A 57,231-nucleotide genomic window follows, 5' to 3' on the forward strand; every position below is an offset into this window, starting at 1 on the left:
TAAAAGCACGTCATACCAAGGCTGGACCCGCTTTCCTCGAAGATGAAAGCCGCTTGGTGGGCCGCTGCGCCCTGCCCCACAACCTGCGTGAGCGTATGACCGAGGCGCCGCTGCTGATTCTGGAAAACACCCTGGAAGAGCGCACCGACATCATCCGCCAGGACTATGTGACCGGTATGCTCGATGCCTTTATTGCCCGGGATGGGGAAGAAGCCGGCTGGATCAACTTCCGCGACTATCTACTCAGCGCCCTGGCGCGCATCCGTAAACGTCTGGGTGGCGAACGATACCAGACCTTGCGCGACAGCATGGTTGCCGCCCTCGACGAACAGCAGCGCTCCGGCAATGCCGATGGTCACGCGGACTGGATCCAGGTATTGCTGCAAGACTACTACGACCCCATGTACGACTATCAGCTCAACCAAAAGGCTGGCCGCATCGTGGCGCAGGGCGATTTCGCGGCGTTGCGCGAATGGGCTGCCGAGCAATCGCCGGCTTGCACAATCCCGAAGCCGTAGCATGCATCCAAACTGCCGCTGTCACGTATAACGTGGCGGAACCGTCTATTCGAGACGATTTGACATGACAAAAATGGGCCTGGCACTAAAGGTGACTTGATCTACCTGCATATATCTTTAATGCTTGTCTGCTATAACAAGGTCTGGACACAGACCCAAGCTGGACGCTGACTGGAGTTCCGCGCAACGTCATCGGGGTGTCTACTGTTCGACACCGGCCATAGACGGTTTATCGAACGCGTCGTGATTGGAAACACGAAATCAATGGAACCACGGAATTAACAAGGAGCTTTCATGGAAAACCTCTTTCAGAGCGACGGACAGGTCGCTGAAATGGTGCAAATGGTCTATGGCATGATCATCGCCTACGCGCCCAAAGTGCTGCTGGCCATCGTTACGCTGGTGGTCGGTCTATGGCTCATCAATCGGGTGATCGGCGTCCTCGATAAGAAGCTGGGCGAGAAAGATCCGACCCTGAACAAGTTCCTGTGCGGCCTGATCAGTGCGATCCTGAAGATCATGCTGGTGATTTCCGTCGCATCGATGATCGGTATCGCCACCACATCGTTTATCGCGGTCATCGGTGCTGCCGGCCTGGCCATTGGCTTGGCCCTTCAGGGCAGTTTGTCGAACTTTGCCGGCGGCGTACTGATTCTGATCTTCAAACCCTACAGAGTCGGCGACGTCATCGAGACCCAGGGTTTCTTCGGCAGTGTTGTGGAAATCCAGATTCTCTACACCATTATCAACACGTTCGACAATCGCCGCATCATCATCCCCAACGGGGATCTGGCGAACTCCAGCCTGGTCAACGTCAACGCCTACGAGAACCGTCGCGCCGACATGGTCTTCAACATTGGCTATGGCGACGACATCGACACGGCCAAGGCCATTCTCAAACGCCTGGTAGAAGAGGATGAACGGGCGTTTTCCGACCCGGCCCCGAATATTTTCGTGGGCTCCCTGGGCGAAAGCTCCGTGGATATAAGCTGCCGCGTCTGGACCAAGACACCGGACGTGTGGCCTTTCATCTGGGATATGCAGGAGAAGGTCAAGAAGGCGTTCGACGCCGAAGGCGTGACCATTCCGTTCCCTCAGCGGGACGTACACGTTTACGAGTCCAAGAAGGCGGATTAATCTACCCGCGATTGTACCGAACCACGATTGCACCGAAGCCCGGCGAATGCCGGGCTTCGGCCTCTACGGCGTCCACACTTTACAGCCATCGCCAATCGACACGCCCCTCTCAATCGATTTCTCCAACTTTCGCGTTCTGCCCCGCCTCGACTATGCTTGCCAATGAAACAGGTGACTCTTGCCCGGAACCGGAGCTGGAGTGCGTACTGTCATTGCTGGTTGGAGGTTGTCCAAGATGCCGGTTCAGCAATTAAAGGAATTTTTCGAAACGAAGGCCGTGGCGTACCACTGCCTCACCCATCCACCTGCCTTCACGGCTCAAGAGCTTGCCCACCACACGCAGGTTCGTGGCGACGAAGTCGTCAAGACCGTCATTGTCGAACTGGACGGCAAAATGGCGATGCTGGTCATGCCGGCCACCTGGCGAATACGCTGGGACCGCCTCTCCCATGTTCTCGATACAGACTTTGTTCAACTCGCTGACGAGGAAGAATTCAAGGACCGCTTCCCTAGTTGCGAGGTCGGCGCCATGCCACCGTTCGGTAATCTATACGGCATGTCGGTCTATTGTTGCGAAGCGCTGACCAACCAGCAGCAACTGGTCTTCGCTTCGGGCAGCCACACCGAATCGATCCGGATGGCCACCGATGACTTCCTGCGCCTGGCCAGCCCTATGGTTATCAGCCAGGGCTTTCGCCGGCCGGATTCACCCCGTCCCGCCTGGATGCGCAAGGTTTCCTGAAGCAGCACAACCCGTATTCGCTCGGAAGGTGTTAGCGGTGGGAGATGGTTACGGTGAGACGACGTTAGCGGGGAATAGCGGGTACGAAGAAGAGTGAGCAGGAAGATCATGGATAGAAGGTTTGCGGCGCCTCTCGCCGGCCACTAATATGGGGCCATTCGAATCGGGAAGCGGATATGACGCAAACTTTCGACGTAATCATCGTCGGCGCCGGCATGGTCGGCGCGGCGCTGGCTAACGGACTCGGACGTTCCGGAATGACTGTCGCCCTGCTGGATCGAGAGACACCGGCAGAATTCGATCCGGATGCCGAGCCCGATTTACGGGTTTCGGCCCTTAGCGCGGGTAGCGAAAGCTATCTCGAACGACTGGGCGCCTGGTCACACATCCGCGCCATGCGACTGACCCCTTATCGCCGCCTGTCGGTGTGGGATGCGGCCCCTCATCCATTCAGCCGGTTCGTGCCACCCAACCTGGCCCGCACGACCTTCGAAGCCCACGCACTGGGATGCGAGCACCTCGGCCATATCGTTGAAAACCGCGTAATTCAGCGGGCGCTATGGGATCACGCCGGCGAATGCGAAGGCATCACCCGCTTCACCGGTATCGATATCCGCGATGTCGTCTCCGACGCCCAGGGCGTCACAATCGAGCTAGCGGACGGCCGGCACCTGACGGGCGAGCTGCTGATCGGCGCCGATGGCGCGCAATCCCGCATTCGCCAACTGGCTGGCATCGGCGTCACCCGCGACCAATACGCACAGCAGGCGATGGTCGCTAGCGTGCGTTACCGTGGGTCGCCGCAGGACATCACCTGGCAGGCCTTCCATCCCAGCGGGCCGCGCGCCTTCCTGCCGCTGCACCGGGACGGCGAATTCAGTTGGGCCTCGCTGGTATGGTATGACGCTCCGGACCGGTTAGCCGAGCTAAAGGGGTTGGACGAGCCCGATTTCATTGCCGCGCTGGTCAAAGATTTTCCCGCCGAACTGCCCCTGATCGACAGCGTCGCCGGCCGCGCCAGTTTCCCGCTGGCACGCCAGCACGCCAAAACCTATTCCAGTGGGCGCGCAGTCTTGGTAGGCGATGCGGCCCATACCATCAATCCGCTGGCCGGCCAGGGCGTCAACCTGGGCTTCCAGGATGCTCAGGTCCTACAAGAGGAGTTGGTGAAAGCCCGCCGCTCAGGCCAGCCGTTGGCCACGCCGGGCCTGCTGCAACGGTACGAAAACCGGCGCCGGCCCGCCAACCGTCGCATGATGCTGGCCATGGACCTGTTCTATCACGCCTTTAGCAACCGTATTCCGCCCCTACATCTGTCCCGCAACATGGGTCTGGCGCTGGCCAACCATGTGCCGTTCGCCAAGAATCAAGTTGCCCGTTATGCCATGGGTATCGATGACCAATTGCCATCCCTACTGAGACGGCTGGTGGACCAGGCGCCGCGTCCGGCGTTCCTGAAATAGCTGCATCAACGCGCCACACGGCGCATGGATAATAAGGAGCCAAGTATGGCCGAAACCATTTTCGATAAGATCATCAACCGGGAGATTCCCGCCGATGTCGTTTACGAGGACGACATCAGCCTCGCCTTCAAAGACATCAACCCCCAAGCACCCGTACATTTGCTGATCATCCCCAAGCAGCAGATTGCCACCATCAACGACATTCAGGACGACCAGAAGGAACTGGTTGGCCATCTATTCACCGTGGCGCGGGACTTGGCGAAGGAAATGGGTTTCGATGAAGGCGGCTACCGCGTGGTCATGAACTGCGGGGAACAGGCGGGACAATCCGTATTCCATATCCACCTGCACCTGCTGGCCGGCAAACCACTCGGCTGGCCGCCTTACACGGAAAAAATGAAGCAGGCCTGATCATGTGGTGTCCCGTGCGCTCAATTCGCTGAACATCGTCCGGGACACCGTCTCCACGGCGACCACCACTACTGCCGAGCGAACAGGGCGAAAACGTCCTCTTCGGTCATGACCGGCGTTTCGTTGGCAAACGCGTAGTAGCTGGGCTTTCTGTCGATAAATATCTGGCTATCCATAACGAAGTCCATCCCCTTCTGGAATAGGCCTGCGGGGAAGATATAGTCGCCCGAGTTCTTCAGTTTGTAGAACAAATGGGTACCGCAGGTATCGCAGAAACCACGTTCCGCCCACTCCGACGAACGATAAACCGTTACGTGGTCCAGACCGGTTAGCCGCGAATTCTTATTGCAGTGCACCGTCATCATCGGACCGCCGCCCCACTGCCGGCACATGCTGCAATGACATACATCGATCTCGTCCCGGCGGTCCGCCTGCACCTCAACGGCGCCGCACAGGCATTGGCCTTCCATTCTCTCCGGCGATCCCATTTTCCAAACCCTCCGTAATGACCCGATGTCAGAAAACTATAGCGCTATTTCTGCATTTTCGTTGGCAATGCCAAAGGGAGTGTGCGTCATCGGTATATTACCCCTGCTCCAGAGTCCTCATCTGACAAGTTTCTGCTCTATCGGAAAGGGCATTCAGCTTCATTCTCCCGGTTTTGCGGCATCTGATGCCGTCTCTAGACGACAAATTTGTAAATTTAATCACGAATCCAGTATATGGAACTCGCCGCAAACCCCTACCAAATGCGGCTTCAAGCGTTTTCTTCCGCTGAATTAACCGTCTTATTTACAAAATAAGTATGTTTTTTGACCTGACTATCTTTATTTGCACTGATTTTGTATGTAGTTTTACTAACACTTTTGCAGAAATACGCCCCCGGGTTACGCCCCACGCGAACTGCGAAAGAATGAGGAGCGACCCCGGGATTGGCTCGTTGAACGGGGACTAAAGGCAGTTGGATTCCATCGGCAAGTACGGGTACGCCGAGGCGCTCCAAGTCTAACCAACAATAAAATCAGGACGATAAATCATGAGCGATAACAACAAAATCTTCCCCCGCCATACACAACTCGCAGTCGCCGTCGCTACCCTCCTGGTCGCGACACCTACCCTGGCTTTCGATTTCAAAGGCTACTTCCGGTCCGGAATTGGCTCCAGCGCAGGCGGTGGCGACCAAGCCTGCTTCAAGGCCGAAGGCGCCGGCGCCAAGTATCGCCTCGGCAACGAGTGCGAAACCTACGCCGAGCTTCAGTTCGGAGACGAGGTGTTCAGAGAAGGCGATACCAGCTTCTACGTTGACTCGATGATTGCCTACGTGACCAAACAACGAAACGATTACGAAGAGGTCGGCGACGAAGACAACGAGATTGCCGTTCGTCAGTTCAATGTGCAGGGCACGAACGTCATCGAGTCACTCCCCGGTTCGATGCTCTGGATCGGTAAGCGTTACTACCAGCGCCACGACGTGCATATCAACGACTTTTTCTACTGGGACGTTTCCGGCCCCGGCGCCGGCCTGCAGGATATCGACGTCGGTGCGGGCTTGCTGCACGTTGCCTGGACCCGCTCTTCGAACGATGAGCAAGGCGACGACGTTGAAATCGATGACGACGCCCTCGCAACCGTCACTAACGACATTCTCGATGTGCGCTGGACCGACATTCCCGTCAACCCGGGCGGATTGCTGGAATTCGGTGTGGACTACGGTCAAGCCAATCTGAACGACGCCCAGGAAAGAGCGGGCTTCAGCGACCAAGATGGCTACTTGTTCACCACCGAACACCACCAGACCGAGTTCCTCGGCGGCTTCAATAAACTGACCTTCCAGTACGCCACGGATTCGATGATTGCCAGCCGTCAAGGCCGGCCTAACAGCAATATGCTCAATGAAGGCGACATGATCCGTGTCATCGATCACGGCCTGATTCCGCTAAGCAGCAATCTCGATATGTTTTATGTCGGCATTTACGAAGACACCAGCTTCGACAACGATACCGGCAACAAGTGGCTCTCCGCGGGCATCCGCCCGACCTACTACTGGAGCGAGTTAATGAGCACGGCCGTGGAGCTGGGCTTTGACCGGGTGTCTCCAGAAGCCTCCGGCGAAGACGACCGCGATCTACAGAAGATCACCATTGCCCAGCAGTGGCAGCCCGGCGCCAAGTTTTTCGCGCGTCCGCAACTGCGACTGTTCGTCACCTATGCGAACTGGGACGAAGACGTATACGACGCAGAAGCAGCAGGTGGCACCAATGAGCTCGACGACAACGAAGGCGATGGCCTGACCTTCGGCGCCCAGGCCGAAGTCTGGTGGTAACGGAAAAGTCAGTGATGGCGACTGTTAGCCGCGGGACCATCATTGGCTAGAAGAGCAGTACGGCGCAGGCTGAAACGATCGGAGCCAGCCTGCGCCGATTTTATCCACTCAGACACTCCCCTCCCCATTCAACTTTCTTGTCGAATGGTAATTTTATTGCGGTTTTCTCTGCCGTGCGCTGACCTATCATTAAAAGGAAGCGTGTTCGTTCCAGGGAGGTAAATATGACCCACGACAACCTCAAGGAGTACCGCAAGAAGCGCGACGTCAAGCAGTCCGGCGAGCCCAAGGGCAACTCTTCCGGAAAAGCCGGCAAAACCACATTCGTCATCCAGAAGCACGACGCCAGCCAGCTGCACTACGATTTCCGTCTGGAAATGGACGGTGCCCTCAAGTCCTGGGCCATTCCCAAGGGTCCATCAACCGATCCGTCCGAGAAGCGCCTCGCGGTTGAAGTGGAAGATCACCCGCTAGACTATGCCAATTTCGAAGGCGTGATTCCCAAGGAGGAATACGGCGGTGGCACCGTCATGGTCTGGGATCGCGGCACCTACCGTAACCTGCGCGAAGAAGGCAACAAGTCCACCAGCATGCAACAGGCTTATGAAAAGGGACTGATCGAAGTCTGGCTCGACGGCGAGAAACTCCACGGCGGCTACGCCCTCAAGCGCTTCCGTGAAGGCAAGAAGCCGCAGTGGCTGCTGATCAAGATGGACGACGAAGGCGCCGATGCCCGGCGCGATCCCACATCGACGGAGAACGAATCCGTCAAGACCGGGCGGGACATGAAGACCATCGCCGAGGAAGAGTCGTCCTAACCGTTGTCGACCTCGTCAGTCGGTTAGCGAGCACACAACGACACGCGGCCCTAGCCGGGGCCTTCGAGTTCGTAGGCGTGTCGACCCATTGACGTTTCTATTACCGGGCTCGAGCATAAGACCCATACCTTGGCTTGCTCCTTGGTAGGATCAGAAGCGCCTAGGATCTATCGCTCATCGCCAGCCGCACCCCTACGCAACAATCAACATGCCAGCCGCGAACCATTGGGCGAGCCTTCGGTCGAGATCAAGCATCCGATGAACGGCGTGGGGATCGCCACCGAGTTCGGGCATGGCGATCCCCGGCTCGACTAACGAATCCAGTGCCCTGAAAGCTCGGAACCCGGCAGGTAGGCGACTACCACATCATGATCGCTGTAGAGAGAGTCTGTTTCGATAAAACCGTTGGTCAGGGCGCTACCGCAGTCAGAGCCGGTCAGCCTGGCAATAATGACCTTGCCTTCGAGCGCGGAGGCGAGCAGACCCGTGGTTTCACAACGTTTGTTGTTGACGGAGAACTGACCGTCGCTCTCCAGTACCAGCGATTGCAGTTCGCCATCGATCCGGATCCGGTAGGTGCCTGCCATGTCAGCCACATCGTAAGCCAGGCTGTCGACTTCGGCACTCGCCAGGGCGACGGTTTTGCCGTCGAGCGAACAACTCAGTCCCGCGGAAACAGCCTGGCAGCTTGTTGCACCGCCAAAGCTGACCCCTTTCGATGTGGCATCGTAGCGGCCGGTGTACTCTGTGCGCCGGTCCTGTTCGTCGAGGATAACCAGGGTCAGGTTGCTGGTGTCGACCAGGGTGGCCATGGTCAAGTTCGGTTGGCCATCACTATCCAGGTAAGCGCCGCTGTATCGGCCCTTCAGTTCGCCCAGGGTGATGGCTTGATCGCCATCGTCGTCACTGTCAGAGCCGCCGCAGGCGCTCAGGACCAGCAAACTGCCGAACACCAGAGCAGACCGGTAATGGAAAAATCGTTTCATATGCCCCCCGTTACTCCGTCAGCCCGTTGAGTTTCTGTGCCGTCAGGGCCACTTTGGCACGACTGGCCTGAACGTGGGCGTCGATAGTGCTGATGGTGACATAGCCTTCATTCACCAGTTTGCCTTCGGCGTTGTCGCTGTCGTCGTCTACCAGGCCGCTGGAGAAGGAAACTCCGGCAGCCCCGGCATAGGCTGCTTTCGCCATTGCAAGCGCCTGTTCTTCAGTCAACGAACTATCGGATGCCATGATGTTGCGAGCGACGTAGCTCATCATCGTTTCGTTTCCGGACATATCCTCAACGAACATGGCGTCGTGACCGCCGGCATTCCAGGCGACGTCGGTGAAGCGGTAACCCAGGTGGTTGGCCACATCGCTCGGTGTGTTGACGTTGAGGCCGGTGAACGCTGGTAACAGGGCCTCGCCAGCGGCGCGACTGGCTTCGAGCTGGTCGACAACGTCAACGACAATCTTGGCCACTGTTACAGCCTTGGTGGCATCACCGTCTGCCGCGCTTACGGCGATCGCCGGAATGCCCCGGGCGATGCTGATCATGGCGGCACCCAGAGTGCCGGAGTTGTTGTTCATGTAACCCAGGTTGTTGCCTTCGTTGGGTCCGGAAATCACCAGGTCCGGTACCGCGCCCCAGACCTTTGGCGCCACCACGTCGAGGCCATGCAGCACGGCCATCACCGGGGTGCCCTCGGTGAAGTCCTCGAAAGCCACGGTCTCGTCGGTGTCGCCGACGCAGTATTGCTGCTGGCCTGCTTTACTGACGTCCACCGACACTGGCTCGAGGAAGCCCAAGGCGCCGCCCTTTCCGCTTTGGCCGGTGCAGGGGGCGGACATGATCACGCTATGGCCAGCCGCCTGCAGGGCGCCGAAAAGGAGCTGGATATTGTCCGTCTCCCAGCTGTCGTCGTTAGTGAGCAGGATGTTGAGTGCAGTGGCTTGGCCGCTGATCAGCATGCCACCCATAAGCGCCCAGGGGGTGATTGTCTTCAGTTTCATGCGTTGCTCCTGATTGGTGATGAAAACCAGGCACAGCGTGGGCTTTGCAGATGTCGGAACGGTGAAAAAGATATCCCGAAACGCGGTTTGGATATCCCTACATCGCCTCGGCCGGGTCGCCTTTCGCTCCGGCCGGTGCCCCCAGGACGATCTGTTGCGGCGACAGAGAAAGTCGATAACGTGACTGAACATGAGCCTGCGAACGTTCACTGACGAATAGATACGGTTCGGCCAGTTGCTCGCCTAAAACAGCGACCAACTCCTCCTTGATACGGTTGCGGTTCTGATCGAGGGACTTGGAGCGCAAACCGTTTTGCCTGAGGTCGTTGATCGCCTTGGTGTGACCCTGGTGCGCTGCCATTAACATCCCCAGCTTACGGCCTTCGGTCATATCCGGACGGTTCGAGGGCGGATTGGCAAACCAGCCATCGCCCTCCACGCGTCGGCGGGCATACCAGAAGTAGTAAAGCAGCGGCGTTGGCGGCAGGCTGACCGCCACCCCCCGTACCCGGACCTCGCCCGCCGACAGGTCGAAAGCCAGAATGTCTTGTGCAGTTGCTATGGCCCAAGCCCTTGAGATATCGAAATCGAAAAGCTGCAAACTTCGGATAAACCAGGCCCGCTGCCTGTCATCCATCGATGCTGCACGTTCATCCAGCGCCAAGTCGCGCAGTTCGGCAAAGGGTCGATCGAAATGTTCGATTAGATGTTCCAGCAAGGTAAGCTGCGCCGGCAATACGGTTTCCCCAAGTGGGGCTGTAAGCTGTTTCGCCTCGCGATGCCGTATGCCGTTGGACTTGATACGCTCGTACCAGTCCCGCTGACGCCGGGATGCGGGTGCTGGCAATGCCCACAGAAGCACAAAAACCACTGCGCCCGGCACGAAACCCTGGAGCAGGACGGCGCCCCAGCGGGGCTCGCAATCCAGCGCCAGACCGGCGTGAAGCCATCGGCCTTCATGCTGCCAGCGAATGTCGATTGCCGGCGCAGGGGCCTCTGATTCTGCCAGCGCGCCGATCGTCTCAACCTGTGCCCGGCAGTGCCCCAAGGCATGCCCAAACAGGCCACCTGTCATGGTGAGATGGGCCAATGGGCCCGCCAGCCGCTGACGCAAATGCGCCATGAGCGACGGTCGATCGTCTCCGTTAACCAGCGCTTCGTTAATACGTACCGGGACGCTTTTCGACAGGGACTCGTCGAGACTGGCCTCGAGAGTGTTTCGTGCAGTGAAGTAGGCAACACCGGAAAGCAGCAGGCTGAATAAGACAAAGCCCAGTATGAAAAGGCCCTGCAATCGCATCAAAGCCCCTCACACTCGGGAAAACGCGTTTCAAATGCGGGATCGATATGGGCATAGAGTGGCTTGAGGACGGTCATCGACTCGGCCAGCTCGCAGCGCAGACCCGCATCCAGCACCTGGCGGCTGACAAACCAGGCGCCCGTAGGCCGATTCTCAGCGATCACGAGGCGCTGTTCCGGCGGCACTTCTCGCTCTCCGACCCATTTCAGTCCGCTTATCACGTCAATCTCGCCCTGGGAAAACGCTCGATACAGGGCCACGCGATCGGTAAAGAAATGGAGCTGCCGGTCCTGCAAACGAATATCGGCGGCTTTCAGCTGCCCCATGGGCAACTGGAACGAAGACTGGCTCTGGCTATCCTGCAGCAGGCCAATGCGCTTGCCTTCGAAATAGGCTTGGGAGAGTTCCGGCTTATCGCGATTGCTCAGCCAATAGACCGAATAATCCGGCGTCTGCTGCAACGTCGCGTAATAGGCTTCATAGTTCGCCAGTAGCCCCTTGAGCACACGCTCCCGGTTCCACAACAAGTCGAAATGCTGATCCGTCAGTTCCCGGGTTGTCAGTTGCCCCCTGGGCTGCCAGGAAATTTCCACCGCCTCGAACCGGACGGCAAGCCCGGGCGATCGGCACAGTTGATCGGCCAGCGCCTGGGCGTAGTAGTTGGTTGTCGTGAGCACCCTGAACGTATCGCCACCGGCTTGCTCTGTCAGCGTGTTGCAGCGATAGGTGAAGAGCGGCCCCAGCGGCAGCGTCTCAATACGCGTCCAGGAGAGGGCAACGACGGTGACGAGGGCGGCCAACAGAACCAAGACCACAAGCACCGTATGGATCGACTTCGATAGGAGCATGGACCTTGCCAGATTGGGTAAAAACGGAATGCCTGGCAGGTTATGGAAGTTTTGTGACGGTTTGGTGACAGGATCGATTATGCCCGGAACCGAATCAGCAGATTCCTCGCGATCAATTAGTTTCAGGTCGGCGCGCCGGGCTACTTGCTGAATTCGGTCGGCCGCTCCAGGGCCAGGACTTCGTCGTCCAGATCATGCATTTTTCGAGTGAAAACCGCCTGGGCGTCGTAGAGCCCGCGGTTATAAAAATAAGCCCCGATTTCGTCAGCAAAAAAATCAATCAGGAACTCGGCGTCGAAACCGCCAATGTCCTGGTCCATCTCTTGCTGAAAGTAGCGTTTGACCTTTTGTACGACCTGGCTTTTTTCTTCGTCTGAAAAACGAAACGTCTCCATGACAACGCGTTCCTTTCCTAAGTGGACAGTGCCTCTCTGAACAATATATTTACCAGAATATTAATAGGTTACCCAGGACATCCAGTGGCTGATCGCAGCGGTGTGCGAGAGGGGCAATAGCCCCTTATTGGCGATAGATAGAAAACTCCCGCTCGCAGCGCTTATGATCGCGATCCGTCACGGATTCGACAGCCTCGATGCGGGCAATGTAGCCGGCAGGCAGCCCATTCTCCCGCGCTCCGGTCAGCACGTGGTTCTTGTACCAATGGTAGGGTTTCCAGGACGGGTCGATATGGCGCGCGACGTAGAGACGTACATTAAACCGTTCGCCATTCTCAGCGACGACCTCCGCCTCTTTCTCCCGATAGCCAAAGCCCAGCCCCTCAATGCGATCCAGACGCCGCTTGTCTGTCGCCGAAATTTCGAACACGACGCCGATAACCCGATCCTCGGAATCACCGGTATGGGCGGCATCGCATTTACCGGAGCGGTCCTTGAGGCCCATCTTGTGGAACCGTAGAGCGTGTTCGGGTAAAGCCGCCACCGCCACGAACCGAGCCGACGCGACCCGCGCGGTCAGGCGGCGAAAGGACATATTCGAGCCGTAGGAAAAGCAGCGTATTACACTCAAGAGTCGTCCATCTGATCCCGAACTTTTTCGCGCTTCTCGACGCCAGTCGGGCAATCCGTGCATTGCCACTGGCGCTGCCCCTCCCGGGGATCGTCGAATTCGTCCGGCGTCACCTCGCCATCGCCATTATTGTCATACATGTTCATGACTCGCTGTCCCCGGTCGCTTTCTTCATTACCGGTCTGAGAGCCCGCCGATGGCGCGCCAAAGGCGCTCAGCTCTTCCTCATTGAGTGCGCCGTCGCCGTCCTTGTCGAGCGTCTGAAAATGGTCACGCGGGGACGAATCCCCACTCTGCGCCCAGGCACCCGGTACACAAAAGGCTGAAACCACTACCGCCGTTACGATAACTTTGAGCATGATCGACTCTCCCTCGTCATGGATCTGCGGTGGAGCGGGCCGCCGCCCCGTTTACTCCTTTATTAGCATAGCGCGGCAACCGCACCCTGCTGTACGAGAATGCCAATAAAATATCATTCTAAAGAGAAGCTGAGGAAGAGGACCGGGGCTGTCGTTTTTGCACGACAGCCCCGGCAAAAATTTACGGTCGGCTTGCAAAGTGCGTCTGGAAAAATGGTTATCCGGGTAAGTTCAGAGATCCAGCATCTTCTCAAAACCACCAAAAATCATCCGTTGACCATCGAATGGCATCTGGCTCATGTCCATATTCATGCGGCTGTCTTCCATGGATTTCTTCATGCCCTCGTCGCGGGCGGCGCGGTCTGGCCAGAGAATCCAGGAGAAAACCACCTTTTCCCCATCCTTACGCTGGACCGCCATAGGAAATGAGGTCACCTTGCCTTCGGGCACGTCGTCCTCCCAGCACTCGACCACCTGTAGCGCACCGTGGTCTTTAAAGATTCCGGCGGCTTCCTTGGCAACCCGGATATAGTCCTCTTTGTTTTCGGCGGCAACGGCAACGACAAAACCATCAACATAAGACATTGTTCTTCTCCTCATTCAATAGTTCAGCGCTGATTTGGTAGTCAATACTCATCGTGCAGGTGCCACTCGCTGGAGGCTACAGCGCTCGGGTGTGACTTCGTTCAGTTCCTGTCGGAAGGTTCAATAAGTCGTCGAACGAGTCCACCGGAAATCGACACCAGGGCGAAATTATTTAAGGCACCTCAAGAAACCGTCAATAACCTGCGGCGGATTGCATCGCCCATAAGTGAGCTGCCACCAGCGCGCGCCAGGGCGAAAAACCCTCCAGCCAGAGGCGGGTTTCCTTTTCGGTGAGTTTCTCGGGCCGGCCCATCACTGTCTGAAGATTACGACGCACCGCCACGTCGCCATGAAGGGAGCCGTCCAGCCAGCCAAAACCCCGCAAGAGCGTATAGCTGATGGTCCAGGGGCCAATGCCGCGTATCTGACGCAGCTGTTCCTCGATGGTTTCGGCGGAGGTATCGTCGAGCCAGCTATCCAGCGGTAGTGTCTTCTGCTCAATCTGTTCGCTGATGGCCTGAATGGTCTGGGCCTTGGTGCGCGACAAGCCTGTACCGCGCATCTCGTCCAGCGTCAGGGCCGTGACCGCGCGGGCATCGGGGAAGCACCACAGACCGCTGGAATGCTGGCGTCCGGCTGCTTTGATAAAGCGACGGCGAATGGATACGGCAGCGCCAACGCTGATCTGCTGGCCGATAATCGCCCAAGTGAGGGCCTCGAATGGCGTGGCTGTCTGGGGCACCCGCAGCCCTGGATTACGAGCGATGACGGGCCCCAGCTGCGGATGATCGCGATGGGTCTGTTCGAAGAGATCCACCGGCTGCAACAGACCCAGCATTCGGCGCACCATGCGCTCAAGGTCCGATAACGCGGGCACTTGCGGCTCGCCGTCCACCGCAAGCATGCCCGTGGCGCTATCGTTGGAGAATTCGATCGTCAGGCGCGCAGGCTGTCCGGCCCAGAGTATTCCTTTTTGGAGCTGGTTGTCGGTTACCTGCTCAGAAAGCTGCTCTGCATCGCGCTGATGGAAGGCCAGCACATCCGTGGAACGGAAGTTCGCCGGCAATGGGACACGACAGCGACATAGGGCTTGAAGTGATTCCGTCAACGCTCGCCTCCTTCGTATCGTTCGCTTGATTCTTCTTATCGGTCGCCTAAAGAGCCAGGACCGGTCGATCGTCCGATTCTCGCTCCAGCAAAATCCGCTTGCGCTCGACACCCCAGCGGTAGCCAGACAGGCCGCCATCGTTGCGCACCACCCGGTGGCAGGGAATCGCTCCGGCCAGCCGGTTGGCGGCGCAGGCTCGGGCGACGGCGCGCACGGCTTTGGGGGAGCCGATGCGATGGGCCACTTCACTGTAGCTCAAGGTCTGGCCCGGCGGGATTTTCTGCAAGGCTTCCCAGACCCGCCGCTGGAAGGCGGTGCCGCGAATATCCAATGGCAGCTCCAGCCCGGTTCGCGGAGCCTCGATAAACCCTACGACACGAGCAACGATGTCCTCAAAAAGCCGGTCGCCGGCAATCAGGTTGGCGGTGTTGAACTGATCCTGAAGCTCCTGCACAAGGCTGTGGGGGTCGTCCCCCATCAAGATTGCGCAGACGCCTTTTTCGCTCTGCGCGACCAGAATAGCGCCAAGAGAACACTCCCCAACGGCAAAGCGGATATCGGCCTCGCTGCCACCGGCCCGGTATTGGGTCGGGGTCATGCCCAGCATCTGATTGGATTGGGCATAGAAGCGGCCATTGGAGTTGTAACCAGCCTCGTACAATGTATCGGTGACCGACGCGCCGTTGGCCAGCCCCTGGCGTACGCGCCGGGCACGATGGGCCTCTGCGTAGGCTCTGGGCGAGACGCCAGTCACGGCCTTGAAGGTCCGCTGCAGGTGGTAAGGGCTCCAGCCAGCTCGCGCGGCTAACTCGGCCAAGCTGGGCGTCGTTTGCGCCGCTTCGATAAAACGACAAAGGTCCGTGACGGTGCGCGTGCGTGGAGAGGCGCCGGATTCTTCGTCCGGCCGGCAGCGTTTGCACGGGCGATATCCGGCGCGTTCCGCGGCACCGGCCGTATCGTGGAACTCAATGTTTTCGGGCTTGGCCAGACGGGAGGGGCAAGCTGGCCGGCAATAAACGCCGGTGGTGCGCACGGCGTAGACAAAGCGACCGTCCGCCTGTGGATCGCGGTTCTGCAACGCGGCCCAGCGTGGATCTCGCAGGGCTCGGATCTTTTCATCATGGGCAGTCATGGCGCAACGCTCCTCTCACAGGCTTATGCTACGCCAAATTTACCGTTTGAGTGACCCACAGACACTCCGGGTCTTGCGCTCAAATTCGGCAAATCGCTGTTTCGGGCACGAGAAGTGCCCCGTCCGGGCCGGCCTGCGGCAAAGGGAGCGGTATGGGAAAGAGAACATCCGGAGCCCACACCGCGTTCGCATTGGCACAGGCTCAGGATGAGAGTTTGCGGTAAGGCGCTTGTTACTGGGTACGCGCGCCCGGATTCAGCAAGCGCACAAGCTGCGCCCCGATGGTGTCCACCGGTTCCATGATCGACTGCTGAATACTGTTGGTGACGACGCGGGTGTATGTGGCGCCGGCATCGGTTTCCAGAAAATCGATGTACTGTTTTATCTCGGCGAGGTCGAAATCTTCGTAGGTGTAGAGGTAGGCCGCATAGACCTGCTGTTCAACCGCGCCGCGCAACATCATGCGTTGGCTTTCGATCTGTGCCTTCATTTCTTCGAAGGTGGGCCCTTGGCTGCTGAACGCAGACATGGCCGAGGCCAGACCCAACTGAACGGCGACCGCCGTATCCACGGTGCTCTCGGTAGCACGCGATGCCCGGTCGAAATGGGTAAACAGGTCGGCTCTTTCGGTGCCTTTGTACTTTTCTGCCAAATCAGTGGCGCTGGACTCCACCTTCTGCCAGGCAGACGGGCTCGAAGCGGCGATTTCGGCGCCGGTGATCCTCTCGCCAAGGGGTGTTTCGTACCATGCCAGTACCGACTGAAGCTGGTTCTCGTCCAGACCCTGTTCCAGATCATTGATCACTTGCCGGCGTATATCGGCGCTGCTGAAAGCGCGGCTCACGATGCCACCGATGGTATCGGCGATGAGCGGATCGACCTGCCCGGTCTGCTTCAGGCCCTGGCGGATACCCTGGCTCATCATGACCGGGTACTGCGAAATGATCTCTCCCAGGGGCGATTTGCGGACGACGGATTCTGACAGTACGCTCGCCTGAGCGACAGCGCCCATCAGGAACAACAGCACAAAGCCCAGCGCGTGCAGCGAGGCCAAGCGGATCACGTTCGGTTTGGGGAATACTCGCATTGCGGTTTTTCACTTCTCCAGAGGGTTGGGTCCGTTATGCCATGCCGAACCTGTCGCCGCAAGCGGGAAACCGCGGGAGAAGATGACCATTTATTGAGAATAGAGGGCGTTGAGAATGGGGACCTGTCTCCGTCTGCAACGCATTCGGGCTTAGCCAGGCCAAACATCGCCTGCCGCGCTCGCGACAGACGATGTTCGCCATCCGGCATCAGCCGGAAAGTTTAGCTACCGACGACTTTCTCGGCCTCTTCCATGGGTGTGTGGCGTACGTCCTCGCCCTTAGCCATGAAGATGACGTGTTCGGCCAGGTTGCAGGAATGATCGCCGATGCGCTCCAGCGCCCTCAGCACCCACATGACCGACATGCAGCGGGAGATGTTGCGCGGATCTTCCATCATGAAGGTCACCAGCGTGCGTGTGGCCGCCTGGTACTCCTCGTCGACGCGCTTGTCTTCCTTCATGATCCGCAGGGCCTGCTCGGAATCCAGGCGGGCGAAGGCGTCGAGGGCATCGCGCAGCATCTGGCCCACGTGGTTGCCAATGTGGCGCACCTCCACGTAACCGCGCGGCGCCTTGCCCTCCTCGGACAGGCTGAGTGCGAACTTGGCGATCTTCTTGGCCTCGTCGCCAATCCGCTCCAGATCGGACACCATCTTGATGACGGAAATCACCAGCCGCAGATCCCGGGCTGCCGGTTGACGGCGTGCGATGATGCGAGTCGCTTCCTCGTCGATTTCCAGCTCCAGACGATCCACCTGCTTGTCGCGGCCGCGGATTTCGTCGGCGCGGTGGCCGTCACCGTCGATCAGCGCGTCGACGGCGTCGATCACCTGCTGCTCGACCATCCCGCCCATGCGCAGAAAATCCTCCTTGAGGCCCGCCAGATCCGCGTTGAACTGGTGGGAAATGTGATCGCCGTAGACATCTTCCTTTTTCTTCATGCTCAATCTCCGCTTCCGGTTCGGATTAACCGAAACGACCGGTAATATAGGATTCTGTGAGTTCGTGTTCAGGCGAGGTAAAGACCTTATTGGTTTCACTCACCTCCACCAGATGCCCCAGGTGGAAATAGGCCGTCCGGTGAGAGACACGTGCTGCCTGCTGCATCGAGTGCGTTACGATAATAATGGTATAGCTCTCGGACAGCTCCGAGATCAACTCCTCGACCCTCGCCGTGGCAATCGGGTCCAGCGCTGAACAGGGCTCGTCCATCAGCACAACCTCCGGACTAACGGCAATCGCGCGGGCAATACATAGACGCTGCTGCTGGCCACCGGAGAGGCCGGTACCGGTGGTGTCGAGCCGATCCTTGACCTCACTCCACAATCCGGCAGCGCGCAGACTCCGCTCGACAATATCGTCCAGGTCCGATTTCCGGTTGGCCAAGCCATGAATCCGCGGGCCGTAGGCCACGTTATCGTAGATGGACTTGGGAAACGGGTTGGGCTTCTGGAAGACCATTCCGACCCGCGCGCGCAATTCGACGACGTCCCGCTTGGGGTCGTAGATGTTGTTGCCATCCAGTTGCAGCTCGCCTTTGACGCGACAGATATCGATACTGTCGTTCATTCGGTTGAGGCAGCGCAGGAACGTGGACTTGCCGCAACCGGACGGGCCGATGAACGAAATGACCTCGTTCTTGGCGATGTCCAGGCTGATATTCTTGATCGCCCGGTTGGCGCCGTAGAAAACCTCGACGTTGCGCAAACTGAATTTCGGATCGGATACGAACGGCGTCCCGACCGTCTTGCCCTCGAGCTTGGTATCGTCAAACGGGGCTTCGGCCTGCGGGATCCGTTCTTCCTCGGGCGTCTCCATGCTGTCTGTGAGACCTGGGTTCATGGTGTTCATGGAAAATCTCCTGTTACCACCGGCGCTCAAGGCGGCGGCGCATCCAGATGGCTAAGGCGTTCATACCGATCAGGAACGTCAGCAGGACCATAATGGCAGCGGACGCCCGTTCAATAAATGCGAGTTCCGGGCTCCCTGCCCAAAGGAAAATCTGTACCGGCAAAACCGTGGCCGGGTCCGTCAGACCGTCCGGCACGTCGACGATGAAGGCCACCATGCCAATCAGCAGCAGCGGCGCGGTTTCACCCAGCGCCTGGGCCATACCGATGATGGAGCCGGTGAGCATGCCGGGCATCGCCAGTGGCAGCACATGGTGCAGCACCACCTGCATCTTGGAGGCGCCGATGCCCTCGGCCGCCTCGCGAATCGACGGTGGCACACTCTTGATCGCCGCCCGGCTGGAAATAATGATCGTCGGCAGCGTCATCAGCGTCAGCACCAGACCACCTACCAGCGGCACCGAGCGCGGCAGGCCGAACAGGTTGATGAACACTGCCAGACCCAGCAGACCAAAAATAATCGACGGCACCGCGGCCAGGTTGTTGATGTTAACTTCGATAAAATCGGTCAGCTTGTTCTGTGGCGCGAACTCCTCCAGGTAGATGGCCGCGGCCACACCGATGGGGAACGCGAGCAGCAGCGTCACGACCATGGTCAGTAGGGAGCCGACCATGGCACCCAATACACCGGCACTGGTCGGTTCACGGCTGTCTCCGTTGAGGAAGAACTCGTCGTTAAAGGCCCCTTGAATCGCACCGGACTGCACCAATTCGTCCACCCAGCGTTGCTGGTCTTCGGAGAGCTTGATGGAGTAGCTGGTATCATCCGCGTGTTTGACGTAGACGCTGGTGTCGTCGCTGGTCAGGAAGGTCATCTTCTGGGGTGAACCCAGGATTTCCGGCCTGTCGATGACGGCATCACGCAACGTGCCTGAGGCGTAGGGGTTGATCAAACGCCCCAACGCTTTCTCGTCGCCGTCACCGGCGCTGGGCACAGCCCGCTTCAACGCCTCGACAATGGGCGCGCCGTAGTTGGCTCGCCGCAGCGATTCCGGGTCCGAGGGATCTTCAATCTCCATCATCTCGGGATCCAGTCGAACCTCAAGGGTCACCGTGGTCTTGATGAAGCCCGAATACCCCTTGCCGATGATGTCGGTAAACAGAATTACCAGCGCCGAAAGCGCCAGGGCAATAGCCAGGATGCCGTAGAGCCGGAAGCGCCGTTCCTTACGATACCGGCGCTTGAGCGATTTGCGGACAAGTTCCGCCTGTTCGTGTGAATTACTCATACTGTTCCCGATATTTGCGGACCACATGAAGGGCGACGATGTTCAGCACCAGGGTGACGACGAACAGCATCATGCCCAGGGCGAAGGCGGACAGGGTCTTGGCGCTGTCGAATTCCTGGTCACCGGTGAGCAGGGTGACGATCTGAACCGTCACGGTGGTGACCGCTTCCAGCGGATTGGCCGTCAGGTTGGCGGCGAGACCGGCGGCCATGACCACGATCATGGTTTCGCCGATGGCACGGGAGACAGCCAATAGGATGCCCCCCATGATGCCCGGCAGGGCCGCCGGGAAGATCACCTTGGTCATGGTTTCAGCCTGGGTAGCGCCCAGGGCCAGCGAGCCGTCCCGCATTGTTTGCGGCACGGCGTTGATCACATCGTCGGACAGCGACGACACGAACGGGATGATCATCACCCCCATCACCAAACCCGCGGCCAGCGCGCTCTCGGTGGATGCACTCAACCCGATGGCCTGGGCGGCGTCGGCAATGAACGGCGCGACCGTCAGGGCCGCGAAGAAACCGTAAACCACCGTCGGAATACCGGCCAGCATTTCCAGCAGCGGCTTGATGATGCCGCGCATGCGCTTGGAGGCATACTCGGACAGGTAGATCGCCGACATCAGTCCCACCGGCACGGCCACTATCATGGCAATGGCGGAAATCAGCAGCGTACCGACGAACAGCGGAATCATGCCGAAGGAACCTTCCGCACCGACCTGATCCGCACGGATAGCGGTCTGCGGGCTCCAACTGGTGCCCAAGAAAAACTCGAAGAAAGAGACCTTATTAAAAAAGCGAACAGTCTCGAAAATCACGGAAAACACAATGCCAAGGGTGGTGAGGATCGCCAGCGCCGCACACATGAAAAAGATTTTGCGCAGCGTGGATTCCACTTTTTCACGGGCGTTGATGTGCGGAGCAATCCGCAGCCAGGCGACAAACGCGCCGAGAATGGCGACGCAGATCACCAGTAAGGACATCATGAACTTGCTTTCGTCCCGCAGTGTCGTCAGCAGCTTCGATGCTTCAACGATACCCTCTGGCGCGTATTTCGGGTTCAAAGCACCCGAGGCGACGTTACTGATCTGGGACAGGATGAGGCTCGCCCGGCCTGCTGAATCTGGCCGCAGATCCTCCGGCAACGACGCAACAACCATCGTTTGGATGATTTTGTCTTCGAAACTGAGCCAAAAGCCGAAAATGATCAGGGCGGGCAGGCCACACCAAAAAGCCGCTCGGGTCGCATAATAAAAAGGCAGGGATTTGAGATGGCGTATCCCACCCAGCGGCGATGCGACGGCACGGGAACGGGCGTAGCCCAGTGCGAACGCAATGCCCACCAGGACCACAATCAGCGGAAAAAGATTGGCCGGTTGCATGTTTTCTCTCTTTGGGTCTCGTTTCTGGCGTTGAGCCGCGATTTTGGCGCTACAGTCTAACCCTTCACTGCCAGCGGGTCACAACGGCCCAGAACTCGCTTTAGATTCCGGCGCACAGTCAAAACCAGCACATACGTTCGGAACCAGACATCACTTGCAAAAATAAGCGCCTCTGGAGACGCGAAAAGTGCGGAGCCCTGAGGACCCCGCACTTTCAATCACCGACGTGGTCGAGCCAGCTTACTTGAGCTCGTCACCGGTCATCGACTTCAGGTTCTGAGCCTGCTCGGCCCACTGCTTACGGGCGGATTCGTCGAGCGGGATCAGGCCAACGTCAGCCAGGTAGCCGTTCGGGCCCCAGGTCTGTTCGCTGGTGAACTCGGTCACGTACTCGGGGAGGCCCGGTACCACGCCAACGTGAGCTTTCTTCACGTAGAACCACAGTGAACGGGCCACCGGGTAAGCGTCGCTGGAGATATTCTCCATGGTCGGCTCTTTGCCGTTGATGGTGGCCGCCTGCAGGGTGCCGGCATTCTCTTCCAGGAAGCTGTAGCCGAAGATGCCGTATGCCGCGGTATCGCCCGTCAACTTCTGCACGATCAGGTTGTCGTTCTCGCCGGCTTCGATGAAGGCGCCGTCTTCACGCATGCTCATGCACGCCTGATCCTTCTTGTCGCCTTCCATCTTTTCGATCATCGGGATTTCTTCACAGCCGGCTTCCATGACCAGCTCGTTGAAGGCATCACGGGTGCCGGAAGTCGGCGGGGGGCCCATCACACGGATCGGCTTATTCGGCAGGCTGGAATCCACTTCGTTCCACTTTTTGTACGGGTTGTTGACCAGCTTGTCGCCGCCGTCGGGACTCGGAACCTGCTTGGCCAGGGCCAGATACAGTTGTTTCAGAGTGACTTCTAGGTTCTCAGCTTCATTGGAGCTGGCGATAACGATACCGTCGCTGCCGATCTTCACTTCGGTAATTTCTTTAACGCCATTGCTCTGGCAACGCTCGAACTCGCTCGGCTTCATACGGCGAGAGGCGTTGGTAATGTCCGGGTGCTGAGTGCCAACACCGTCACAGAACAGCTTCAGACCGCCGCCGGAACCGGTGGATTCCAGCTTCGGAGTGGGGAAATCGGAGTTACGACCAAAGCGCTCAGCCACAACAGTCGCGAACGGATAAACAGTGGAAGAACCGACGATGTTGATGGTGTCACGCGCCAGGGTCGGCGTCGATACGGCGGCCAGGGCGCCGGCTACCGCTACGCTTGCGACAGCTGCTTTCAGGTTTTTCACGTTGAGCCTCCATAATGCGATTTATCTGACGGGCAATCCCTGACCGCATGGTTTTTTTGGCAGTCAGGCCCGTTGGCGAAACCGGCAGTGGTGAGCCGATGTGTGAAGCCTAAGCGCTCTTTGTGACAGTTATATGACACCCCTTCGATTTTACAAATTGCAACACCCGTTTTAACGGTAGGTCGCTTCGATCTTCATGTAGCTCTTGAAGTCATGATCATGATCACCTACGAAGACCCGATGTAAAATTAAGTCGATTAAACGGCTTATCTGGCGAAAATACTTAGCCATTCGTCGGCATTCGCATCATTTTGCTTGCAGACCCCGCCGCGACCACTAACATGTTCCTTTATTGCCCACTAACAAATATAAAATCATGTATCAGCGCTCCCCCCTGCTTCGTATCACCGGATTTCTGGATAGTTTTACCGAGGTCACAGGTCGCACCCTGGCCTGGCTCAATATCGCGATGGTGCTGTTGACGTTCGCCGTAGTGGTTCTGCGGTATGCGTTCGACGAGGCCTCCATCTTCATGCAGGAAAGTGTCATGTACACCCATGCCATTGTGTTCCTGCTCGCCAGCGCCTATACCCTCAAGCACAACGAGCATGTGCGGGTGGACATCCTCTACCAGCGCCTGTCCGGCAAGGGCAAGGCGGTCGTAGACCTGCTCGGTACGCTGCTCCTGCTACTGCCCGTGGTGATCTTCATCCTCGTCACCAGTTGGGACTACGTGGTGCGCTCTTGGCGAATCTTTGAAACCTCGCCCGAGACCAGCGGCATTCCTGCCGTGTTTCTGCTGAAGACGCTCATACCCGTCATGTGCGTATTGATGGTGATTCAAGCCGTTGCCGAAGTATGTCGCAACCTCGCCGTGTTGGTCGGCGCCGTTCCCAAAGAAGCCGCCCCGAACACGGAGGATAATAAGCTTTGAGCGCTGTTATCGAGTTTCTCCCCCTGATCATGTTTGCCGTGGTCTGCCTGGTATTGATGGCCGGTTATCCGGTCGCCTTTTCCCTGGCCGGCACCTCTCTGGCCTTTGCTCTGGGCGGCATGGCCTTCGGCGTCTTCGATGCCGGGTTCCTGGGCGCCACCCCCAACCGCCTTTACGGTTTGATGACCAATCAGACGCTGATCGCCGTGCCGCTGTTCATCTTTATGGGCTGCATGCTGCAGCAGTCGAAGATTGCCGAAAATCTGCTGGAAAGCATGGCGGAGCTGTTCAAAGGCCTGCGCGGCGGTCTGGGCGTCTCCGTGGCGTTGGTGGGCATGCTGCTCGCGGCCAGCACCGGTATCGTCGGCGCCACCGTGGTCACCATGGGCCTGATCTCACTGCCAACCATGCTCAAGCGGGGCTACAGCCCGTCCCTGGCGACCGGCACGATCTGTGCGACCGGCACCTTGGGCCAAATTATTCCGCCGTCGATCGCCCTGGTGCTGCTGGGCGATGTCATGTCTAGTGCGTACCAGCAGGCCCAGCGCATGCAGGGGATTTTCAGTCCCGACACGGTTTCGGTAGGCGACCTCTTTGTGGGGGCGCTGGTTCCGGGCCTGTTATTGGTCTTACTCTACATCCTCTACGTGATCGCCGTTGCCTTCATCAAGCCCTCGGCCGCGCCAGCTCACGGCAGCCTCGAAGGCGACGAAAATCATCGTAAAGTCAATCTGTTACACGACCTTACCCCACCCCTGATTCTGATCATCGCCGTGCTCGGATCGATTCTTTCCGGCATCGCCACGCCCACCGAAGCCGCCGGCGTAGGCGCTCTGGGCGCAACCATACTGGCGGGCCTGCGCCGCCAGTTGGGCGTCCAGGTACTACGGGATGTCTGCCAGCAAACCACACGGGTCACCTGCATGGTCTTCTTGATCCTGGTGGGTGCCGCAATCTTCTCGCTGGTGTTCCGCGGCTACGGCGGCGACGACTTGATCCACGGCCTCTTCGAGGACATGCCCGGCGGCGTGGTGGGCGCCATGATCGTCGTCATGGTGGTGATTTTCCTGTTAGGCTTCATTCTCGACTTTATCGAGATCACCTTCGTGGTCGTGCCGATTGTGGCGCCGGTACTGCTGAAGATGGGGCTGGACCCGGTCTGGCTGGGCATCATGATCGCGCTCAACTTGCAGACATCGTTCCTGACGCCGCCGTTTGGCTTCTCGCTGTTCTACCTTCGAGGTGTGGCGCCACCGGAGATTCGCACCGCTCAGATCTATCGCGGGGTGATCCCTTTCATTATCATTCAGCTGTTCATGCTGGTATTGCTGGCCCTCTGGCCGGAACTGGCTACCGGGTTGCCCGATTACCTCTATGGGTAAACGCCCGGCAGCATGAGCGAACATTCGCGCGGCGCCTCGCAATCACCGCACAGAGCACTCAATAAAAAGACAGTATTGGCGAAACAATCATGAACCTGAAGGACGACGATAAACCCAGCCCCCGGGGCCAACTGGCCCTGCAGGTGGTCCCCCTGCCCTCGGACACCAACGCCAATGGCGACGTATTCGCTGGCTGGCTGGTTAAGCAAATGGATATGGCCGCCGCTACGACAGCCGGCCGAATCTCGAAGGGGCGCAACGCCACGGTCGCTATCGACCGCATGGAATTTCTCTCTCCGCTGCGTGTCGGCTCTCAAGTCGCCTGCTATACCGAGCTGGTGGATATAGGCCGCAGCTCCATGAAGATCAACGTCGACGTCTGGACCCTGGACCGCGATAAAGACCGTATGCGCAAGGTCACCGAGTCGCTATTCGTGTTCGTAGCCATCGACGAGCATGGCCGGATACGGGAAGTGCCGCAGCAGGGATAGCGGCAAGCGGATTCAACCTATAAAAAAGCCCCGGCATGTCACCATGCCGGGGCTTTTTTCAGTGCGCCGCTACTTGTTATTGCTGGGCTGGAGCCGCTTCGCCCTCGGGCTCACGAATTTCCACGTAAGTCTGTTCCGAGATTTGCGTATAAGGCACCACCTTATCGCGGAACGATTTGTAGGAGTCATAGGCCTTGCCAGCCATTTCATCCTTCTCGGCCAAGGCCTTAACGGTCTCTTCCGACATGTTACGCAGACGGTTGATAACGTCGTCCGGGAAACGTCGTAGCTCAACGTTCTTCTCTTCCACCAGCTCACGCAGCGCCTCGTTGTTACGGGCGGTGAACTCCGCCAGCATGTCGGCGTTCATTTCGCGGATAGCGACGTCGAGGATGGCTTGCAGGTGCTCGGGCAGCTTGTTGTAAGCATCGGCGTTGATGATCATCTCCAGCGCGGTGCCCGGCTCGTGCCAGCCCGGGTAGTAGTAATAATCGGCAATCTGGTGCAGACCGAAGGCCAGGTCATTGTAGGGGCCGACCCACTCGGTCGCGTCGATAGTGCCGGTCTGCAGTGCCGTGAAGATCTCGCCGCCCGGGAGGTTTACCGGTGTGCCGCCGGCTTTCTCCAGTACGTCGCCGCCAATACCCGGGATACGCATCTTCAGCCCTTGCAGGTCTTCGACGCTGTTGATTTCCTTGTTGAACCAGCCGCCCATCTGGACGCCGGTATTGCCGCCGGGCCAGGGGATAACACCGAACGGCTCATAGGCTTCGCGGTAGAGCTCCAAGCCACCACCATGGAACATCCAGCCGTTGTATTCCTGCGCGGTCAGGCCAAAAGGAACGGTGGAGAAGAACTGGGCGGCAGGGATCTTGCCCTTCCAATAATAACCGGCGCCATGGCCTATTTCAGCCGTGCCCTGGGATACCGCTGAAAACACTTCCAATGCAGGCACCAGGTCGCCGGCGCCATAGACGGTGATGTCGATCTGGCCGTCGGTCATCTCGCGAACGTTATCGGCTAAACGCTCGGGGCCGGTACCCAGGCCCGGGAAGTTTTTCGGCCATGTGGTGACCATCTTCCACTTATAGGTCTGCTTTTGCTCGGCGGGCGCCGCGGCCTGCTCGCTGTTGTTGGACTGGGCACTGCTATCGGCGTCGGTCGAGGCGCTCTCCGGCTCCTGCGAGCACCCGGCAAGACCGAAGCTCACCGCGCCAGCCATCAAGGCGGCCAAAAGGTTACGACGTTTCATGTTTTCTCCTTCTTTATCATTGTTGTTTGCTTCCGGAATCGGCGGGCACCTTATCCGAAGAGCCTTCGTGCTCCATCAGCGTGCCTTATAATCCGCCATCTGACTCTTATGCGAAAGTCTGAGCCGATAAAACTTTTCTCCATGCGTTCGCAATCGCGACTAGGCGGATACGGGCGTTCAAAGCCGCTCCAGAGGAGCATAGGCCAGAACCAGCCATTTTGCGCCATCGTCGAAGTTCACCTGGACCCGCGTGTGATGGCCCGAGCCCTCGCAATTCATCACCACCCCTTCGCCGAACTTGGGATGGCGCACCCGCTGACCCAGCTGCAACCCGGCCTGCTCCATGGGCGAGGAATCGAACAGCCCCTCGTTGGGCCGCTGTACCAGGGCCGGCCGGGTCACCGTGTTGCGCAGCCGCACTTCCTGAATACAATCGCCGGGAATCTCGCGCACGAACCGCGACAGTGCATGGAATTTCTCCTGGCCATAAAGCCGCCGGGATTCGGCGTAAGTCAGGATCAGTCGTTTCATGGCCCGGGTAATACCGACGTAGGCCAGACGCCGCTCCTCTTCCATGCGGCCGGGCTCTTCCAGGGACATGCTGTGGGGGAACAGGCCTTCTTCCACGCCTGCCAGGAACACCATCGGGAATTCCAGCCCCTTGGCTGAATGCAGGGTCATCAGCTGAACGCTGTCCTGATTGTCGTCGGCCTGGGATTCGCCGGCATCCAGCGCCGCCTGGGCGATAAATTCCGACAGGGGATCGATGCCGTCTTCCACCTCGAAATCCGCCATCGCACTGACCAGTTCCTCCAGGTTCTCCACCCGGGCCTGCGCCTTTTCGCCTTTCTCGTTGGCATGGTGATCGCGCAGCCCGCTATCCTGAATGGCACGCTGGGTCAGCTGTTTGAGATCAAGCTCGTCCAGATCCCCGGCCAGGCCTTCGATGATGCCGACAAAACGCTGCAAGCCGGTCTTCGCGCGACCTTTCATGGCACCCGCCTCAAGCAGACGTTCGGTCGCCTGCCACAGCGAGATACCCTGCCCGGTCGCCATTTCCCGCAAGTCCGCCAGGCTTTTGGCGCCGATACCTCGCGGCGGCGTATTCACCACCCGTTCGAAGGCGGCATCGTCATGGCGGTAGTGAACGAGGCGCAAATAGCCCAGCGCATTGCGGATTTCCTGACGGTCATAGAACCGCAAACCGCCGTAGACGCGATAGGGCAGCCCCTGACGTAGCAGCGACTCTTCCAGCACCCGGGATTGAGCATTCGAGCGGTAGAGGATGGCGCACTCGCTACGCAGGTTGCCCTCATCCACCCAGGCGCTGATGGTGTCGGCGATATAGTTGGCCTCGTCCTGCTCGTTGAACGCGGCATAGAGGCTGATCGGCTCGCCCTCCACGCCATCGGTCCAGAGTTCCTTGCCCAGCCGGCCCTGGTTGTTTGCGATGACGGTGTTGGCGGCTTTGAGGATGGTCTGGGTCGAGCGGTAGTTCTGCTCCAGCCGCACGAGACGGGCATTGGGAAAGTCCTGCTGGAACTTCTGGATGTTCTCGACGCGGGCTCCCCGCCAGCCGTAGATGGATTGGTCATCGTCACCGACGATGGTCAGCGGCACCCGATGGCCTGCCAACAGCTGCAGCCAGGCATACTGAATGGTGTTGGTATCCTGGAATTCGTCCACCAGGATGTGCTGGAAGCGGCGCTGGTAATGGGCCAGCAACTCCGGCCGGTGCAACCACAGTTCGTGGGAGCGCAATAAAAGCTCCCCGAAATCCACCAACCCACTGAGCTGGCACTGCTTTTCGTACTGGCGATAAATCTTGAGCATTACCGAAGTAAAGTGATCGCCCGGATTGTCCTGAATATGGTCGGCCCGTAGCCCTTCGTCCTTCTGACCGTTGATGAACCACTGCACCTGCTTCGGCGGCCAGCGGCTCTCATCGATCTGCTGCTCGCGCATTACCCGCTTGATCAGGCGTATCTGGTCGTCGCTGTCGAGCACCTGGAAGTTTTCCGGCAAACCCGCATCCTGGTGGTGGGCGCGCAGCAAACGATGGGCAATGCTGTGGAAAGTGCCAAACCACATGCCATGGCCGTGGAGGTTCATCAATTCCCCGATCCGGTAGCGCATTTCTCGTGCCGCTTTGTTGGTGAACGTGACCGAGAGAAGGCCCGTGGCGGGCACCTGGTCCACTTGCATCAACCAAGCCATGCGGTGCACCAGCACCCGGGTCTTGCCCGAACCTGCGCCTGCCAGCACCAGCAGATGATCGTTCTGGGCCGTCACCGCCTCACGCTGGGCGTCGTTCAGGGAATCGATAATCGGGGAGACATCCATTGAGAACCATACAATCAAGGAGAATGGGAGTACGGATTATAACAAGCCAGTCCAGCCAATCGACCGCTGTTCAATCACTGCCAGACGTTATCACAAAGAGGCCTTGCCGGCGTCTGCGGGGCGCCAAAGCGCACCTGTTACAGGCAATTCAGCCCAGGTGGACGAGCCTAGGTACATTTCTCTTGCCGCTTTATTTCTTAAATTAACCATTTGTTTTTAAAAGCATTAATATTTAATGTTTGTAAAATAGCGTCAAACGATACACAGCCACACCTTCCGGTACATTTTGAAATAGATATTTTGTTGGCTCTCGCTAGGATTGCGCTCTATCGATTTGCAATAAATCCTTAATGAGTCGACCTACCGATGCTGTCCTCCCTGAAAATTTCTCACAAACTCGCCTTGATGGTCATTGTCGCCATCCTGTCCTTCGTGATTAGCGCAGCGTTTACGCTCATGGCGGAGCGCGAGAACTCCAACCGGTTGGGCGAGGTCGAACAAAAGCTATATCCCACGCTTGAGCTATCCACCGTTAACCTGGGCCAGCTTTCGCTGATCGAGCTCCAAATCAACAGCGCCGTGGCCACCGGGGACGAAACCCAGCTCCAGGCCACCCAGGCCCACTACGCAACCATTCAGGACAATCTTGAGGAAATCGGCCGCCTCAACCCGGCGATCCGCAAGGAAACCGGTGCGCTGGCCAAGCAGGTCTCTGCCTACTACACCAACGCGACGCGTATCGCTGCCAGCTTTATCGACGGCACCGCCGATTTCAGCCGCATCGGGGATGAGGCCGCCGCCAATGCCGAGCGGCTGGAAACCCTGCGTACGGCCATGACCGACATGCGCAGCCTGACCCGCGACCGCTTTACCCGCTCGATCAGCGAAACCCTGGATGCCTCTGAGGAAGCCTCCGACCTCGGCCTGATCATCATGATTATCGCAACACTGCTGCTAGTCGGCTTGAGCCTGGTCATCGGCCGCTCCATCAGCCGCAGCCTGGGACAGATCATCGACTCCCTCAAGGCGATGGCATCCGGCGAAGGTGACCTGACCTCCCGGCTGGAATACAACGGCAAGGACGAGCTGCGCGAGGTCGTGACGCACTTCAACGCTTTTGTAGAAAAGCTGCACCGGTCGTTTGCCACGATTAGCAAAGACGTGAATGGCCTGAACGGTGTTTCACTGCAATTGACCGCCGCGAGCAACCAGAACCTGGAACGCATCCAGGACCAGTCTGAAGCCATTTCAGCCGCACGCCATGCGGTCGAGGAATTGGTCAAGAGCGTCGAGGAAGTGGCCGGTTTTGCCAGTTCCGCATCGGATCAGACCCAGGATGCCGCCAAATTTGCGCAGAAAGGTTACGCCACTGTCAGCAGCAACATCGACACGATTCGTGCGCTGTCCAGCGACGTTGAAGAAACCGCCGGTCTGGTTAACCGTTTCGAAGAATTCTCAAACAAAGTCGGCGGTCTTCTCAACACCATTCAGACCGTGGCGGAACAGACCAACCTGCTGGCCCTGAACGCGGCCATCGAAGCGGCTCGCGCCGGTGAACATGGGCGTGGCTTTGCGGTGGTTGCCGATGAAGTCCGCGGGCTCGCCGTCCGTACGCGCAGTGCGACGGAAGAAATTCACACGGTCATCAGCGATTTGACCCAGATTTCCGGTTCCGCGGTCAAGTCCATGCAGCACAGCGTCGAGCGGGCCCGCGAGGGCGTCGATGCCACCACCGAATCCGGCGAGATGCTCAAACGCATCCTGGAAAACGTAGAATCCATCAGCAGCATTAACGAACAGATTGCCGCAGCCACCTATGAGCAAAGCACCACCTTCAATTCGGTGACGCAGCACATCACGGATATCCACAACAACGCCGAGCAGGTCAGCGCCAGTACCCGCGAACTGGACACGGTCAGCAATGACATCCGTCAGATCAGCGGCGGCCTGAGCACGGTAGCAGGCCAATTCCGGGTCTGAACCACATCCTCATATCAATAACCTATTGCAACACTCTCTGAGCCTTCCTCAATGGGGGAAGGCCCAAGTACGCGTAGCTGGAGAAACCAATGACACGCACATACTTCAAACTCGCCCCTCTGGCCCTGTGCATTTCCGCTGCACCGGCCCTGGCCCAAAGCGACGCCGAGCGTCTCGATCAGCTCGAGCAGCAGGTATCTTCGCTGCAACAGCAGTTAACGTCGGCTGCCGCGGACCGTGTTCGCCTGAACGGCTTTTTCAGCACCGGCTATGCCACCGCCAGTAACGATGCAGGCTTCGCCGGCATCAACGACGAATCCGAAGTCCAGGATCTGAGTCTGATGGCGCTGCAGGGCACATTCAGCCTGAGCGACGATACCCAGGCAATCATGCAGCTCGTTTCACGGGGCGAAGAGGACTGGGATACGGAACTTGAATGGGCTTACCTGAGCCACCAGGCGACCAACAGCCTGCAGCTCCGCGCCGGTAAGATGCGTCTTCCGTTCTTCATGTACTCAGATTCTCTGGAGCTGGGTTACGCTCAGCCCTGGGCGCGTCCTCCCCAAGCGGTTTACGGTCCAGTCACGGTAACCAGCTATGTCGGCGCCGATGCAACCTACACGTTTAATCTGAGCGGTTCGTCGATCAATACCCAGCTTTTCTCAGGCTTCACCGACGAGTCCAGTGCTACCAGCGGTAACGAAGTCGAGTTCCGGAACACTGTCGGTATCAACACGGAGTGGACGGATTACGTATGGAAAGTGCGCGCCGTTGCGGCTACCGCCGAAGTCTCTGTAGATAGCCGTTTGCTAGGACAACTTTTTGGGCAGAACAGCTTTACCCTCGCAGATGGAGAGCGCGGCAACTTCTACGGGCTAGGCTTTGGCTACGACAACGGCACTTGGCAGGTAGTCTCAGAAGTGACGCGTATCGACGTCGACGGCCCATTCTACGATACCGACTCTGCTTACCTCACAGTCGGTCGCCGGTTCGACAATGTAATGCCTTACGCCACTATCGGCTGGCTCGAAAGCAAGGATGACGACGAGCGTGCGGGCCCATTGTCGTCTGTTCTGGACCGTAGCCGCGACGAATATAGCCTTGGTGTCCGCTGGGATGTTCTCTCCGGCGTCGCGGTGAAGTTCGACTATACCCACGCTCGCGGTTTCGGCGATGAGCCGGGCAGCAACATGAACGCGGGCAGCATCTTCGCCGAAAATATCGACAGCACCAATGTCTACACCGTCAAAATCGACTCGGCATTTTAAGGAGCTCACATGAAGCGTTTCTCAGTACTTCTTGTCGCCCTGATGCTGGGCGTCTCTGTAGCCCAGGCTGAAGTGGTGGTGGTCGGCAACCCGGCCGGCCCGGATAGCATCACATTGGATCAGGTGCGTGACATCTACCTGAACCGCAGCAAGGCGCTACCTAACGGACAGCGTGCCGTGCCTTACGAACTGGCGGAGGGCAATGCCACACGCGAGACTTTTCATGAGGCCGTTACAGGTCGCTCCGGTGCCCAGTTGAAGGCCTTCTGGTCGCAGCAGGTCTTCACCGGCAAAGGCCAGCCGCCCCAGGAAATCGGCACCGAGGCGGCGATGAAGTCATCCGTCGCATCCACGCCGGGCAGTATCGGCTATATCGATTCCGCCCAGGTGGACGACTCGGTCAAGGTGATCCTCAAGCCCTGATCGATGCGCCTACCCCAAAAAACCGCCCGAGGTTAGAAGCCTCGGGCGGTTTTTTAGCTTTAGGAGGCGCTCAGCTCGCCAGCCCCCGGCAACACATACGCTCAGTGAGCCGCGCCGCGCGGTACCGTTTGCGGTTCGACGAACTCAAACAACCCTTCGATACCCCCCTCACGGCCAATACCTGACGCCTTCATGCCGCCGAATGGCGCTTCCGGCGTGGGCCCGGTCCCCGTGTTCCAGCCGACATGGCCGAAACGAAGACCACGGATAACCCGGTTTGCTCGGGTTTCATCCGCCGTGAAGACGTAAGCCGCCAGGCCGAATTCCGTATCGTTGCCGGCTTCGATCACTTCATCGTCGTCGCGGAACGTCACCATGGGCACCAACGGCCCAAAGGTTTCCTCCTGGGTACACAGCATGTTGCGGTTGATGCCGCTCACCACCGTCGGCGGATAGAACAGGTCATTGCCGCTCAAGGTTGAGGGCTGCTTACCGGCAACCAGTTTTCCGCCTTTCTCCAGGGCATCTTCCACGTGCTTGCGCACCTTGTCGAAACCGGCCTTGTTGATCAGCGGACCGAGGTCCACGCCTTCTTTCATGCCATCGCCGACGGTCATCTTGTTGACCCGCTCGGCAAGTTTATCGCTGAAGGTTTCGACGATGCTTTCCTGCACGAATACCCGGTTGGCACACACGCAGGTCTGCCCGCCGCCGCGGAACTTGTTGGCGATCAGGTTATCCGCCGCCGCATCCAGATCGGCGTCTTCGAAGACAATAAACGGCGCATTACCGCCCAGCTCCAGGGCCAGCTTCTTGACCCAGCCCGTGCTGCTTTCCATCAGAATACGGCCCACTTCGGTGGAACCGGTGAAACTCAGCATCGGCATATCCGGCGACTCGCAGAACACCTTACCGATCATGCTGGACTTACCCATGACCAGACTGACCATTCCCGGCGGCATCTTGACCACATCGTGCATCAGCGAAAACAGCGCAATCATGGTCAGCGGGGTTTCGCTGGCCGGTTTGATCACGGAGGGGCAGCCGCCGGCCAGTGAGGCGGACAGCTTCTTGGCAATCATGCCGATGGGAAAATTCCAGGGCGTGATCAGCCCGGCCACACCGATTGGCCGGTAATGCACCGTCCAAGTACAGTTTTTGGGCTCTTCTTCGATGGTGTGGGATTCCAGGTGGTCGATCTTCTTGGCGCAGTAGTCGAAGAAGCCAGCGGCATATTCCACCTCGCCCTGGGCCTCCTTAAGCGGCTTACCGTGTTCAAGGCAGAGGATACGGCCGACCTCTTCCTTGTTGTCCAGAAGCGCGTCGCGAATACCGATCAACCACCCGCGCCGGGTTTCGGTGTCGTAAGGCTCAGTGAGTTTAAACGCCTTCTTGGCTTCGCTAATGGAGCGCCTTACATCGTCTTCAGACATCGACGCAACCTTGGCAATCACCTCGCCGGTAGCCGGGTTATAGACGTCGAACGTCTCCCCGGAAGACGATTCGATCCACTGCCCTCCGATATAACCATCAAAATGCGTCAATAACGGTGACTGAATCATGTCGGCTCCTTGTGCTTGAGGCTGGGGAACCCAGGTGACATCCGTTTCGGTCAACATGAAGCTCTGGATGAAAACGGTATAGACCGGTGAGGCGGATATCCCAAAGGTTCCAGGATCATCAGGCTTACTGATTCATAGTGGCTGAACTGCCTGCGATGAACAAGTACGCAGGCTTATTGCAACGACATGGTAACCGTCACAGGTTGAGCCGGGTTGCAAGTGGTGCCTATACTCGCGGAGTAAACATCACAATTGCGCCCGGCGTCCTGCGCCGACAACCGACGGTTTTCACCCGACCCATCGGAGCCGATGCTATGAAAGCGTTTTTTCACCCTGCACAGGATCTGCACATTCCGAAAACCTACTTTACCCGGGGCCAGATGCGCGAACCCCAGGAGGTGCCGGCCCGCACGGTTGAATTGCTGGAAGGTCTACGCTCGATGGACTTCTCGGTGCTCGAGCCGGCCGACCAGGGGCCCGGCCCCATCGCTCAAGTGCATGATTTGAGTTATCTGCGCTTCCTGGAATCCGCTCACCGCCGCTGGACGGCCATGGGGGACGACTGGGGCGATGAGGTGATGTCCAACGTTTACGTGCGTTCGCCCAATCACCAGCAAGGCATTCTCGCCGAGGCGGCGCGCTATCAGGCAGATGGCAGTTGTCCGATTGGCGAGAGCACCTGGCACGCGGCCTACTGGTCGGCCCAATCCGCCCTGGGCGCCGCCGATGCCCTGATGGCCGGCGACAGGAGCGCCTACGCCCTGTGCCGTCCGCCGGGGCACCATGCCCGCCGGGACGCCGCCGGTGGCTTCTGCTACCTGAACAACGCCGCCATCGCGGCCGAATCCCTGAAGCGCCGTTTCCAGCGCGTCGCCATTCTGGATACGGATATGCACCACGGCCAGGGCATTCAGGAAATTTTCTATGATCGGGATGACGTGCTCTACGTCTCCGTGCACGGCGACACCACCAATTTCTACCCGGTGGTGACCGGTTTCGAAAACGAGCGCGGCGAAGGCCGCGGCTACGGCTACAACATCAATCTGCCCATGCCGCATGGGTCGTCGGAGGCGGACTTTTTCAGCCGCGTGGACGAGGCCATGACGGCGATCCGATTGTTCCAGCCGGATGTGCTGGTGCTGTCTCTGGGCTTCGATATCTACAAGGACGACCCGCAAGCGAAGGTTTCCGTATCGTCTGAAGGGTTTGCGGCCCTGGGCAAACGTGTCGCGGATGCAAACCTACCGACTCTGGTGGTTCAGGAAGGCGGTTATGAGCTCAAGGCGCTGCGCGAGAATGGCCGTCAATTCTTCAGTGGCCTGGAGGGCCGCGCGCTCTAAGGACAAGCTTCATTAGGGGCGAGTTCAAGATCACTCGTGTTTTAGCGGGTCCAAGGACGAGTGCAGTGTCACTCGCTAGCTAAAACAGACAGAGAACCGCGATTTGGTCACTGTCCTGTCACAGAATTGGATTAGGCTTTTGCGCTGGGGGCAGCCTTGCCCCAGCGCAATGAGGTCAGGGAGTCTCTGCCAGGCGCAGTGGCTCCTCAGTTTTCCAAAGGAGGATGTGACACGTGCGATCTTCAGCCCATACCCACCCTGCCGAGCAACATGTGGAAGCCGTTCAGGCCGAAATTCTCTCCATTTTCGATCATCTCCAGCGCGATGAAACGCGCGACCGCGAGCGTGCCGCCGCCAAGCGCCGGCTAGCGGCCCGCCGCGCGATCGAGCAGCATTTCGAGCGCAAGGCGCTGGAAAATTCCATTCGGGATGGCTGGTTAGACGAGTAGGCGGCTTTGGGCGGGGCTATACCCCTGCCTAAACTGAACGCAACCTGCCGACCGGATAATTAACGGCGAGCTAAAACCGACCGGCACCATCAAACGGGTCAGACGGGGGAATAGACCAGTATATTTTCCCGCCCGATCGCCTTGAGGTGGCCCGCATGCATCCGGCTCATGGTGCCTCGGTCGCAGTACAACAGGTAGCGGCGATTCGGCGCGAGATCTTCCATGCGTCGGTTCAGCTCGTAGAACGGAATATGCAGGATTTCGTTATTGGTCAGGTGCAGCGGTGCGCGCTCCTCCTCACTGGGATGACGCACGTCGATGATCACATCGCCCACCGCAGGCGTCTGCACCAGTTCCACCTCTTCCGGTGTACTTACCGTGTCCAGGATACGCTGTATTGCGGTCTCGACCCGCTCATCCACCGCGCGGTCCAGGACGCTCAGGTCCATCTTGGCTTCTTCTTCTTCCACACGGTGCAGCCGCGCCCGGGTGACCGGCTTCTGGGAGATCACGCCACAGTATTCCGGCATGTTACGGGCGTAGCTTTCGGTGCCGATCTCGCTCGCCAGGCGGATGATATCGACCTTGTCCATGGTAATCAGCGGCCGCAATACGACTTCCTCGGTCGCACGGTCCACCACATTGAGGTTAGCCAGAGTCTGGCTCGAGACTTGCGCTACCGCATCACCCGTAACCAGGGCTCTGGCGCTGGTGGTTTCGGCGATCTGCGCCGCGGCCTTGAGCATCATCCGCTTGAGGATAACGCCCATGTGGCGTTGATCCACCGCGCGCATGATTTCCGCAACGACGCCTTCGAAAGGCACGGAAATAAACTTCACCGAATGGGATGCGCCATAGCGCGACCACAGATGGTAGGCCACCTGCTTGACGCCGACCTCATGAGCCGCGCCGCCCAAATTGAAAAACAGGAAATGAGTGCGGATACCGCGACGCATGGCGAGGTAGGCTGCCACCGACGAGTCGTAGCCGCCGGACATCAACGTCACTGCAGACTCGACGCTCCCCAGCGGATAGCCGCCCAGCCCCTCGAAGCGACGTTCGACAAGGTGGAAGCGGTCATGAATCACTTCGATGCGGACCTGCTCGTCCGGATATTTCAGGTTGACGCCAGTCGCGCCTGTTTGGGACAGCAGCACCGCGCCCACTTTGCGCTCGACATCCGCCGACGAGAAGCTGTGTTTGCCTGTGCGCCGGCCGCGAACGGCGAAGGTCTTGCCTTCGAGATGCGGTTTGAACACAACGAGCGCCCGCTGAGCGATATCGTCCAGGTCGGCGAGCGGATAATCCCGTACTTCCAGAAAATTACTGATGCCGGGTATACACTTGAGCAGGCCGATCAGCCGCTCGTTATCCACGCCTTCGGGAACACGGACGTCGACGCGATCCCAGCCGCCTTCGACGACAATGTCGTTATTCACGCGGCGCAGGATCTTGCTGACATTCTGGCGGAGCTGACGGATCTGCTGACGGCGGACGGGCTTACTCTTGATAGCCACTTCCGCACTGGGACGAATCAGGAAATTCATGTTAGGGATACAACTGAATAGTGAATAGACACTCATTTTACCGGTTTGCGGCCTGACTTAAAAATAGAGGAACCCCGCAACCGACGAGCCGGGCCTGATTATAGCCGATCAAAACCGGTACATTGAACTTGCACCCAGTCGGCCAGAAAGATCAGTATCTATAGACATCCCATAAAACGCAGGAACCAACATTACATGACGCAGGAAACCGTCAATGCCCTGGTGTCGCCCGAGGGCAGCCTGGAAATTCTCTCCAGTCACGAAGTGAACCGACTCAAGGACAAGAGTGAAGGCGGCCTCTACCGGCTGTTCCGCCAGTGCGCCCTGGCGGTGATGAACATCGACGCCGATATCGATGACTGCAAGGACCTGATGGAGATCCATGCTAACTTCGATATCCGCCTGGTACCGCAGCCCCGGGGCCTGAAACTGGAGCTGATTAATGCGCCCGCCGAGGCCTTCGTCGACGGCGAAATGCTGCGCGGGATTCGGGAACACCTGTTTTCCGTACTGCGGGATATCATTTACGCCCACTCCATCCTGACAGCCACGCCGGGCCTGACCCGCGACGATCCGGAAACGATTACCAACCTGATCTTCCATATCTTGCGCAACGCCCGCGTCATGCAGCCCGGCCGCCACCCGGACATCGTCGTGTGCTGGGGCGGGCACTCCATTAGCCGTGAAGAGTACGTCTACAGCAAGGAAGTGGGCCACGAGCTGGGCCTGCGTGGACTGAGCATCTGTACCGGCTGCGGGCCCGGCGCCATGAAAGGCCCGATGAAGGGCGCCACCATCGCCCATGCCAAGCAGCGGGTTAAGAACGGTCGCTACATCGGGATTACTGAGCCGGGCATCATCGGCGCCGAAGCCCCTAACCCGATCGTCAACGAACTGGTGATCATGCCCGACATCGAAAAGCGCCTGGAAGCCTTCGTGCGCACCGGCCACGGTATCATCGTGTTTCCTGGCGGCGTGGGTACAGCCGAGGAAATTCTCTACCTACTGGGCGTGCTGTTGCACCCGGAAAACCGCGACCTGCCCTTCCCCATCGTGTTCACCGGCAGGCCGGAGAACGCCGAGTATTTCGAGATGATCGACCAATTCATCCGTAACGCTCTGGGCGATGAGGCAGCCGCCCGCTACCAGATCATCATCGACGATCCGGCCAAGGTCGCCCAGGCCATGAAGCACGGCATGGAGGAGGTCCAGGCGTTCCGACGCACCAATCAGGACGCTTACTACTTCAATTGGATGCTGAAAATCGATCCGGTATTCCAGCTGCCATTCGAGCCCACGCACGCCAGCATGCGCAGTCTGGCCCTGCATCGGAATCAGGCGCCACACCTGGTGGCCGCCAACCTGCGTAAGGCGTTCAGCGGCATCGTGGCGGGCAACGTGAAAGAGCAGGGCATTCTTCAAGTGCAGGAACATGGCCCCTTCGAGATTGCGGGCGATCCGGAACTGCTGAACCCGCTGGAAGATCTGCTTGCGGCGTTCGTCCAGCAGAACCGGATGAAACTGCCCGGTGCGGCCTACAAACCCAGTTACCGCATCGTCAACGAGCCGTCACCCGCGGTGGTGAAGTAAGGGCAGCTGTCGGCGAGTAGGCAGGCAAGTAGGGGAGATTACGGTGTATCCGCCTTACTTGCCGCCGTCCGCTGGCAGGCTGGCGTAGTAGGCAGCCAGGTTGGCGATATCCTGATCGGTCAACGCCGCTGCCTGGCCCTGCATGACAGCAGCCTGCCCGCCCTGGCGCTGACCGCCCTTATAGGCTTTTAAGGCCGTCGCCAGATATTGTTCGTTCTGGCCGGCCAGATTGGGGTAGGTGGGGATTTGAGCCACGCCGTTCTGGCCGTGGCAAGCGGCGCATACCGCCGCTTTCTGCTTACCCGCGTCCACATTGCCTTCGGCGTTTGCCGCCAGCGGCAAGGCAGCCAGAAGGGTCAGGGTGGGAAGTGTCAGAGTCAAAACACTCAAGCCTTTCATGATCTACTCCTTGTGGTCTCTCTCGTTTTATTCTCGATTTATTGTCCTCGTCCGACTCATTGCCGGCACCCGTACGGGCTTGCAGGACGGTGCAAAAGCCCTCTGCTTATACCATAGGGTGCAAAATACAAAAATACGTTCATCGGCGCCCCACCCCGCGCAAGACCGTGGCGCCACCTCAGCGTTCGACTTTTGTCGTATTCTATCGGCCAAGCGCCAGGTGACATCGTGTGATGCTTGCCGTCACCATGACAGCCTCGCGTACCCAACTCATGGAGTCCGATCCATTTCATGTCCATTCACACAGAAACCCGCGCCTGTCTCGACGGCAAAGTCGGTCTGATCAGACTGGATGCCCCGCGCAGTCTCAACGCCTTGTCCGAGCATATGATCAACGGCATGCAGGCCATCCTCGACGAATGGGCAGCCGATCCTGATGTCTGTCTGGTGCTGCTTTGGGGGAGCGGTGACCGCGGTTTCTGTGCCGGGGGCGATATTCGCGAACTGCATCAGGCCATGACCGGCGGAGAGGGCGATCTGAAGGCCATCCGCTATTTCTCCGCTGAATACCGCCTTGATTATACCCTGCATACCTACCCCAAACCGGTGGTGTGCTGGGCTCATGGCGCCACGATGGGCGGAGGATTGGGCCTGCTGGCCGCCAGCCGCTACCGGGTCGTCACGCCGTCGATCAAACTCGCCATGCCGGAGATCAGTATCGGCTTATTCCCCGATGTGGGTGCCGGCTACTTTCTCAACCGCCTGCCAGAAGGTATCGGCCTGTTTCTCGGCTTGACGGGCGCTCGCCTCAATCAGACAGACAGCATGCGCATCGGCCTGGCGGACTTGGCGGTGGCGGATGAAAAACCCAATGCTCTACTCGACCGAATCGTCGATACCCGCTGGTCCGGTGAGGTCGCCGCCGACGACAACCGGCTCTACCGCCTGCTGAGTCAGTTCGCCCAGGACCAGGACGTGCAATGGCCCGAAAGCCAACTGGCCGCCCACGAACAGCGCATTCCGCCGCTATGCCGAGGCGAATCGCTGCCATCGGTCGTCGAGCAGTTGATCAACGAGCCCCACGACGATCCCTGGTGGCAAACGGCCATCGGCAATCTTCGGAACGGCTGCCCCACGACGGCCTGGCTGGTGTGGGCGCAAATGCGCAAGGCCCGGCAACTCTCGCTGAAGGAAATTTTCCGCATGGAATTGGTCATGGCGGTGCGCTGCTGCGCAGGACAGGACCTGAAGGAAGGCATTCGAGCGCGGCTGATCGACAAGGACAACGAGCCAAAGTGGCAGTTTGCCGGCGTAGAGGACGTCCCCGAAGCTCACGTGGACATGCATTTCATTCCGCCCTGGATGCCGGCCGACGATCCGTTGGCGGAACTCTGAGTACGTGCTTAGCGCTCGGCGCCGGCCTGCACCAGCAGCATCTCTATATCCCGGTGCCGATTCTGCCGCGCAAGCGTCAGGGCCGTGCGGCCCTCTTCTGTCCGAAACCCCGTATCGGCGCCGGCTCCGATCAGCACTTCGGTCATCAACAGGTCGCCATTGCGCACCACCCGCATGAGCAGGGATTCGCCCCCAGGCGCGATGTTGACGTTACCGCCCGCCGCCAACAGCGTTTTGACGACCGATAGATTACCCGCCTCGGCGGCGGCCGAAACCGGGGTTTGGCCGTTGGCACCGCTGGTGTTGACCGTCGCGCCCGCCGACAGCATGAGTTTGACCAACCGCTGGCTGCCCTGTGCAGACGCGGCGATAAGCGGGGTGCGGCCAGCACGATCCGCCAGGTTGGGGTCGGCGCCTTCGCTCAGCAGATACCAGGCCACCCGGTCGTGGCCGTGGACAGCAGCAACGATCAGCGGCGTGCTTCGATCAGTCACCACGTTCAACGGCGCGCCGTTTTCCACCAAGGTCCGAATCCGATCCATATGCCCGGTGACCGAGGCGTCGATTAGCGACGTGGCAGACGCATCGCTGCGCACCTTATCGACGTTGGCGTTATTGGACGTCCCGGCGCAAGCAGCGAGAAAGGAGACAAGAAGCAAGCAGACAGCGGCACGCACCATGGAGAGAATTCCGTTTAGCGAAAAGGATGGCCTATTTTGCCCAAACGCCGTATCGGGATGAAATCGAGTGGGTCACAGATGGCGCCGGCGCCCGTTTAATCGGCGAAGATATCGGCTGTTTCAAGAATTTTTCCTGTCAGGCTTCGCAAACGGGCTTCGCCGTTGCGCCGCCCCGTACACAATCCTGCGGACTGGAGCGCTGGCCAGCTCCAGTTCTGGAGCACAGCACGGCACCAAAGCGCCGCATCGGCCTGGGGTTCGATCGACTGAGCAATGCCCGGCACCCGGCTAAGTCGCTGTAGCGGCAATCGAGAAAGCTCAAACAACCGAAAACCCTTGGCGAAGGCGGAAAGTTCGCCATAGTCCATCGACGTCAAGGGCTGCGGCCGCGACCAATCAGCCGTCAACTTCAGTGTCAGGCCGGGCTCCAGGTCCGTAAAGCTGGAGGCGAGCAAAAGCGGCCAGTGTTCGGCAAAACGCTGGCCCAGCACTTTGACGACATTGTCGCCCGCCTCGGAACAGCCTACGGCCATCTGCAGCGTATGCTCCCCGCTGCTGGCCGACCGATGGAGTCCCAGCCTGAGTGGCTCCAACCCGGCCTCGTGCCAAAAAGCCAAAAGCGCCGCAGTCGCCCCGAAACTGGTGCCGAAAAGATCGCAGCCCCGCTCTATCGCCCAGTTACGGGCAGTCTCCGTCATGCGCTGACCGATGCGGCGACGGCGCACGTCCGGGTGTACGGCGATACGCACCACCCGCGCAATCGACAAGCACGCGGCCGTCGCCAGGCCACCGTGGCTGGCCAGTCCCTGGGCCAGCAGATGGCCGCGAATACGCCGTTCACCGCGCATCACCTGTTCTGCCAATGGCGGCGAAAGACCGCCTTCCAAACTTACCCACAACACGCCGACGATAGCGGTTCCGGCACGGGCCAGCCAGGTCTCGGCACCGGGGTCGTCCAGCCACTGGCGCAAATCGCCTGGCGTGGTGCGGTAGTGGGCATCCGTCAGCAGGCCGAAGGCCTCCGCCAACTCGGCTTCGCTGAGTTTGGCGGGTTGCCAGTGCTCGATATGGATCTGGACGCCGGTCTCGATTCGAGCCGCGCTGTCCGCATCCAGCAGAAAAAGTCGATTGGTCAGACGTTCCAGTGGATCGCCCTCGACCCAGCGAATGGGCTGCCGCAGGTGCAAGCCTTGCCACTGGGGAGTCACCCGATCCAGAACCTCGCGGAACCGCACATCGAAGCCACGGCCGGTGCCTTCGTAGCCGTGCACGGTGGTGGAAAACACGACTCTGGGCCAGCCAGTGAGTATCGACTCCAGCAGCGGCGCGGGCAGACCAGCAGCTTCATCCACCAGGACCAGCCCGGCTTCGGGCTTGTCCCGCAGCAAGACATCGACCGGGACGAAACGAAGACTTCGGCCATTCAGGGAAAGGCCATCGCCTGACCTTACAGCCTGGGGCCATTGCGATTCGGCAGCGGCGAACACCTGCTCCACCGCCTCGGCTGACGGTGCCGTGACGACGATGCGTTCCCGCTCGCCCTGAAGCAAACGGGCCGCCGCCCGCCCCAGAGCCGTGGACTTACCGCGTCCACGGTCGGCGCGCAGAATCAATGGCCGTCTTCGGCGCCCCAGACCTGTGCGACAAATCGCCTCGATAGCCGCAAGCTGATCGTCGGTGTCCCCCGGTACAAAAACGTCAACCGGCGCCGGCACTTCGAGGGTGCCGGACAGCACACCAGCCGGCCCCAAGCGCACCACATGCGGATCGGCCGTGATGCTGCGTGCCAGCCGCCGGGCAAAAGGATGATCGGCTGCCGCATCAAGTCCGGTGCGTGGGTAGTCGGGATCTTCGAAGCCAGGCCACTCGGCCAGCGGCGGCATGAGCCACATAAAGAGACCGCCAGCGCCAAGGGTGCCGAGCAAGGCTGCCAGCGCATCCGGTGGGTTGCCCGACCCGCCGTCCCAGACCACCAAATCCAACTCGCGCCCCAGCCAATCCCGGGCCTGCCGGGCTTTGACGACCGGAAGATCGCTGGCATCGGCATCGCCGACCCAGAGCCGGCGCGCATCCGGATTGGCCCGAAGCATTCGGAGGGCATAGTCTTTGGCTGTTTCCGCGGACGCCTCGACAAGGACTAGCCGGCGCTCTCCGGCGCGACACAATGCCTGTTGCCAACGCGCCAATGCCTGCGGCTCCGGCCAATGCTGCGCCGTGGACGTCGGGGGGATCGCCATTCAGCTCAAATCGGCGGCGCGTGTTTTCAGATCGTCCAGATTGCAGTGCAGCAAGGCCGCCTGATGTGTAGCCCGCAGCCGGACCCGAGGCGCCTTACCGGCCTCGAAGGCCTCTTGCCAGCGCGGGGCACAAAGACACCAGGCGTCGCCATTCCGCAGACCAGGGAAGCCGAACTCCGGCCTCGGGGTCGACAAATCGTTGCCCGTCGTCTTCGAAAACTCCAGGAAATCGTCGGTAACTACGGCGCACACGGCGTGTACGCCGAAATCATCGGGGCCGACGTTGCAGCAGCCGTCGCGGTAGAAACCGGTTTCCGGATCGCGACCGCAGGTTTCGAGCGCTTCGCCGAGCACATTCAGGGATTCGGGTTTTGTTTGCGCCACAAGTACTCTCCGGCGTCGTGAAATGAGGTCAGACATTATGGATGACACCCGGCGTCCATGCCAGAATAGCGCCCATGCCGATAGCCCTCCCCCCGCACCTGACCGACGAACAACACGCCATCATCACCGCCGGCTACGAGCATGCGCTGATCACCGCCGTCGCCGGCAGCGGCAAGACCACCACCCTGGCCTGGCGCATTCGCTACCTGCTGGAACAGGGCCACGACCCCAACCGCATGCTGGTATTGATGTTCAACCGCAGTGCTCGCGACGATTTCCACAAGAAACTGCAATCGGTCACGCGCGACACCGGTCTCGGGCTTCCGGAAATCCGCACCTATCATGCGATGGGCTTCCGTCTGTACAAGCGTTTCGTGCGCGAGGGCTACCTGCCGGACGTCGTCGAAGGCATCCTTAGCGACCAGGAAATCAACTTCCAGGTTTGGTTGCTGACCCGCCAGCTGGCGCCTGAGTCCTTGCAGGATGAGATCAAGCGCAGCAAGAAGGATTACGTGGAAACCGCCTCCCACTTCATCGACATGGTAAAGACGACCCTGTCGCCGGTGGAGATCGTCTGGGAGCAGATGGGCTACGGCGCCAAGCACCGCTACCTGATCGACCTGTTTCACGGCTTCGAGCAATGGCGCAAGCGCAACGCCCGCATCAGCTACGCCGACATGCTCTACGAGCCGGTCATGGCCATTCACCAGAACCCGCCGCTGCAACGCCTGGTCGCCAACAAGATGGACCTGGTGATGGTGGACGAGTATCAGGACACCAACGAAATCCAGCATCTGCTGCTGCGCTACATTGCCGGCGAGCGGGCTCGGGTCACCGTGGTGGGCGACCCGGATCAAACCATCTACGAGTTTCGCGGTGCCCAGCCCGAGTTCATCCTCAACCGCTTCAGCGAGGAATTCGAAAGCCCGCTGGAGCAGACCCTGAGTTTCACCTTCCGCTACGGCCACCGGGTGGCGCTACTGGCCAACCACCTGATCAGCCACAACACCGGCCGCAAGGACGTACTCTGCCACGCCCATCCAACCACCCCCGCCACCCACGTGGAGTTACACGAATCCAGCCAGGACAGCGACGTTATCCTGCGGCTGGTCGAAGCCCACCGGGATTCAGGCGCGCCGCTGGAGTCCATTGCGGTCCTGTTCCGGGTCTGGAGTCAAAGCGTGCCGATCGAGTTGCGGCTGCTGGCGCGGCAAATCCCCTATCGTATCGACAGCAACAAAGGCGCTCTTTTCACGCGGGAAATTGAGGCCATCACCCAATTGCTGCGCGTTTGTGCCGGTCAGCTCCCGATCCTGCCGGAAGAAGCCCGGTTCGATACCGCCCGCAGCCTGTTGCGCTTCCCCCATGTCGGCCTGAAGGAAGCGGAATTGCAGAATCTGGCCCAGTTCCTGGCCCGCTTCGAACGGGACTGGGGCGCACGCCTGCTGGACCTGGATTTCGACGCCCTTGGCCCGCTTCCGGGGCGCAAACTGAAGAAGCTGGGCCGTTGCCTGATGGCGCTGGACCGTTTCCCGGGCTCGGCCAGCCAGCTCATCGGGCGCTACGCCGACGACACCGAACTGTTCGAGGGCATCCGCAGCCTGGCCATGACGCACGAAGCCGCCAACGAGCGCATCGAGACCGTGCGTGGCTTCCAAGCCTACATCGACGGACTCGACGCCGGTGTCGGCGAAACCCTCGCTCACCTGGACACCCTGCGCCAGCAAGCCCGCCAGCCCGGCCGTGGCGGCCTCCAGCTCTCCACTATGCATCGCACCAAGGGCCTGGAATGGCCCATTGTCATCATCCCCGGCCTGCAGGAAAAATACCTGCCCTACACCGCGCGCCAGACCGACGACATTAAGGCGCTGGTAGAGAGCGAACGCCGCTTGCTCTACGTCGCCCTGACCCGCACCAAAGAAGCCCTGCACCTGATCACCCGGCCCGACACCGGCACCCCACACCTGGACGGTGACCAGGGCCGCAGCCGCTTCCTACACGAACTGTGCTTTGGGCTATCCGCCAGCCTCGGCGAACAACTGGACGACCAACCGGCGTCCGGCGAAGAGCTGACGCTGAAGCACCCACTAACCACCATCAGCCAACGCTACGCCGACCGCGCAGGCGTCAAACTGACGACTCCGGATCCCGGTCCCGAACTGAACAGAAGCGGCCCTGTCTGGCATCAAGAGCGTCTGGTGCACGCCATCCTCGGTCCCGGGCAGGTTACCGATGAATCCGAAGGCGCTTTCGATGTCCGCTTCGATACGGGCGAGACCCTCACCTTCAGTAAGAAGAGCGCTCACTTGTATTTTCGGCTGCCGGAGGCGCTGTAAGCCTCCTCCCTAAGGATGTAGACAAGGCTCCGAGATGGATCGGAGCGAATGTGGGTCCTCACTGAAGCCGGGGACATGGACGCCTCTGGCAGTCCTGGCTGGCCATAGAAGGCCATCCAGGACAGCGAAAGTGAGGACCCACATTCGCTTCAGCCACCCAAATCAAAAGATTTCAATCCTGCAATAAACCCCTGAAACCCTGTGCAACGTGAATCCCTTCACTTAAATTGTTCGTAATGGGTTACTTAGCCGGTTTGGACTCTGCGGTACGGCTCCCTAAAAAAACTGAACAACACCAACCAAACACAGAAAAAACCGAGTGAAATGAACAGGAGGTTCCAAATGACCCTATCCCGCTCACTGGCCGCGGCCACGCTGGCAGCAGCCATTGCAACGCCAGCCCTGGCGGACGAGCAGAAGGTTTACGTTAATCCCTTTATGGGTTTCCAGTGGTTCGACGACGAGCGCGACCTGAGCGAAACCGCCACTTTCGGGGTTGGCCTTGAATATCGATTCCTGCCCCGTTGGTCGGTGGAGGGTGTCTTCTCTCGCGGCGATGCCGACCGCCAGCACGTCCCCGGCGACAGCGATTTTGACGACTACCGTTTGGACGGCCTTTACTACCTGAACGACCCCGATGAAGACTGGAACCCCTACCTGGCGACAGGTGCCGGCCATACGGAGTTCGACGATCTGGGCGGCGGCGTCGACGGGGAAACCCGCCTGAACCTGGGTGGCGGTATCCGCTATAACGTCAACGATGTTGTTTCTCTGCGCGGTGATGTGCGCGAGTTCTACAGCCTCGACAAAGAACACTTCGACACGCTGGCCACGGTGGGCATCAGCTTTGCCTTCGGTTTTGGCGGTAGCGAACCGGAACCGGCCATGCCGCAGGATGCCGACGACGACGGCGTCAACGATGAACGGGACCAGTGCCCGAACACCCCGGCAGGGGCGCAGGTCAACGCCAACGGCTGCGAGATGGATAGCGACAACGACGGTGTCGCCGACAGCCGGGACGCCTGCCCCAACACGCCGGCCGGAGCAGAGGTGAACAGCCGCGGCTGCGAAATGGATAGCGACGGCGACGGTGTCGTTAACAGCAAAGACCAGTGCCCGGGCACCAGCGCCGGTGCGGAAGTCGATGACCGTGGCTGTGAAGGCGTTACCGAAGAAGTGGAAACCTTCACCCTGGAAATCCAGTTCCCGCTGAACAGCGACGACATTGGCGACCGGTACGACAGCGAACTGCGCCACGTGGCGGACTTCCTGAAGGAGCACCCGGAAACCAGCGTTGAAGTTGCCGGCCATACCGACAGCACGGGCAAGGCAGAGTACAACCAGACCCTTTCCCAGCGCCGTGCCGAATCCGTCGCGCAGCGTCTGACGGATCGCCTGGGCGTAGCGTCTGACCGCGTCAGTGCGACAGGCTACGGTGAAACTCAGCCGGTTGCTGACAATTCAACCGATGCCGGCCGGGCAGACAACCGCCGCGTGGAGGCACGGATACAGCTCGAGCGGTAATGAATCCTGCTTACCGAGAACGCGACGCCCGGCCTTAACGCCGGGCGTTTTTTTGTAGTGCAAAGATAGCGCAACGATAAAGCTGCGCAACGATCAACCTGCGCGGATAAATCTGTGCAAAGATAAAGCGGAGCCAAATTAAGACAGCGCCGAACACCAGTGCGGAGAAAACAATGCGAAGTACGGCAGCCCTGTTTATTGGTGTATTGTTACTGTCCGCGCCGGCTGTGGCCGACGTCTTTCGTTGCCACGGTCCCGACGGCACACGTTTTTCCGACACGGCCTGCGGTCAGGACGCCGAACGGATCGTTGTCGAAGACAACCGCATCGGCGGCCGTTTCGACACCAACCTGCCGCCGCCCAACAAGAAAGAACCCGAGACCGAACAAGACCAGGCCGCAACCGCTCGTCCTCCAGCAATCCGGCCTCCTGATGATCCCTGCCGCTATATCCCCTCCACCGACCTGCGACGCTATGTCATCCGCGAACAGGTGGTCAAAGGGATGACCAAGGAGAATGTCATCGACGCCTTTGGCCGACCACCGGAAACCTATCCGGTGCCCCAGGAAACCTGGGTTTACACCACCGACTACTACGGCCTGCAATACGAGCTGACCTATGTCTACTTTCGTGACGGCTGCGTGGAAAACGTGGTTTACCGCAAACCCTAACGCTCTTAATCCAGCGTGGCGTCAAGCAGCAGATTGCGGGGCGTCAGCTCACGTTGACAGAAAGTGCCCAGCCGCACCCGGTAGCCTTGTTCTTCAAAGTAGAGTGCGTAATCCAACACCATCCACACCTCAAGCGGACGCCGGAACAGGTGGCGCAATAATTCGTGACGACGCACCTGGCCCTGTCTCTGCTCACCGAGAGCCAGCCAATAGCCGAAGTCCGCATCGTCTGGCAAAACGATCCGTTTTTTTGCCGCCGCCCATCGGCAAAACGCCTCGAACCCCGCCTCATTCAACGCAGGTGAATGCGGCGGCACCGGCAAGTAGTCGTTCACGCCACGCACGGCGCGTTGCAAAGCGTCGAACCCCAGACGCCAAACCTGGGACACTTCGGTCTGGCGTCGCACCCGGGCCGGGGCAGTGACCGTCTCACGTACCGCGAGCCGAATATCCTGCCGGGAGAGAGCGGCGTTAATGCCGTGCTCCCGCGCGCGCCGTGAAAGTGGCTGGTAGTTGGTGTTTTGAGTGAGGTGGAAACAGCACGGTGAAATGCTGACCCGAGGCCATCGGTGTTTAGATGCGCCTTTAATCAAGCGACGATGCAGGTCGCCACAGGCATGCAACGCCACTGCGTGTCGCCGGGCGGGCCAGGACAGCGCGTTGTCGAGCACGTCCTGAGTGTAGAGCGTTACCGGGTCGCCGTAGCGCTGAGCCAACGCATTGCCATCGGCCACCAGCTGGCGATTCCACTCGTAGCCTTCCAGCGCCGACGGAGCAAGCTGCGCCAGTGTGCGCGCCAGATGACCCTTGCCGCAGCACCAGTCCAATACCGGGTGCTTCAGTGGGCCTAAGGCTGCCGTAAAAGCGCCCGCCTGCTCGCGCTTGCGGCCGGGCATATCCACCGCGCTCACTTCAGGTAATGGGCAAGGCTCGCCGCCCAGGGCTGACAACTGGAGGAGGTCGTTCCTGATCGCAAGATCCGGCAACCAGCGGGCCAAGGCCGCCACTAACGCTGACGTATCCGATTCGAAGCGATTGACGGCATCGTCGTCCAGCGCTTCCAGGTAACCGGTCATTTCCGGATAACGATGCGTCCAGGCCGGCTCGGGCGTAGCGAAGGGCGCCGGCCGCCAGACATCGCTGTGGATAGCAAGCCATTGATCCAAAGCCTGCCAGCGGACAAACTCACCGGTTGCATCGGAAGCGGGACTATCGGTCATCGGTAGACCCGCTTATTCAGCCTGACTTTTGCGATCGATGTGGCCCAGGCTGCGATCCGGGGCGATGACATCCCGCACCGCCTGTTTGAGCTCGGTAATCTCCGGGAAGCGCCCCGCCTCCTTGCGCGACCAGACCCGTCGGCCATCCGCATGCACTTCGAAGATACCGCCGGTACCCGGTTTCAGCGTCAGCTCGCCGATCTCGTCCTCGAAGGTGGTCAATAGTTCCTGGGCCATCCAGGCTGATCGAAGCAACCAGCGGCATTGGGTACAGTAATGAATCTCGACGCGGCTCGACATGGGCATCCTGGTTCAAGTGCACTGTTTGGTTAATTCGCTGACTTAATGAGGCCCTGAGAATCTGGATAGCAAGGCGCGGTGGTAAAGGTGTGGTGGTTCCACATCGAGCCGCCGCAACGCCGCTAGCCAGATTCTCAGGGCCTCCCTCCGGGCGAACTTCTGAAGGCTTTGGATCTGCGTTACTGCTCTTTGACATGGAACCACCATGCCTGCAGACCAGCGCCTTGTCCAAAGCCTTCAGAAGCTCGCAGTAAGTCAGCGAATTAACCAAACAGTGCACTAGGGCGAATGGAGTACGCTATTTTCTCGTGATGGGAGCGCTCTGGCCAGCGCTTCATTCTGCTTACTTCATGGCAAGTTAGCGGCTTGCAACAACCCTCTTTGCGGCACCGTGCGTACCAGCTCGTCCACCGGCAGCGGCCTGCTGAACAGGAAACCCTGCCCCACCATGGCGCCCATGCCTAACAGGCAGCTCAACTCCAGCTCATTCTCGATGCCTTCCACCACCACGACCAGGTCGAGCCGTTCGCACAGCGTAATAATCATTTCCAGGATGACCCGTTTTTCTTCATCCCTATCGACGCCGGATACCAGCGTACGGTCGATCTTGAGTTGGTCCAGCGGCAGACTGCGAATGTAGCCGAGCGACGAGTATCCCGCCCCGAAATCGTCCAGGGCAACGGCGACGCCACGCTCACGCAACTGCGTCATCAGATTGATGGCGACCCGGGAATCGGCCATGACCGCGGTTTCCGTCAGTTCGATCTTGAGGCGATCAGGCGACACGCCAGCCTCGGAGAGCCGTCTCAGCAAATCATCGGCAAGCCTGGGGTCGTACAGTTGCACCGGTGAGAGATTGATACTTAGGGTGAACCTCTCACCGTAATTCTCGATCAGAGCCGGATCGTTGAAAAGGGGGATCGTCAGCTCGAGAATACGCTCGCTAAGCTCCCGGATCAGGCCCGTCTCCTCGGCGACAGGAATAAAAAGCGCCGGGGAGATTAATCCCCTATCCGGATGGCGGATCCGGGCAAGCGCTTCAAAGCCAGTCACCAGGCCCTGCTGCAGGTTCACCAACGGTTGGAGAAACGATTCCACCCAGCCATGACGAAGTGCACTGCGCAACAATTGCTCGGTATCGAGGCGCTCCAGATTCTCTTCACGCATTTCTTCCTGATAGATCAGAAAGCTTCCGCCGCCATGCTGACGGGCCTTGCGCATCAGCATACGGGTCGCCTGCAGCACCGATTCCGCCGACGCCAGCCCGCTCTCTCTGACCGGGATGGCGCCGACCACGGCCGAAAGCCAAATGCTGCGATCCTCGATGCTGAACGCGCTGTCGAATGCCCGTAATAGCTGCCGGGCGCGGGTACGAATGGCCCCGGCATCGTGGTCGTCGATCAGGATAGCCAACGTGGTATCGGCAAGACTGGTTATCAACTCGCCCTCGCGCACATTGTCCTGGACTCGCCGGCGTAGATCCCGCGAAAGCGCGGCGGTCTCATTCGCCGTTAGTGTCTCGCCGACCAACGCGACGTTTGTCAGAGACACCACGATAAGATCCAGGGGCTCGTTCGGCTGATGCGTCAATCGCTCACCGAGCACCAGCTCCAGATAACGTCCGTTGAAAAATCCGGTCACCGGATTAACGAACTTCTGACGGGTGATATCGGCCTGGGTACCGGACACCAGACGGGCTTTCCCGGACTCGGGATGACGTTCACAAATACCTCGCGCCACCACCCAGCGGTAGCCGCCCGCACCGTCGGATAGACGGCACTCGGCCCGGAAGCGATCGGTCCGGCCAGCGATGTGGTCGTCAAGCTGCTGGCGAAATGCCGCACGATCCGGCGCATAAATCATCGCCACCCAATCATCCAGAGTCAGCGCGTCACTTGAGTCCAGGCGCCCACACATTTCCCGCCATCGCTGGGAGACCTGCAAGCAGTCGGCAACCGGATCCCATTCCCAGACGCCATCGTTGGACCCTTTGATGATCAGGTCGAGCCGGCGCGTGCGATCAGCCACCCGCTCTTCGAGCTCGGTCTTGATCTGCTCGAGTTCGTCGATATTACGGCGCACGGACTCCAGGACGAAATTGGCCAATACGGACAACTTCTGCACGTCCATGTCTTCGGTTTCCGCGCTGACCTGGAAGTCGAACCGACCGTCGATCGCCTGGCAGAGCTGGTCGGCGATGCGGTTGATGTCGCGCCGTAGGCGCTTTTCCGATTCACTCACCGGACGACTCCACGCGCAGGCAGAACGTACAAAGCGGGTCGCCGCGTTTCTGGCATGACGTCACCTCGATGCTCCCGGTTTCACCGTACTCGTCGAGCAGGCGCTCGAACAGGGCCTCGTAAAGGCCGCATAGCCGGTTTGGCGAACGGTAGGTCACCCTCAGCGTATCACCGACTTCTTCCACGTTGAACTTGTCCCTGACCCGGTCCCGGCCTGGGGCGCTACGTAGGCTGGACGCCAGCGTGTCATGGACCCGGGGCTGGCGCTTGAGGAATTCCCGTGCCGAGGGGGACATCTGATAGAACATCGGGAACAGAGCCTTGGTTTCCTTGATGAACTGGTCGGCGTAGAGCCGGTAGAGCGCCTTTTCGTCGAGCCCGAAATACTCGCCGGTCGCCTCAATCAGGCGCAGGCATTCGGTGTCGGCGTAATCCGTATCTATGCGGAACGCACGCTCCGGCGGGACATCAGCCCGCCGACAGATCGCTTGCACTGCGTCGTCGCCACCGTGCCGGCGAATCAGGTCTACAAGGACCTTCTGGATCAAACCAATCATGAAAGCTGGATACTCCGGATACGGAATGGTCGGCAAAGCAATCCGTCGCCTTCGACAGGCTCTTGGCCCATCTTGGACGCCATTGTGCAGACTCGGACATCTAACGGGAATAGGTATACCACCAAAGGTTACCTAGCCAATCGATGCGGTGGATTGGGCGTGCTGGCCCCGGCCATACTTGTCCCTCACTGACGAGGCGTATATTCTCCCATCGTCGGTTTCCTTCGGGAACTAAGGAGCCTCTGAATAACTCCTGGATCGCCTCTGGCTTTTAGAGCCATCCACAATCAAGGCGCGACTTTGCAGGAAGGCTGGTTGCCTTTCAAAAAGTCGCAACGCGGAGTGTGGATGGCTCTAAAAGCCCCGAAGGGCGCGCTCTGAAGACTGCATCTGCCGCGTTGCGGCTCTTGGCAAGGACTACGGCCATTACCGGCGAGCCCCGCCTTGCAGCTACAGCCTTCAGAGCACGCAGAGGCGGTCCAGGAGTTATTCAGAGGCTCCCTAACAGGGAATTCGCCGCAGCCCTGCTGCGAACCGAAACTGCCCCCGCAACTGTAGACGGTGAGCCACGTCCTTCCATGCCACTGGGATACCATCCCGGGAAGGCTGGGCGAGCAACGACCCGTCAGTCAGGAGACCTGCCGACAAGACGTTTCATAACGCCGGGCGGGGTGTCCCGGGGGAAGGAAGGATGAGACTCGTTTCATCATTCGGCGCGCCCCCTGGACCGCCGCTTTGCCGACCAGCGCTTCCGGACTATTGGACCCCCGTTCAACCTTGATTGATCCGGAGTTCCACTATGCGCTTCCTTCGCCCCGCCCTGCTCGCGCTATGCGCGCTGCCAGGACCCCAGACCCTGGCCGATGCCACCGAGTACCCCGTTACTCTGACCAACTGCGGCGCCGCTGTCAGCTTCGAGGCCGCCCCCGAAAACACCGTCACCATCGGCCAGGCCGCCACAGAGATCCTTTACTCTCTGGGCGTGGGCAACACCGTTTCGGGTACCTCGGTCTGGTTCAATCCGGTGCTCCCTGAATTCGAGGCACTCAATGCGGGCATCGACCGGATCGCCGACAACGACCCCAGTTTTGAATCCGTGGTAAACCGGAAGCCGGACCTGGTGACCGTGCAGTACGAATGGCACGTCGGATCAACTGGAAGCGTCGCGACCCGCGAGCAGTTCCATGAACTGGGTATTTCGACCTACATCATGCCCGCGGACTGCGATACCAAGGACAACTCCACCGGCGGCGACGGGACCCGTGTGGCAGCTTTCTCCCCGGATTCGATTTACAAGGGCATCAACGAGCTGGCGGCCATCTACGATGTGCAGGACGCAGGCGCCGCACTCGTCGCCGACCTCAAGACGCGGGAAGCCGACGCTGCCGAACGTGCCGAAAACCTCGAGCTGCCAGGCGATCTTTCCGCGGTCTTCTGGTTCTCCTCCGCCGATCTGGAGATCGATCCCTACGTCGCCGGGCGTCTGGGCGCGCCGGGCTATATGATGGACAAGCTCGGCATCCGCAACGTGATCGAGTCCGACGAGGAATGGCCCACGGTGGGCTGGGAGTCCATCGCCAAGGCCGACCCGGACGTGATCGTCATCGCCCGGATGGACCGGCGCCGGTTCCCGGCCGACGATGTGGAAAAGAAACTGGCGTTCCTGCGCGACGACCCGGTGACCCGCCAGATGACGGCTGTCCGCGAAGGACGCATCGTACAAATGGACGCCCATGCCATGAGTGCCACTTTACGCACGATCTTTGGCCTTGAGGCACTCTCCGAGGCGCTGGCAAGCATGTCCTTCGACCGATGAATTCGACCGTGGCGCTACAGACGGTGGTGCGCTCCCGGCTGCGGTGGGTCTGGTTGCCGCCGTTGGTGCTGGTTAGCGCGCTGATCGCCGGTACCGCCATTGGCGAGACGCGGATTCCCATCGAAACCGTACTCAAAGTGCTCGCCAACCGGCTCTGGGATGCGGGCTACGCCGTGGACCGTATCGACGAGGGTATCGTCTGGAGCTACCGGTTCAGCCGCGCCATCGTGGCGGCGGCCTGCGGTGCCGGGCTGGCGCTTGCCGGCGTTGTGCTTCAGGCACTGCTGCGCAACCCCCTGGCCGATCCCTTCCTGATGGGTATTTCCGCTGGCGCGTCCACCGGCGCGGTTGCGGTGACCGTGGCGGGCATCGGCGCGGGGGCGTTTACGCTCTCTGCCGGCGCCTTCGCTGGCGCCGTCCTGGCCTTCGGCCTGGTTGTCCTGCTGGCCCACGCCGCGACCGGCGGCGCCGGCGGCCGCGGCCTACAGGCCGCCGGAGCGATTATCCTCGCCGGTATCGCAGGCTCGCAGCTGTTCAATGCCCTTACCGCGTTTATCATCGCCAAATCCGCCAATGCCGAACAGGCGCGCGGAATCATGTTCTGGCTGCTCGGCAATCTTTCGGGGGTGCGCTGGGACGATGTTTTTCTTGCCGTGCCCGTCGCCCTGGCTGGCCTGCTGGTCTGCCTCTGGCACATGCGGGCCCTGGATGGGTTCACCTTTGGCGCAGACAGCGCCGCATCCATGGGCATCGCCGTGCGTCCGGTGCGGGGCATCCTGATCGCGACCACCGCCCTGGTCACCGCAGTGATGGTGTCGATGGTGGGCGCCATCGGCTTTGTCGGACTGGTCATCCCCCACGCCATGCGGTTTATTGTCGGCAGCCGCCACGCCCGGCTGGTGCCCACCTCGGCGCTGGCGGGCGCCGTGTTCCTGATCGGCTCGGATGTGCTTTCGCGCATCCTCGTACCGGGCCAGGTGCTGCCCATCGGCGTGATTACGTCGCTGATCGGCGCCCCGGCCTTCGCGATGATCCTGGTCCGCGGCGCGGGGACACGATGAAGCTTACCGGAGAACGCCTGCACTGGGCCGTCCAGGGCCAACGGCTGCTGGATAATGTCAGTCTCGAGATCGAGCCGGGCGAGACCTTCGGCCTGATCGGACCCAACGGTTCGGGTAAAAGTACGCTGCTGCGTCTGCTTGCCGGACTACGCAAACCCGCAAAAGGCCGCGCATGCCTGAACGGCCGGCCGCTCACCGGCATGCGCCAGCGCGAAATCGCCCAGTCCATTGCCCTCGTCGAACAGCAGGCGGAAACCACCGACCGTCTAACCGTGCGTCAAGCCGTGGAATTGGGGCGTACGCCGTTCCTCTCGGCTATGAGACCCTGGTCCGAGCGGGACACGGCGATCGTTTCCCGGGCTCTGGACGATGTGGACATGCTTCACTTCGCCGACCGGCTCTGGCACACCCTGTCCGGCGGGGAGCGCCAGCGGGTCCACATTGCCCGGGCGCTGGCTCAGCAGCCCAAGATCCTGCTACTCGACGAGCCCACCAATCATCTCGACATCCATCATCAACTCTCTATCTTGACGCTGGTCAGGCGTTTACCCATGACCGTGGTGATCGCCCTGCACGACCTCAATCAAGCCATGGACTGCGACCGGCTGGGCGTAATGGAAAGGGGCCGTCTGGTGGCGCTGGGTACGCCGGCTGAGGTACTGACGACAGAACGGTTACGGCATACGTTCGGCGTCGCGGCGGATATCCTGAACGATCCGGTGGACGGCAGCCGGATCATGCGTTTTCGTCATGCGCTTTGTCCCCATGAATAGGGCTATCCATGGGAGTCGCTATTCGGTGTTGGTTGAACGGAGTGGTGATCGTGCCCCTCCCACTAGCCGTGCTTTACGGTTGGGGTCAGGACACCCAGCAATGCTAGACTGCCCATTAACTCATTTTTGACGCAAGACAGCCTACGAATCATGAGCAAGAAGCGACGCGAAATTCCGGTTTTCGAGCAGCCGATTATCGAGACCCACTGCCACCTGGACTACCTCAAGGACAGGCCGCTGGCAGAGACGCTCGCCGAGGCCCAGCGCGTTAACATCGAGCGCATCGTTACGATTGCCGTATCGCCGGACAACCTAGCAACCGTGCGCGAACTCACGAACCAGGCCGATTTTGTCTACGGCACTCAAGGTGTGCATCCTCACGATGCGGAGAGCTACACCGACGCCGCTGAAG

General features: G+C 59.6%; 54 protein-coding genes and 1 riboswitch (2 of these 55 only partly in view). Of the genes, 25 read left to right on the forward strand and 29 right to left on the reverse strand.

From position 1 onward, the window contains the following. From mnmH to FXO11_RS18960, 5 genes are all read left to right on the forward strand, one after another. On the forward strand, positions 1-518 hold the final stretch of the coding sequence (gene mnmH / locus FXO11_RS18940) for a tRNA 2-selenouridine(34) synthase MnmH (protein ID WP_148864499.1). It extends 601 nt beyond the left edge of the window; the window shows 518 of its 1,119 coding nt (coding positions 602-1,119); its start codon lies off the left edge, out of view; its stop codon occupies positions 516-518. 294 nt (positions 519-812) lie between these two features. Further along, a complete protein-coding gene (locus tag FXO11_RS18945; protein ID WP_148864500.1) occupies positions 813-1,655 on the forward strand; it encodes a mechanosensitive ion channel family protein in 843 nt (280 codons plus the stop codon). A gap of 235 nt (positions 1,656-1,890) precedes the next feature. Beyond that, positions 1,891-2,397: an aminoacyl-tRNA deacylase gene (locus FXO11_RS18950; RefSeq protein WP_148864501.1), complete on the forward strand. Its 507-nt coding sequence runs from the start codon at positions 1,891-1,893 to the stop codon at positions 2,395-2,397. Positions 2,398-2,573: 176 nt separating this feature from the next. Continuing rightward, complete coding sequence (locus FXO11_RS18955; protein WP_148864502.1) at positions 2,574-3,860, forward strand: FAD-dependent monooxygenase; 1,287 nt, start codon at positions 2,574-2,576, stop codon at positions 3,858-3,860. Between the two features lie 45 nt (positions 3,861-3,905). After that, the gene (locus FXO11_RS18960; RefSeq protein ID WP_148864503.1) at positions 3,906-4,271 is read left to right on the forward strand and encodes a histidine triad nucleotide-binding protein; all 366 of its coding nucleotides are present in this window, start codon (positions 3,906-3,908) and stop codon (positions 4,269-4,271) included. A 68-nt stretch (positions 4,272-4,339) separates the two neighbouring features. Here FXO11_RS18960 and FXO11_RS18965 read toward each other — a convergent pair whose 3' ends face one another. Next, positions 4,340-4,741: a GFA family protein gene (locus tag FXO11_RS18965; protein ID WP_148864504.1), complete on the reverse strand. Its 402-nt coding sequence runs from the start codon at positions 4,739-4,741 to the stop codon at positions 4,340-4,342. 566 nt (positions 4,742-5,307) lie between these two features. Between FXO11_RS18965 and FXO11_RS18970 the strand changes: the two genes are divergently transcribed. From FXO11_RS18970 to FXO11_RS20310, 3 genes are all read left to right on the forward strand, one after another. Then, the gene (locus FXO11_RS18970; RefSeq protein WP_148864505.1) at positions 5,308-6,594 is read left to right on the forward strand and encodes a maltoporin; all 1,287 of its coding nucleotides are present in this window, start codon (positions 5,308-5,310) and stop codon (positions 6,592-6,594) included. Positions 6,595-6,818: 224 nt separating this feature from the next. Next, entirely contained in the window at positions 6,819-7,412 is a 594-nt protein-coding gene (locus FXO11_RS18975) for a DNA polymerase ligase N-terminal domain-containing protein (RefSeq protein WP_148864506.1), read from the forward strand. A 141-nt stretch (positions 7,413-7,553) separates the two neighbouring features. Beyond that, the gene (locus tag FXO11_RS20310) at positions 7,554-7,727 is read left to right on the forward strand and encodes a hypothetical protein (protein ID WP_168203205.1); all 174 of its coding nucleotides are present in this window, start codon (positions 7,554-7,556) and stop codon (positions 7,725-7,727) included. On the opposite strand, the gene FXO11_RS18980 is transcribed toward FXO11_RS20310, so the two are convergent. The 16 genes from FXO11_RS18980 to FXO11_RS19055 form a co-directional block, all read right to left on the reverse strand. After that, positions 7,724-8,398: a hypothetical protein gene (locus FXO11_RS18980; RefSeq protein ID WP_148864507.1), complete on the reverse strand. Its 675-nt coding sequence runs from the start codon at positions 8,396-8,398 to the stop codon at positions 7,724-7,726. The two genes, FXO11_RS20310 and FXO11_RS18980, sit on opposite strands and share 4 nt — an antisense overlap. Positions 8,399-8,408: 10 nt before the next feature. After that, complete coding sequence (locus FXO11_RS18985) at positions 8,409-9,407, reverse strand: 5'/3'-nucleotidase SurE (protein ID WP_148864508.1); 999 nt, start codon at positions 9,405-9,407, stop codon at positions 8,409-8,411. Positions 9,408-9,504: 97 nt separating this feature from the next. Next, complete coding sequence (locus FXO11_RS18990) at positions 9,505-10,707, reverse strand: hypothetical protein (RefSeq protein ID WP_148864509.1); 1,203 nt, start codon at positions 10,705-10,707, stop codon at positions 9,505-9,507. Continuing rightward, a complete protein-coding gene (locus FXO11_RS18995; RefSeq protein ID WP_148864510.1) occupies positions 10,707-11,555 on the reverse strand; it encodes a hypothetical protein in 849 nt (282 codons plus the stop codon). The genes FXO11_RS18990 and FXO11_RS18995 overlap by 1 nt, the downstream gene beginning before the upstream one ends. A gap of 140 nt (positions 11,556-11,695) precedes the next feature. Next, a complete protein-coding gene (locus FXO11_RS19000) occupies positions 11,696-11,950 on the reverse strand; it encodes a DUF2164 domain-containing protein (protein WP_148864511.1) in 255 nt (84 codons plus the stop codon). A 124-nt stretch (positions 11,951-12,074) separates the two neighbouring features. Beyond that, entirely contained in the window at positions 12,075-12,545 is a 471-nt protein-coding gene (locus FXO11_RS19005; RefSeq protein WP_264766188.1) for a gamma-glutamylcyclotransferase, read from the reverse strand. A gap of 32 nt (positions 12,546-12,577) precedes the next feature. Further along, positions 12,578-12,940: an EF-hand domain-containing protein gene (locus tag FXO11_RS19010; protein WP_148864513.1), complete on the reverse strand. Its 363-nt coding sequence runs from the start codon at positions 12,938-12,940 to the stop codon at positions 12,578-12,580. A gap of 231 nt (positions 12,941-13,171) precedes the next feature. Next, positions 13,172-13,525, reverse strand: a complete 354-nt coding sequence (locus FXO11_RS19015) for a DUF1428 domain-containing protein (protein ID WP_148864514.1) — start codon at positions 13,523-13,525, stop codon at positions 13,172-13,174. A gap of 193 nt (positions 13,526-13,718) precedes the next feature. Then, positions 13,719-14,633: a DNA-3-methyladenine glycosylase 2 gene (locus tag FXO11_RS19020; RefSeq protein ID WP_227545971.1), complete on the reverse strand. Its 915-nt coding sequence runs from the start codon at positions 14,631-14,633 to the stop codon at positions 13,719-13,721. 46 nt (positions 14,634-14,679) lie between these two features. Then, positions 14,680-15,765 (reverse strand): bifunctional DNA-binding transcriptional regulator/O6-methylguanine-DNA methyltransferase Ada, encoded by a 1,086-nt coding sequence (gene ada, locus FXO11_RS19025; RefSeq protein ID WP_148864516.1) that lies wholly within the window; start codon positions 15,763-15,765, stop codon positions 14,680-14,682. Positions 15,766-15,997: 232 nt separating this feature from the next. Beyond that, positions 15,998-16,852 (reverse strand): DUF2059 domain-containing protein, encoded by an 855-nt coding sequence (locus FXO11_RS19030; protein WP_148864517.1) that lies wholly within the window; start codon positions 16,850-16,852, stop codon positions 15,998-16,000. Between the two features lie 221 nt (positions 16,853-17,073). Then, positions 17,074-17,793: a phosphate signaling complex protein PhoU gene (gene phoU / locus FXO11_RS19035; protein WP_148864518.1), complete on the reverse strand. Its 720-nt coding sequence runs from the start codon at positions 17,791-17,793 to the stop codon at positions 17,074-17,076. Positions 17,794-17,818: 25 nt separating this feature from the next. Continuing rightward, positions 17,819-18,670, reverse strand: coding sequence for a phosphate ABC transporter ATP-binding protein PstB (pstB, locus tag FXO11_RS19040; protein WP_406565654.1), 852 nt, complete (start codon positions 18,668-18,670; stop codon positions 17,819-17,821). Positions 18,671-18,716: 46 nt separating this feature from the next. Further along, positions 18,717-19,991, reverse strand: a complete 1,275-nt coding sequence (gene pstA, locus FXO11_RS19045) for a phosphate ABC transporter permease PstA (RefSeq protein WP_148864520.1) — start codon at positions 19,989-19,991, stop codon at positions 18,717-18,719. After that, complete coding sequence (pstC, locus tag FXO11_RS19050) at positions 19,984-21,372, reverse strand: phosphate ABC transporter permease subunit PstC (protein ID WP_148864521.1); 1,389 nt, start codon at positions 21,370-21,372, stop codon at positions 19,984-19,986. Before pstC ends, pstA begins: the two co-directional genes overlap by 8 nt. Before the next feature lie 240 nt (positions 21,373-21,612). Continuing rightward, positions 21,613-22,665, reverse strand: coding sequence for a substrate-binding domain-containing protein (locus FXO11_RS19055; protein ID WP_202980258.1), 1,053 nt, complete (start codon positions 22,663-22,665; stop codon positions 21,613-21,615). Positions 22,666-23,041: 376 nt separating this feature from the next. Here FXO11_RS19055 and FXO11_RS19060 point away from each other — a divergent pair, with 376 nt between their 5' ends. The 3 genes from FXO11_RS19060 to FXO11_RS19070 all read left to right on the forward strand — a co-directional run bounded on the left by FXO11_RS19060 (position 23,042) and on the right by FXO11_RS19070 (position 25,472). Next, positions 23,042-23,599, forward strand: coding sequence for a TRAP transporter small permease subunit (locus FXO11_RS19060; protein ID WP_148864522.1), 558 nt, complete (start codon positions 23,042-23,044; stop codon positions 23,597-23,599). A gap of 29 nt (positions 23,600-23,628) precedes the next feature. After that, on the forward strand, positions 23,629-24,981 hold the full coding sequence (locus FXO11_RS19065; RefSeq protein ID WP_148864985.1) for a TRAP transporter large permease: 1,353 nt from the start codon (positions 23,629-23,631) through the stop codon (positions 24,979-24,981). 89 nt (positions 24,982-25,070) lie between these two features. After that, positions 25,071-25,472, forward strand: a complete 402-nt coding sequence (locus FXO11_RS19070; RefSeq protein ID WP_148864523.1) for an acyl-CoA thioesterase — start codon at positions 25,071-25,073, stop codon at positions 25,470-25,472. 76 nt (positions 25,473-25,548) lie between these two features. Here FXO11_RS19070 and FXO11_RS19075 read toward each other — a convergent pair whose 3' ends face one another. Together FXO11_RS19075 and uvrD are read right to left on the reverse strand one after the other, a co-directional pair. Then, positions 25,549-26,724 carry a TRAP transporter substrate-binding protein gene (locus tag FXO11_RS19075; RefSeq protein WP_148864524.1) on the reverse strand — a complete coding sequence of 392 codons (1,176 nt, stop codon included), beginning with the start codon at positions 26,722-26,724 and terminating at the stop codon, positions 25,549-25,551. Between the two features lie 177 nt (positions 26,725-26,901). Next, positions 26,902-29,067, reverse strand: coding sequence for a DNA helicase II (uvrD, locus tag FXO11_RS19080; RefSeq protein ID WP_148864525.1), 2,166 nt, complete (start codon positions 29,065-29,067; stop codon positions 26,902-26,904). 366 nt (positions 29,068-29,433) lie between these two features. Between uvrD and FXO11_RS19085 the strand changes: the two genes are divergently transcribed. The 3 genes from FXO11_RS19085 to FXO11_RS19095 all read left to right on the forward strand — a co-directional run bounded on the left by FXO11_RS19085 (position 29,434) and on the right by FXO11_RS19095 (position 32,738). Continuing rightward, positions 29,434-31,047 (forward strand): methyl-accepting chemotaxis protein, encoded by a 1,614-nt coding sequence (locus FXO11_RS19085; protein ID WP_148864526.1) that lies wholly within the window; start codon positions 29,434-29,436, stop codon positions 31,045-31,047. Between the two features lie 89 nt (positions 31,048-31,136). Then, the gene (locus FXO11_RS19090) at positions 31,137-32,315 is read left to right on the forward strand and encodes a hypothetical protein (protein ID WP_148864527.1); all 1,179 of its coding nucleotides are present in this window, start codon (positions 31,137-31,139) and stop codon (positions 32,313-32,315) included. 9 nt (positions 32,316-32,324) lie between these two features. Continuing rightward, complete coding sequence (locus tag FXO11_RS19095) at positions 32,325-32,738, forward strand: substrate-binding domain-containing protein (protein WP_148864528.1); 414 nt, start codon at positions 32,325-32,327, stop codon at positions 32,736-32,738. 101 nt (positions 32,739-32,839) lie between these two features. Here FXO11_RS19095 and FXO11_RS19100 read toward each other — a convergent pair whose 3' ends face one another. After that, positions 32,840-34,300, reverse strand: coding sequence for an NAD-dependent succinate-semialdehyde dehydrogenase (locus tag FXO11_RS19100; RefSeq protein WP_148864529.1), 1,461 nt, complete (start codon positions 34,298-34,300; stop codon positions 32,840-32,842). Positions 34,301-34,614: 314 nt separating this feature from the next. Between FXO11_RS19100 and FXO11_RS19105 the strand changes: the two genes are divergently transcribed. Next, positions 34,615-35,640, forward strand: a complete 1,026-nt coding sequence (locus tag FXO11_RS19105) for a histone deacetylase family protein (protein ID WP_148864530.1) — start codon at positions 34,615-34,617, stop codon at positions 35,638-35,640. A 233-nt stretch (positions 35,641-35,873) separates the two neighbouring features. After that, on the forward strand, positions 35,874-36,089 hold the full coding sequence (locus FXO11_RS19110; RefSeq protein ID WP_148864531.1) for a PA3496 family putative envelope integrity protein: 216 nt from the start codon (positions 35,874-35,876) through the stop codon (positions 36,087-36,089). 98 nt (positions 36,090-36,187) lie between these two features. Here the strand turns inward: FXO11_RS19110 and thiI are convergent, their stop codons facing one another. Then, the gene (gene thiI, locus FXO11_RS19115; protein WP_148864532.1) at positions 36,188-37,636 is read right to left on the reverse strand and encodes a tRNA uracil 4-sulfurtransferase ThiI; all 1,449 of its coding nucleotides are present in this window, start codon (positions 37,634-37,636) and stop codon (positions 36,188-36,190) included. A 195-nt stretch (positions 37,637-37,831) separates the two neighbouring features. Here thiI and ppnN point away from each other — a divergent pair, with 195 nt between their 5' ends. Continuing rightward, a complete protein-coding gene (ppnN, locus tag FXO11_RS19120) occupies positions 37,832-39,226 on the forward strand; it encodes a nucleotide 5'-monophosphate nucleosidase PpnN (RefSeq protein ID WP_148864533.1) in 1,395 nt (464 codons plus the stop codon). Between the two features lie 54 nt (positions 39,227-39,280). Here ppnN and FXO11_RS19125 read toward each other — a convergent pair whose 3' ends face one another. Next, positions 39,281-39,625, reverse strand: a complete 345-nt coding sequence (locus FXO11_RS19125; protein WP_148864534.1) for a c-type cytochrome — start codon at positions 39,623-39,625, stop codon at positions 39,281-39,283. 291 nt (positions 39,626-39,916) lie between these two features. Here FXO11_RS19125 and FXO11_RS19130 point away from each other — a divergent pair, with 291 nt between their 5' ends. Next, on the forward strand, positions 39,917-41,020 hold the full coding sequence (locus FXO11_RS19130; protein WP_148864535.1) for an enoyl-CoA hydratase/isomerase family protein: 1,104 nt from the start codon (positions 39,917-39,919) through the stop codon (positions 41,018-41,020). A gap of 8 nt (positions 41,021-41,028) precedes the next feature. On the opposite strand, the gene FXO11_RS19135 is transcribed toward FXO11_RS19130, so the two are convergent. From FXO11_RS19135 to FXO11_RS19145, 3 genes are all read right to left on the reverse strand, one after another. Beyond that, positions 41,029-41,700 carry an ankyrin repeat domain-containing protein gene (locus FXO11_RS19135; RefSeq protein ID WP_148864536.1) on the reverse strand — a complete coding sequence of 224 codons (672 nt, stop codon included), beginning with the start codon at positions 41,698-41,700 and terminating at the stop codon, positions 41,029-41,031. A gap of 95 nt (positions 41,701-41,795) precedes the next feature. Then, positions 41,796-43,937 (reverse strand): tRNA(Met) cytidine acetyltransferase TmcA, encoded by a 2,142-nt coding sequence (locus tag FXO11_RS19140; RefSeq protein WP_148864537.1) that lies wholly within the window; start codon positions 43,935-43,937, stop codon positions 41,796-41,798. Beyond that, positions 43,938-44,321 carry a DUF2237 domain-containing protein gene (locus tag FXO11_RS19145; protein WP_227545972.1) on the reverse strand — a complete coding sequence of 128 codons (384 nt, stop codon included), beginning with the start codon at positions 44,319-44,321 and terminating at the stop codon, positions 43,938-43,940. It abuts the gene before it with no gap. 74 nt (positions 44,322-44,395) lie between these two features. On the opposite strand from FXO11_RS19145, the gene FXO11_RS19150 reads away from it, so the two are divergent. From FXO11_RS19150 to FXO11_RS19160, 3 genes are all read left to right on the forward strand, one after another. Continuing rightward, a complete protein-coding gene (locus FXO11_RS19150) occupies positions 44,396-46,657 on the forward strand; it encodes an ATP-dependent helicase (RefSeq protein WP_148864539.1) in 2,262 nt (753 codons plus the stop codon). Positions 46,658-46,999: 342 nt separating this feature from the next. Further along, a complete protein-coding gene (locus tag FXO11_RS19155; protein WP_148864540.1) occupies positions 47,000-48,181 on the forward strand; it encodes an OmpA family protein in 1,182 nt (393 codons plus the stop codon). A 173-nt stretch (positions 48,182-48,354) separates the two neighbouring features. After that, positions 48,355-48,852 carry an outer membrane protein assembly factor BamE gene (locus FXO11_RS19160; protein WP_148864541.1) on the forward strand — a complete coding sequence of 166 codons (498 nt, stop codon included), beginning with the start codon at positions 48,355-48,357 and terminating at the stop codon, positions 48,850-48,852. A 5-nt stretch (positions 48,853-48,857) separates the two neighbouring features. Here the strand turns inward: FXO11_RS19160 and FXO11_RS19165 are convergent, their stop codons facing one another. The 4 genes from FXO11_RS19165 to FXO11_RS19180 all read right to left on the reverse strand — a co-directional run bounded on the left by FXO11_RS19165 (position 48,858) and on the right by FXO11_RS19180 (position 53,169). Next, entirely contained in the window at positions 48,858-50,072 is a 1,215-nt protein-coding gene (locus FXO11_RS19165) for a methyltransferase (protein WP_148864542.1), read from the reverse strand. Between the two features lie 12 nt (positions 50,073-50,084). After that, positions 50,085-50,372, reverse strand: coding sequence for a SelT/SelW/SelH family protein (locus FXO11_RS19170; RefSeq protein WP_148864543.1), 288 nt, complete (start codon positions 50,370-50,372; stop codon positions 50,085-50,087). Positions 50,373-50,720: 348 nt separating this feature from the next. Next, the gene (locus tag FXO11_RS19175) at positions 50,721-52,613 is read right to left on the reverse strand and encodes a putative bifunctional diguanylate cyclase/phosphodiesterase (protein WP_148864544.1); all 1,893 of its coding nucleotides are present in this window, start codon (positions 52,611-52,613) and stop codon (positions 50,721-50,723) included. After that, positions 52,606-53,169, reverse strand: coding sequence for a heme NO-binding domain-containing protein (locus tag FXO11_RS19180; RefSeq protein WP_148864545.1), 564 nt, complete (start codon positions 53,167-53,169; stop codon positions 52,606-52,608). Before FXO11_RS19180 ends, FXO11_RS19175 begins: the two co-directional genes overlap by 8 nt. 458 nt (positions 53,170-53,627) lie before the next feature. Beyond that, positions 53,628-53,829, forward strand: a riboswitch (cobalamin riboswitch). A 139-nt stretch (positions 53,830-53,968) separates the two neighbouring features. Here FXO11_RS19180 and FXO11_RS19185 point away from each other — a divergent pair. The 4 genes from FXO11_RS19185 to FXO11_RS19200 form a co-directional block, all read left to right on the forward strand. Beyond that, entirely contained in the window at positions 53,969-54,985 is a 1,017-nt protein-coding gene (locus FXO11_RS19185; protein WP_148864986.1) for an ABC transporter substrate-binding protein, read from the forward strand. Continuing rightward, a complete protein-coding gene (locus FXO11_RS19190; protein ID WP_148864546.1) occupies positions 54,982-56,046 on the forward strand; it encodes a FecCD family ABC transporter permease in 1,065 nt (354 codons plus the stop codon). Before FXO11_RS19185 ends, FXO11_RS19190 begins: the two co-directional genes overlap by 4 nt. Then, a complete protein-coding gene (locus FXO11_RS19195; protein ID WP_148864547.1) occupies positions 56,043-56,819 on the forward strand; it encodes an ABC transporter ATP-binding protein in 777 nt (258 codons plus the stop codon). Before FXO11_RS19190 ends, FXO11_RS19195 begins: the two co-directional genes overlap by 4 nt. A 150-nt stretch (positions 56,820-56,969) precedes the next feature. Further along, positions 56,970-57,231, forward strand: the start of a protein-coding gene (locus FXO11_RS19200) for a TatD family hydrolase (RefSeq protein ID WP_148864548.1). It continues 548 nt past the right edge of the window; only the first 262 of its 810 coding nucleotides appear in the window; its start codon is at positions 56,970-56,972; its stop codon lies beyond the right edge, outside the window.

Source organism: Marinobacter fonticola, from assembly GCF_008122265.1.
GTDB classification, from domain to species: Bacteria; Pseudomonadota; Gammaproteobacteria; order Pseudomonadales; family Oleiphilaceae; genus Marinobacter_A; species Marinobacter_A fonticola.

What these genes read in the sequence shown, in the direction of transcription:
- FXO11_RS19090 (WP_148864527.1), top strand. Translation starts at nt 31,137, where the DNA reads ATGACACGCACATACTTCAAACTCGCCCCTCTGGCCCTGTGCATTTCC.
- pstC (WP_148864521.1), bottom strand. Translation starts at nt 21,372, where the DNA reads ATGCAACCGGCCAATCTTTTTCCGCTGATTGTGGTCCTGGTGGGCATT.
- uvrD (WP_148864525.1), bottom strand. Translation starts at nt 29,067, where the DNA reads ATGGATGTCTCCCCGATTATCGATTCCCTGAACGACGCCCAGCGTGAG.
- FXO11_RS19155 (WP_148864540.1), top strand. Translation starts at nt 47,000, where the DNA reads ATGACCCTATCCCGCTCACTGGCCGCGGCCACGCTGGCAGCAGCCATT.
- FXO11_RS19030 (WP_148864517.1), bottom strand. Translation starts at nt 16,852, where the DNA reads ATGCGAGTATTCCCCAAACCGAACGTGATCCGCTTGGCCTCGCTGCAC.
- FXO11_RS19170 (WP_148864543.1), bottom strand. Translation starts at nt 50,372, where the DNA reads ATGTCGAGCCGCGTCGAGATTCATTACTGTACCCAATGCCGCTGGTTG.
- FXO11_RS18955 (WP_148864502.1), top strand. Translation starts at nt 2,574, where the DNA reads ATGACGCAAACTTTCGACGTAATCATCGTCGGCGCCGGCATGGTCGGC.
- FXO11_RS18965 (WP_148864504.1), bottom strand. Translation starts at nt 4,741, where the DNA reads ATGGAAGGCCAATGCCTGTGCGGCGCCGTTGAGGTGCAGGCGGACCGC.
- FXO11_RS18995 (WP_148864510.1), bottom strand. Translation starts at nt 11,555, where the DNA reads ATGCTCCTATCGAAGTCGATCCATACGGTGCTTGTGGTCTTGGTTCTG.
- FXO11_RS19075 (WP_148864524.1), bottom strand. Translation starts at nt 26,724, where the DNA reads ATGAAACGTCGTAACCTTTTGGCCGCCTTGATGGCTGGCGCGGTGAGC.
- FXO11_RS19195 (WP_148864547.1), top strand. Translation starts at nt 56,043, where the DNA reads ATGAAGCTTACCGGAGAACGCCTGCACTGGGCCGTCCAGGGCCAACGG.
- FXO11_RS18985 (WP_148864508.1), bottom strand. Translation starts at nt 9,407, where the DNA reads ATGAAACTGAAGACAATCACCCCCTGGGCGCTTATGGGTGGCATGCTG.
- FXO11_RS19065 (WP_148864985.1), top strand. Translation starts at nt 23,629, where the DNA reads ATGTTTGCCGTGGTCTGCCTGGTATTGATGGCCGGTTATCCGGTCGCC.
- FXO11_RS18960 (WP_148864503.1), top strand. Translation starts at nt 3,906, where the DNA reads ATGGCCGAAACCATTTTCGATAAGATCATCAACCGGGAGATTCCCGCC.
- thiI (WP_148864532.1), bottom strand. Translation starts at nt 37,636, where the DNA reads ATGAATTTCCTGATTCGTCCCAGTGCGGAAGTGGCTATCAAGAGTAAG.
- FXO11_RS18945 (WP_148864500.1), top strand. Translation starts at nt 813, where the DNA reads ATGGAAAACCTCTTTCAGAGCGACGGACAGGTCGCTGAAATGGTGCAA.
- FXO11_RS19140 (WP_148864537.1), bottom strand. Translation starts at nt 43,937, where the DNA reads ATGGCGATCCCCCCGACGTCCACGGCGCAGCATTGGCCGGAGCCGCAG.
- FXO11_RS18975 (WP_148864506.1), top strand. Translation starts at nt 6,819, where the DNA reads ATGACCCACGACAACCTCAAGGAGTACCGCAAGAAGCGCGACGTCAAG.
- FXO11_RS19105 (WP_148864530.1), top strand. Translation starts at nt 34,615, where the DNA reads ATGAAAGCGTTTTTTCACCCTGCACAGGATCTGCACATTCCGAAAACC.
- FXO11_RS19180 (WP_148864545.1), bottom strand. Translation starts at nt 53,169, where the DNA reads ATGATTGGTTTGATCCAGAAGGTCCTTGTAGACCTGATTCGCCGGCAC.
- FXO11_RS19165 (WP_148864542.1), bottom strand. Translation starts at nt 50,072, where the DNA reads ATGACCGATAGTCCCGCTTCCGATGCAACCGGTGAGTTTGTCCGCTGG.
- FXO11_RS19160 (WP_148864541.1), top strand. Translation starts at nt 48,355, where the DNA reads ATGCGAAGTACGGCAGCCCTGTTTATTGGTGTATTGTTACTGTCCGCG.
- FXO11_RS19005 (WP_264766188.1), bottom strand. Translation starts at nt 12,545, where the DNA reads ATGTCCTTTCGCCGCCTGACCGCGCGGGTCGCGTCGGCTCGGTTCGTG.
- FXO11_RS19000 (WP_148864511.1), bottom strand. Translation starts at nt 11,950, where the DNA reads ATGGAGACGTTTCGTTTTTCAGACGAAGAAAAAAGCCAGGTCGTACAA.
- pstB (WP_406565654.1), bottom strand. Translation starts at nt 18,670, where the DNA reads ATGGAGACGCCCGAGGAAGAACGGATCCCGCAGGCCGAAGCCCCGTTT.
- FXO11_RS19095 (WP_148864528.1), top strand. Translation starts at nt 32,325, where the DNA reads ATGAAGCGTTTCTCAGTACTTCTTGTCGCCCTGATGCTGGGCGTCTCT.
- ada (WP_148864516.1), bottom strand. Translation starts at nt 15,765, where the DNA reads ATGACTGCCCATGATGAAAAGATCCGAGCCCTGCGAGATCCACGCTGG.
- FXO11_RS19085 (WP_148864526.1), top strand. Translation starts at nt 29,434, where the DNA reads ATGCTGTCCTCCCTGAAAATTTCTCACAAACTCGCCTTGATGGTCATT.
- FXO11_RS18980 (WP_148864507.1), bottom strand. Translation starts at nt 8,398, where the DNA reads ATGAAACGATTTTTCCATTACCGGTCTGCTCTGGTGTTCGGCAGTTTG.
- FXO11_RS19100 (WP_148864529.1), bottom strand. Translation starts at nt 34,300, where the DNA reads ATGATTCAGTCACCGTTATTGACGCATTTTGATGGTTATATCGGAGGG.
- FXO11_RS19130 (WP_148864535.1), top strand. Translation starts at nt 39,917, where the DNA reads ATGTCCATTCACACAGAAACCCGCGCCTGTCTCGACGGCAAAGTCGGT.
- FXO11_RS19015 (WP_148864514.1), bottom strand. Translation starts at nt 13,525, where the DNA reads ATGTCTTATGTTGATGGTTTTGTCGTTGCCGTTGCCGCCGAAAACAAA.
- FXO11_RS19125 (WP_148864534.1), bottom strand. Translation starts at nt 39,625, where the DNA reads ATGAAAGGCTTGAGTGTTTTGACTCTGACACTTCCCACCCTGACCCTT.
- FXO11_RS18990 (WP_148864509.1), bottom strand. Translation starts at nt 10,707, where the DNA reads ATGCGATTGCAGGGCCTTTTCATACTGGGCTTTGTCTTATTCAGCCTG.
- FXO11_RS19135 (WP_148864536.1), bottom strand. Translation starts at nt 41,700, where the DNA reads ATGGTGCGTGCCGCTGTCTGCTTGCTTCTTGTCTCCTTTCTCGCTGCT.
- pstA (WP_148864520.1), bottom strand. Translation starts at nt 19,991, where the DNA reads ATGAGTAATTCACACGAACAGGCGGAACTTGTCCGCAAATCGCTCAAG.
- phoU (WP_148864518.1), bottom strand. Translation starts at nt 17,793, where the DNA reads ATGAAGAAAAAGGAAGATGTCTACGGCGATCACATTTCCCACCAGTTC.
- FXO11_RS18950 (WP_148864501.1), top strand. Translation starts at nt 1,891, where the DNA reads ATGCCGGTTCAGCAATTAAAGGAATTTTTCGAAACGAAGGCCGTGGCG.
- FXO11_RS19190 (WP_148864546.1), top strand. Translation starts at nt 54,982, where the DNA reads ATGAATTCGACCGTGGCGCTACAGACGGTGGTGCGCTCCCGGCTGCGG.
- FXO11_RS19150 (WP_148864539.1), top strand. Translation starts at nt 44,396, where the DNA reads ATGCCGATAGCCCTCCCCCCGCACCTGACCGACGAACAACACGCCATC.
- ppnN (WP_148864533.1), top strand. Translation starts at nt 37,832, where the DNA reads ATGACGCAGGAAACCGTCAATGCCCTGGTGTCGCCCGAGGGCAGCCTG.
- FXO11_RS19060 (WP_148864522.1), top strand. Translation starts at nt 23,042, where the DNA reads ATGTATCAGCGCTCCCCCCTGCTTCGTATCACCGGATTTCTGGATAGT.
- FXO11_RS19070 (WP_148864523.1), top strand. Translation starts at nt 25,071, where the DNA reads ATGAACCTGAAGGACGACGATAAACCCAGCCCCCGGGGCCAACTGGCC.
- FXO11_RS19010 (WP_148864513.1), bottom strand. Translation starts at nt 12,940, where the DNA reads ATGCTCAAAGTTATCGTAACGGCGGTAGTGGTTTCAGCCTTTTGTGTA.
- FXO11_RS19185 (WP_148864986.1), top strand. Translation starts at nt 53,969, where the DNA reads ATGCGCTTCCTTCGCCCCGCCCTGCTCGCGCTATGCGCGCTGCCAGGA.
- FXO11_RS18970 (WP_148864505.1), top strand. Translation starts at nt 5,308, where the DNA reads ATGAGCGATAACAACAAAATCTTCCCCCGCCATACACAACTCGCAGTC.